This is a genomic window from Alteromonas antoniana (assembly GCF_019249295.1).
GTDB lineage: Bacteria > Pseudomonadota > Gammaproteobacteria > Enterobacterales > Alteromonadaceae > Alteromonas > Alteromonas antoniana.
Genome location: NZ_JAESDH010000004.1, coordinates 57672 through 115342, shown reverse-complemented (window position 1 = coordinate 115342; position 57671 = coordinate 57672). Strand labels below are relative to the sequence as shown.

The 57671-nt window shown below is 51.1% G+C and carries 48 protein-coding genes (2 of these 48 cut by a window edge); 18 read left to right on the top strand and 30 right to left on the bottom strand.

Going from position 1 to position 57671, the window contains the following annotated elements; translation table 11 throughout:
- The 16 genes from lpxC to mraZ form a co-directional block, all read right to left on the bottom strand.
- A protein-coding gene (lpxC, locus tag JKP77_RS04575) for a UDP-3-O-acyl-N-acetylglucosamine deacetylase (RefSeq protein WP_218310020.1) crosses the window boundary here: on the bottom strand, window positions 1-366 show its 5' end (the start). It extends 546 nt beyond the left edge of the window; 366 of the gene's 912 nt are visible here — the first part of the coding sequence; the start codon lies at window positions 364-366; the stop codon falls past the left edge of the window.
- Between the two features lie 148 nt (window positions 367-514).
- Window positions 515-1687, bottom strand: coding sequence for a cell division protein FtsZ (ftsZ, locus tag JKP77_RS04570; RefSeq protein WP_218310019.1), 1173 nt, complete (start codon window positions 1685-1687; stop codon window positions 515-517).
- Window positions 1688-1798: 111 nt separating this feature from the next.
- Window positions 1799-3028, bottom strand: a complete 1230-nt coding sequence (gene ftsA, locus JKP77_RS04565) for a cell division protein FtsA (RefSeq protein WP_218310018.1) — start codon at window positions 3026-3028, stop codon at window positions 1799-1801.
- 7 nt (window positions 3029-3035) lie between these two features.
- Window positions 3036-3773, bottom strand: a complete 738-nt coding sequence (locus JKP77_RS04560; RefSeq protein ID WP_218310017.1) for a cell division protein FtsQ/DivIB — start codon at window positions 3771-3773, stop codon at window positions 3036-3038.
- A gap of 11 nt (window positions 3774-3784) precedes the next feature.
- On the bottom strand, window positions 3785-4732 hold the full coding sequence (locus JKP77_RS04555; RefSeq protein WP_218310016.1) for a D-alanine--D-alanine ligase: 948 nt from the start codon (window positions 4730-4732) through the stop codon (window positions 3785-3787).
- Window positions 4729-6180, bottom strand: coding sequence for a UDP-N-acetylmuramate--L-alanine ligase (gene murC, locus JKP77_RS04550; RefSeq protein WP_218310015.1), 1452 nt, complete (start codon window positions 6178-6180; stop codon window positions 4729-4731). Before murC ends, JKP77_RS04555 begins: the two co-directional genes overlap by 4 nt.
- The gene (murG, locus tag JKP77_RS04545; protein ID WP_218310014.1) at window positions 6180-7250 is read right to left on the bottom strand and encodes an undecaprenyldiphospho-muramoylpentapeptide beta-N-acetylglucosaminyltransferase; all 1071 of its coding nucleotides are present in this window, start codon (window positions 7248-7250) and stop codon (window positions 6180-6182) included. The genes murC and murG overlap by 1 nt, the downstream gene beginning before the upstream one ends.
- Entirely contained in the window at window positions 7243-8520 is a 1278-nt protein-coding gene (gene ftsW / locus JKP77_RS04540; protein ID WP_218310013.1) for a cell division protein FtsW, read from the bottom strand. The genes murG and ftsW overlap by 8 nt, the downstream gene beginning before the upstream one ends.
- Window positions 8513-9826, bottom strand: a complete 1314-nt coding sequence (murD, locus tag JKP77_RS04535) for a UDP-N-acetylmuramoyl-L-alanine--D-glutamate ligase (RefSeq protein ID WP_218310012.1) — start codon at window positions 9824-9826, stop codon at window positions 8513-8515. The genes ftsW and murD overlap by 8 nt, the downstream gene beginning before the upstream one ends.
- Window positions 9826-10908 carry a phospho-N-acetylmuramoyl-pentapeptide-transferase gene (mraY, locus tag JKP77_RS04530; protein ID WP_218310011.1) on the bottom strand — a complete coding sequence of 361 codons (1083 nt, stop codon included), beginning with the start codon at window positions 10906-10908 and terminating at the stop codon, window positions 9826-9828. The genes murD and mraY overlap by 1 nt, the downstream gene beginning before the upstream one ends.
- On the bottom strand, window positions 10902-12305 hold the full coding sequence (locus JKP77_RS04525; RefSeq protein ID WP_218310010.1) for a UDP-N-acetylmuramoyl-tripeptide--D-alanyl-D-alanine ligase: 1404 nt from the start codon (window positions 12303-12305) through the stop codon (window positions 10902-10904). Before JKP77_RS04525 ends, mraY begins: the two co-directional genes overlap by 7 nt.
- Window positions 12302-13831, bottom strand: a complete 1530-nt coding sequence (locus JKP77_RS04520; RefSeq protein ID WP_218310009.1) for a UDP-N-acetylmuramoyl-L-alanyl-D-glutamate--2,6-diaminopimelate ligase — start codon at window positions 13829-13831, stop codon at window positions 12302-12304. Before JKP77_RS04520 ends, JKP77_RS04525 begins: the two co-directional genes overlap by 4 nt.
- Window positions 13821-15581: a penicillin-binding transpeptidase domain-containing protein gene (locus tag JKP77_RS04515; RefSeq protein ID WP_420840041.1), complete on the bottom strand. Its 1761-nt coding sequence runs from the start codon at window positions 15579-15581 to the stop codon at window positions 13821-13823. The genes JKP77_RS04520 and JKP77_RS04515 overlap by 11 nt, the downstream gene beginning before the upstream one ends.
- A gap of 11 nt (window positions 15582-15592) precedes the next feature.
- On the bottom strand, window positions 15593-15931 hold the full coding sequence (gene ftsL, locus JKP77_RS04510; RefSeq protein WP_218310007.1) for a cell division protein FtsL: 339 nt from the start codon (window positions 15929-15931) through the stop codon (window positions 15593-15595).
- On the bottom strand, window positions 15928-16866 hold the full coding sequence (rsmH, locus tag JKP77_RS04505) for a 16S rRNA (cytosine(1402)-N(4))-methyltransferase RsmH (RefSeq protein WP_218310006.1): 939 nt from the start codon (window positions 16864-16866) through the stop codon (window positions 15928-15930). Before rsmH ends, ftsL begins: the two co-directional genes overlap by 4 nt.
- Window positions 16863-17321 (bottom strand): division/cell wall cluster transcriptional repressor MraZ, encoded by a 459-nt coding sequence (gene mraZ / locus JKP77_RS04500; RefSeq protein WP_218310005.1) that lies wholly within the window; start codon window positions 17319-17321, stop codon window positions 16863-16865. The genes rsmH and mraZ overlap by 4 nt, the downstream gene beginning before the upstream one ends.
- A gap of 495 nt (window positions 17322-17816) precedes the next feature.
- Between mraZ and JKP77_RS04495 the strand changes: the two genes are divergently transcribed.
- A complete protein-coding gene (locus tag JKP77_RS04495) occupies window positions 17817-19475 on the top strand; it encodes a Na/Pi cotransporter family protein (protein WP_218310004.1) in 1659 nt (552 codons plus the stop codon).
- A 40-nt stretch (window positions 19476-19515) separates the two neighbouring features.
- Window positions 19516-20937: an MBL fold metallo-hydrolase RNA specificity domain-containing protein gene (locus JKP77_RS04490; RefSeq protein WP_218310003.1), complete on the top strand. Its 1422-nt coding sequence runs from the start codon at window positions 19516-19518 to the stop codon at window positions 20935-20937.
- A gap of 269 nt (window positions 20938-21206) precedes the next feature.
- On the opposite strand, the gene JKP77_RS04485 is transcribed toward JKP77_RS04490, so the two are convergent.
- From JKP77_RS04485 to JKP77_RS04475, 3 genes are all read right to left on the bottom strand, one after another.
- Window positions 21207-21998: a putative porin gene (locus JKP77_RS04485; RefSeq protein WP_218310002.1), complete on the bottom strand. Its 792-nt coding sequence runs from the start codon at window positions 21996-21998 to the stop codon at window positions 21207-21209.
- A gap of 173 nt (window positions 21999-22171) precedes the next feature.
- A complete protein-coding gene (locus tag JKP77_RS04480; RefSeq protein ID WP_218310001.1) occupies window positions 22172-23599 on the bottom strand; it encodes an ATP-binding cassette domain-containing protein in 1428 nt (475 codons plus the stop codon).
- Window positions 23600-23944: 345 nt separating this feature from the next.
- Window positions 23945-24706, bottom strand: a complete 762-nt coding sequence (locus JKP77_RS04475; RefSeq protein ID WP_218310000.1) for a SapC family protein — start codon at window positions 24704-24706, stop codon at window positions 23945-23947.
- 515 nt (window positions 24707-25221) lie between these two features.
- Here JKP77_RS04475 and JKP77_RS04470 point away from each other — a divergent pair.
- The 8 genes from JKP77_RS04470 to JKP77_RS04435 all read left to right on the top strand — a co-directional run bounded on the left by JKP77_RS04470 (window position 25222) and on the right by JKP77_RS04435 (window position 35113).
- The gene (locus JKP77_RS04470; protein ID WP_218309999.1) at window positions 25222-26436 is read left to right on the top strand and encodes a dipeptidase; all 1215 of its coding nucleotides are present in this window, start codon (window positions 25222-25224) and stop codon (window positions 26434-26436) included.
- Between the two features lie 112 nt (window positions 26437-26548).
- Window positions 26549-26911, top strand: coding sequence for a hypothetical protein (locus tag JKP77_RS04465; RefSeq protein ID WP_218309998.1), 363 nt, complete (start codon window positions 26549-26551; stop codon window positions 26909-26911).
- Window positions 26912-26991: 80 nt separating this feature from the next.
- Window positions 26992-27474 (top strand): DUF411 domain-containing protein, encoded by a 483-nt coding sequence (locus JKP77_RS04460; protein ID WP_218309997.1) that lies wholly within the window; start codon window positions 26992-26994, stop codon window positions 27472-27474.
- Complete coding sequence (locus tag JKP77_RS04455; RefSeq protein WP_218309996.1) at window positions 27474-28790, top strand: TolC family protein; 1317 nt, start codon at window positions 27474-27476, stop codon at window positions 28788-28790. The genes JKP77_RS04460 and JKP77_RS04455 overlap by 1 nt, the downstream gene beginning before the upstream one ends.
- Window positions 28787-30541, top strand: coding sequence for an efflux RND transporter periplasmic adaptor subunit (locus tag JKP77_RS04450; protein ID WP_218309995.1), 1755 nt, complete (start codon window positions 28787-28789; stop codon window positions 30539-30541). The genes JKP77_RS04455 and JKP77_RS04450 overlap by 4 nt, the downstream gene beginning before the upstream one ends.
- The gene (locus tag JKP77_RS04445) at window positions 30538-33672 is read left to right on the top strand and encodes an efflux RND transporter permease subunit (RefSeq protein ID WP_218309994.1); all 3135 of its coding nucleotides are present in this window, start codon (window positions 30538-30540) and stop codon (window positions 33670-33672) included. Before JKP77_RS04450 ends, JKP77_RS04445 begins: the two co-directional genes overlap by 4 nt.
- The gene (locus JKP77_RS04440) at window positions 33669-34376 is read left to right on the top strand and encodes a PepSY domain-containing protein (RefSeq protein WP_218309993.1); all 708 of its coding nucleotides are present in this window, start codon (window positions 33669-33671) and stop codon (window positions 34374-34376) included. Before JKP77_RS04445 ends, JKP77_RS04440 begins: the two co-directional genes overlap by 4 nt.
- A complete protein-coding gene (locus JKP77_RS04435) occupies window positions 34373-35113 on the top strand; it encodes a PepSY domain-containing protein (protein WP_218309992.1) in 741 nt (246 codons plus the stop codon). Before JKP77_RS04440 ends, JKP77_RS04435 begins: the two co-directional genes overlap by 4 nt.
- 57 nt (window positions 35114-35170) lie before the next feature.
- Here JKP77_RS04435 and JKP77_RS04430 read toward each other — a convergent pair whose 3' ends face one another.
- Window positions 35171-36196 carry an alpha/beta hydrolase gene (locus tag JKP77_RS04430; RefSeq protein WP_420840040.1) on the bottom strand — a complete coding sequence of 342 codons (1026 nt, stop codon included), beginning with the start codon at window positions 36194-36196 and terminating at the stop codon, window positions 35171-35173.
- Between the two features lie 592 nt (window positions 36197-36788).
- A complete protein-coding gene (locus JKP77_RS04425) occupies window positions 36789-37529 on the bottom strand; it encodes a glutathione peroxidase (RefSeq protein WP_218309991.1) in 741 nt (246 codons plus the stop codon).
- A gap of 527 nt (window positions 37530-38056) precedes the next feature.
- Here JKP77_RS04425 and JKP77_RS04420 point away from each other — a divergent pair.
- A complete protein-coding gene (locus tag JKP77_RS04420; RefSeq protein ID WP_218309990.1) occupies window positions 38057-40186 on the top strand; it encodes a tetratricopeptide repeat-containing diguanylate cyclase in 2130 nt (709 codons plus the stop codon).
- A 196-nt stretch (window positions 40187-40382) separates the two neighbouring features.
- Here JKP77_RS04420 and prsR read toward each other — a convergent pair whose 3' ends face one another.
- From prsR to JKP77_RS04395, 5 genes are all read right to left on the bottom strand, one after another.
- Entirely contained in the window at window positions 40383-41744 is a 1362-nt protein-coding gene (gene prsR, locus JKP77_RS04415) for a PEP-CTERM-box response regulator transcription factor (protein ID WP_218309989.1), read from the bottom strand.
- A gap of 46 nt (window positions 41745-41790) precedes the next feature.
- Window positions 41791-43818 (bottom strand): XrtA/PEP-CTERM system histidine kinase PrsK, encoded by a 2028-nt coding sequence (gene prsK, locus JKP77_RS04410; RefSeq protein ID WP_218309988.1) that lies wholly within the window; start codon window positions 43816-43818, stop codon window positions 41791-41793.
- 54 nt (window positions 43819-43872) lie between these two features.
- On the bottom strand, window positions 43873-44997 hold the full coding sequence (locus JKP77_RS04405; RefSeq protein ID WP_218309987.1) for a beta-ketoacyl-ACP synthase III: 1125 nt from the start codon (window positions 44995-44997) through the stop codon (window positions 43873-43875).
- A 204-nt stretch (window positions 44998-45201) separates the two neighbouring features.
- Window positions 45202-47010: a choice-of-anchor I family protein gene (locus JKP77_RS04400; protein ID WP_218309986.1), complete on the bottom strand. Its 1809-nt coding sequence runs from the start codon at window positions 47008-47010 to the stop codon at window positions 45202-45204.
- 318 nt (window positions 47011-47328) lie between these two features.
- Window positions 47329-47829 carry a hypothetical protein gene (locus JKP77_RS04395; RefSeq protein ID WP_218309985.1) on the bottom strand — a complete coding sequence of 167 codons (501 nt, stop codon included), beginning with the start codon at window positions 47827-47829 and terminating at the stop codon, window positions 47329-47331.
- Between the two features lie 394 nt (window positions 47830-48223).
- Here JKP77_RS04395 and JKP77_RS04390 point away from each other — a divergent pair, with 394 nt between their 5' ends.
- Entirely contained in the window at window positions 48224-49021 is a 798-nt protein-coding gene (locus tag JKP77_RS04390; protein WP_218309984.1) for a M48 family metallopeptidase, read from the top strand.
- Between the two features lie 298 nt (window positions 49022-49319).
- On the opposite strand, the gene JKP77_RS04385 is transcribed toward JKP77_RS04390, so the two are convergent.
- Window positions 49320-50174, bottom strand: coding sequence for a mechanosensitive ion channel family protein (locus tag JKP77_RS04385; RefSeq protein WP_218309983.1), 855 nt, complete (start codon window positions 50172-50174; stop codon window positions 49320-49322).
- A 552-nt stretch (window positions 50175-50726) separates the two neighbouring features.
- Between JKP77_RS04385 and JKP77_RS04380 the strand changes: the two genes are divergently transcribed.
- The 5 genes from JKP77_RS04380 (at window position 50727) to ruvX (ending at window position 54292) form a co-directional block, all read left to right on the top strand.
- Window positions 50727-50906 (top strand): hypothetical protein, encoded by a 180-nt coding sequence (locus JKP77_RS04380; RefSeq protein WP_218309982.1) that lies wholly within the window; start codon window positions 50727-50729, stop codon window positions 50904-50906.
- Window positions 50907-51223: 317 nt separating this feature from the next.
- Window positions 51224-51952: a 16S rRNA (uracil(1498)-N(3))-methyltransferase gene (locus JKP77_RS04375; RefSeq protein ID WP_218309981.1), complete on the top strand. Its 729-nt coding sequence runs from the start codon at window positions 51224-51226 to the stop codon at window positions 51950-51952.
- Between the two features lie 370 nt (window positions 51953-52322).
- A complete protein-coding gene (gene gshB / locus JKP77_RS04370; protein WP_218309980.1) occupies window positions 52323-53273 on the top strand; it encodes a glutathione synthase in 951 nt (316 codons plus the stop codon).
- A gap of 28 nt (window positions 53274-53301) precedes the next feature.
- Entirely contained in the window at window positions 53302-53868 is a 567-nt protein-coding gene (locus JKP77_RS04365; RefSeq protein ID WP_218309979.1) for a YqgE/AlgH family protein, read from the top strand.
- Window positions 53861-54292, top strand: a complete 432-nt coding sequence (ruvX, locus tag JKP77_RS04360; RefSeq protein ID WP_218309978.1) for a Holliday junction resolvase RuvX — start codon at window positions 53861-53863, stop codon at window positions 54290-54292. The genes JKP77_RS04365 and ruvX overlap by 8 nt, the downstream gene beginning before the upstream one ends.
- Window positions 54293-54369: 77 nt before the next feature.
- Here ruvX and JKP77_RS04355 read toward each other — a convergent pair whose 3' ends face one another.
- The 3 genes from JKP77_RS04355 to JKP77_RS04345 all read right to left on the bottom strand — a co-directional run bounded on the left by JKP77_RS04355 (window position 54370) and on the right by JKP77_RS04345 (window position 57054).
- Window positions 54370-54693, bottom strand: coding sequence for a putative signal transducing protein (locus JKP77_RS04355; protein WP_218309977.1), 324 nt, complete (start codon window positions 54691-54693; stop codon window positions 54370-54372).
- Between the two features lie 202 nt (window positions 54694-54895).
- A complete protein-coding gene (locus JKP77_RS04350; protein WP_218309976.1) occupies window positions 54896-56005 on the bottom strand; it encodes a PilT/PilU family type 4a pilus ATPase in 1110 nt (369 codons plus the stop codon).
- Between the two features lie 11 nt (window positions 56006-56016).
- A complete protein-coding gene (locus tag JKP77_RS04345; RefSeq protein ID WP_218309975.1) occupies window positions 56017-57054 on the bottom strand; it encodes a type IV pilus twitching motility protein PilT in 1038 nt (345 codons plus the stop codon).
- A gap of 29 nt (window positions 57055-57083) precedes the next feature.
- Between JKP77_RS04345 and JKP77_RS04340 the strand changes: the two genes are divergently transcribed.
- On the top strand, window positions 57084-57671 hold the 5' portion of the coding sequence (locus JKP77_RS04340; protein WP_218309974.1) for a YggS family pyridoxal phosphate-dependent enzyme. Its footprint extends 99 nt past the window's final position; 588 of the gene's 687 nt are visible here — the first part of the coding sequence; it begins with the start codon at window positions 57084-57086; the stop codon falls past the right edge of the window.

The following is a 57671-nucleotide window of genomic DNA, read 5'->3' as shown; positions in this document are numbered from 1 at the left end:
CTCTTCAATGCCAGCAGATTGCAAAAGAAAAACAAACGGGCTGGCACTGCCATCCATGATCGGCAGCTCGTTGCTATCAACCTCAACAATGATGTTATCAATACCCAGACCCGCCAGCGCGGACGCCAGATGTTCTACCGTCTGAATGCTAACGCCATCATCATTGTTTAAACACGTACATAGCATGGTATTACCCACCGCGTCCGCACGTGCAGGGATGTCCACATGAGGTTCAAGGTCTACACGCCGGAATACAATTCCTGTATTCGCAGGCGCAGGCCGGAGAGTCATCGTGACCTTTTCCCCTTTGTGAAGCCCTATTCCGGTTTCCTGAACCGGGTGCTTGATTGTACGTTGTCTAATCATCTCGTTTGCTTTTACCTGTCTAAAAAGCGGTCGCGCATTATAGTGAGTTGTCACTTACATGTCAAAAATGTGTCACACGAGTACCTAAGTAACAGATACTCATACACATTGTGACAACGTAAACGCGTCAAAATTCAATAAACGTGAACTAGTCCGCTTGCTTGCGCAAAAATGCCGGAATGTCCAGATACTCAAGATCAGAACCAGGCTGCGCTTCATCTTCCGCTTTCAGCGCCTGATTACCATCTGTCGACCCGACACTGCTGCTGCGTGGTTCGTGGCTGGACTGATGCGACCCATATTCGCGGGCACTTGCAGACAAGCGTGAACCTTCAGAGCTTACCAGTGAAATGTCAGGCTTACGCTCTGCGCCAATGCCGGTAGCAACGACGGTTACACGCAGCTCATCTGTCATTTCCATATCAATCACAGTACCCACGACAACCGTCGCGTTTTCTGATGCGAAAGCCTTCACGGCATTACCCACGGTCTCAAATTCGTCAATGGCGAAGTCAGGACCTGCGGTAATGTTTACCAGGATACCGCGTGCGCCAGACAGATCGATATCTTCCAGCAGCGGACTGGCGATAGCAGCTTCGGCAGCTTCTTCAGCACGGTCTGCACCTGATGCAGCACCAGAGCCCATCATGGCTTTACCCATTTCAGACATCACAGTACGCACGTCAGCGAAGTCGACGTTAATCAGACCCGGACGGGTGATAAGCTCGGCAATACCCTGTACGGCACCGCGTAATACATCATTTGCCGCACTGAATGCCTGCAGCAATGGCGTACCCGGTCCCATGACCTTGAGCAGTTTTTCGTTAGGAATGGTGATCAGTGAGTCAACATTGTTTGATAACTCGACAATGCCCTGCTCAGCAAACGCAGTACGCTTTTTCCCTTCGAACGGGAAAGGCTTGGTTACCACGGCGACGGTCAGAATGCCCATTTCACGGGCAATCTTAGCCACTTCCGGGGCAGCACCGGTTCCGGTACCACCACCCATGCCCGCGGTGATAAACACCATGTCCGCGCCGTCAAGCGCCTGACGAATGGTCTCGCGGTCTTCATGAGCAGCCTCACGACCAATGTTAGGATCAGCACCTGCACCCAGGCCTTTTGTTACGCTGGAACCAATTTGCAGCGTGACATTGGCACTTGAGCTTCGCAGCACCTGTGCATCAGTGTTGACAGCAATAAATTCTACGCCTTCAATGCTTTGTGAAACCATGTGTTCCACTGCATTGCCACCGCCGCCACCGACACCGATGACTTTGATTACGGCTTCTTCGCCGTGACTATCCATTAATTCAAACATACTTACTCTCCGGTTGTACGTCTTCAACACTAAGCCAGGTCATATACTGCTGATCAGATGCCTCCATGCCGATCAAAAATGCCGTAGCCTTAGCGCCCCCAAAATAAAAAATTAAAATTCACCTTTAAACCAGCTTTGCACCCGGTGAAATAAACTCTCACCTGGCTTCTGCTTACTGGACTTATTATTCTCTGCTTGCATTTTACCGTAGTGTAAAAGCCCTACGGCTGTTGCAAATCCAGCATCATCAACGTATTCGGACAAGCCTTTTACATTGATGGGGTTGCCCACGCGCACGGGCATCTGGAACAATTCCTCTGCAAACTCAACTGCCCCTTCCATCTTGGCAGTGCCGCCGGTTAGCACAAGGCCGGCTGCGATTTGCTCTTCCAGACCGCTGGCTTTAATCTCATCCAAAACCAGCTCAAACAGTTCCTGATATCGCGGCTCAATGACTTCCGCCAGTGTGTGTCGCGACATCACCCGGGCCGGCCGTCCGCCAACGCTCGGGACTTCAATACTTTCTTCCATGCTCACCATGTCTTTGAGAGCACAGGCATAATTCACTTTAATCTCTTCCGCATTGCTAATTGGCGTGCGGAAAATTTTGGCGATATCACTGGTTATCTGATTCCCGGCAACAGGGATCACCGCGGTGTGTCGAATCGCGCCATCAGTGTAAATTACGATGTCCATCGTACCGCCACCGATGTCGACAACACATACACCCAGTTCACGCTCATCGTCGGTTAGCACCGCATAACTTGACGCCAGCGCCGAAAATATCAACTGGTCGGCGTTAAGCTCGCATCGTTCAATGCACTTCACCAGGTTTTTCGCCATGTCGTCGGCGCACGTAATAATGTGTGCATCCGCCTCCATTCGTACGCCAGACATGCCAATAGGGTTTTTAATTCCCTCCTGCACGTCGATAGTGTATTCCTGCGGTAACACATGCAACAAACGACGTTCAGCTGCAATCGGTACACTACGCGCCGCATGAATGACGTTATCTACGTCTTCCTGCGTCACTTCCTGATTATTAATAGGTACCATGCCATTTTCATTCTGGCATTTTACATGGCGGCCACTGATGGACATAAAGACTGACGATACCCGGCAATCTGCCATGAGTTCCATCTCGTTCACTGCGCGCTGCACCGACTTCACCACCAGGTTCAGATCGTTAACACCGCCTTTATCCATGCCTTTGGCCGCGTGTGTACCCACACCAACAATACTGATTTGGTCATCATCCAGCAGCTCGCCCACTACGGCTTTTACCTGACTGGTACCGATATCCAGACCGACAATCAAATTGCGTTCAGCTGGTTTTGACATGGTTTCCTTAACTCTCTTGTTTACGCTTCTCGCTGTCCGCTGACTTCCAGCCGACAGCTAATCCTGTGTCATAACGAAGGTCGACATATTTGACGTCCTTCGGTTGTTGTTGCAGCAACGGATATATATCAATAAACCGTTGCAGACGGTCGATAAACTCTTGCCTTCCCAGGTTCAGGTCAACGCCGTTTTTTAACTGTAGCTGCCACGCAAAACGTTCACTCAGTGACAGTTCACTGATTGCCATGGCGGTGGTAGCAAGCAGCGACTGCATAGCGTTATAGCCTTCCAGCGCTGTCTTCTCACTGCCGCCCGGACCATATAGCCTTGGCAAATCCAGTTCCTGATCCTCACCATCAAAGGTTTCGCCGTAAGGATTCAGTATTAAATCGTCGTTCCAGTGTGCGACCGGCGTCTGCTCTACCAGATAGATTTTCAGCGTGTTCGGCCACTGCTTTCTCACCGACGCGCGATAAATCCAGGGCTGCGCCTCAACCAACCGGAACACTTCGTTCACATCCAGGGCGAAAAAGCTTCCCGGCTGTGACGTTCTTATCAGTCGTTCGAGCCGTCCGATATTGACGTGCTCAAACTCACCGGAAAAGTCGACCACCTGCACCGGCATTTGTTGTTCGTCCTGCATCCAGCTATAGGCTTTCAGTCCGCCAACAATCAGGCCAATGAAAACCAGCACTAAAAAGGCGACGCCTGCCCATAGTTCCTGTGGTTTTCTTGACGATGTCATTGCATGTCGCCTTACGCGTCATACGCGGGCATACTGGTCGCCAGTATAGCCATTACGAGATCGTCAAAACTGATACCGGCGGTTTTAGCCGCTTTCGGTACCAGACTTTTTTCTGTCATGCCGGGCACGGTATTGGACTCCAGCAGATAAAAATCGCCGTTCACGTCCTGCATCACATCCACACGCCCCCAGCCTGAGCCGGAAAGCGCGCGAAACGCCCGGATTGACAATGCTGCTAATTCCGCCTCTTTTTCATCCGATAAACCACTGGGGCAGAAGTACTGCGTGGTATCGTCCTGGTACTTGGCAGCATAGTCATAAAATGTGTGGGGGGTAGACATGCGGATCGATGGCAAAGCTATACCCTGAACCACGGAAACTGTGAACTCAGGTCCATCGATATACTGCTCCAACAGAACCTGATTATCGTATTTAAAGGCGTCCTGTATGGCAGTACTTAATTGTTTAGCGCTAGTCACTCTGGCCATCCCGATACTCGAACCTTCACGAGCCGGTTTCACCATGACCTCATTCCCCAATTCATGCATTATAGCGCCGCATGATCCAGCTTCAAAGTCACTTTTATCAGCAATTTGGTATTTTGCCGTCGACAATTTCAGACATTCCCAAATCTGCTTACTATGAATTTTATCCATTGCCAGTGCAGAGCCCAAAACGCCGCTTCCGGTATAAGGAATTTTCAGCTGTTGTAAGGCGCCCTGCATCGAGCCATCTTCGCCACCACGGCCGTGCAACATGATAAGTACACGACTCACGTTTTCGTTTAGCAAATCCGTGAGTGGCCGTGCTGCCGGATCAAACCCAAAGGCATCCACACCTTTACGCAACAAGGCATTCAGCACCGCTTCACCAGACTTCAATGACACGTCGCGTTCGGCGGAATCGCCACCAAACAAGACGGCAACCCGCCCATATTCCTGCGCGCTGTATGTCTTCATGACGCTGCACTCTCATCAAGTAGTACGGACGGCTCAAGCTTCGCCTGTGCCAGTTGCTTTGCAATTTGTCCGATGTTGCCGGCACCCTGTGTCATCACAATATCGTTATCCTGCAGGATGTTAGCCAGAATTTCCGGCAACGCCGTTTTATTGCCAACATAGACAGGTTCTACCTGGCCACGTTGACGAATAGAGCGGCATAGCGATTTACTATCAACCCCTTCGATAGGCGTTTCACTCGCGGCATAAATGTCCAATAGCAATAAAACATCTACCTGTGACAGCACCTCAACAAAATCTTCGTACAGGTCTCGCGTGCGGCTATAACGGTGCGGTTGATACACCATCACAATTCGGTTCTCAGGCCAGTTAGCTCTGGCCGCAGCAATGGTCGCTTTCACCTCAGTCGGGTGATGTCCGTAATCGTCTACCAGACTGACCTTACCCTTACTGGTGTCAAAGTCGCCAAGTAACTCAAATCGACGACCTATTCCACCGAAACTGGCGAGCGCTCGCACGATAGCCTCATCGTCTATGCCTTCATCCGTTGCCACGGCAATGGCTGCCAGCGCATTTAATACATTGTGCATCCCTGTCAGATTGAGCGTCACTTTCAGTGACGGCCGGTCCGGACGCAACACCGTAAAACAGGCTTTGCCGAACTCAAGGGTGATATCAACTGCGCGCACATCATTGTTTTCATCAAATCCGTAGGTAAGAATATTACGCCCTATACGTGGACAAATTTCCTTAACATTGGCGTCATCTCCACACACGATTGCCTGACCGTAGAACGGTAGGTTACGCAAAAAGTCAACGAAGGTATCTTTGACTTTCGAGAAGTCCCCGCCATAGGTATCCATGTGATCAGCTTCGATGTTCGTGACCACTGAGACCATTGGCTGCAGGTGCAGGAACGAGGCATCACTCTCATCAGCTTCGGCTATCAGATACCGGCTTTTGCCTAACCGTGCGTTGGTACCGGCGCTGTTTAACAGCCCGCCAATTACAAAGGTCGGGTCATAATCAGCTTCGGCAAAAATGGTTGCTATCAGACTGGTGGTCGTGGTTTTCCCGTGGGTACCTGCTATCGCAATACCGTGACGAAAGCGCATCAGTTCAGCCAGCATTTCCGCCCGGCGAATGATGGGGATACGCTGCTCGCGTGCCGTTTGTATTTCCGGGTTTTCTTCGTTTATGGCGCTGGATACCACGACGACGTCTGCGCCAGCAACGTTCTCTGATTTATGACCAATAAAAATCTCTGCACCGAGTTCGGCGAGGCGATGTGTCATCGGTCCCTGCTGAATGTCAGAGCCCATGACGTCATACCCTTCATTTAACAGGACTTCTGCAATTCCGCCCATACCGGCACCGCCAATACCGATAAAGAAAATTCGTTTCACTTTCCGCATTTGCGGACTTTGGAATGGAGCTTGTAACACCATTATGCCGCCTCTCCTGCCAGTGCTTCACACTGTGCTACTACTTGTTCAGTGGCTTGTGACTGTGCTTGTTGCCGGGCCATGTGGCCCATTTTCTGACACGCTTCAGGATCGGATATCCATTGCCTGACAGCCTGTCCTAAGTTTTCTTTTAACAATGACTGCGGGATCATCAGTGCCGCTTTTACTTTCACCAGTGATTGCGCATTTTTAGTCTGATGATCATCGACGGCATGGGGCAGCGGCACGAAGATCGCGGCTCGTCCGGCTGCAGCGACTTCAGAAACCGTCAGTGCACCGGCGCGACAGACAATAAAGTCCGCCCATTCGTAAGCCTGCGCCATGTCATCAATAAATTCTGTAACCTCAGCCGCCCCATTTGCGTTGGCATATGCGCGCTCAACCTCTTTGACATTTCCTTTACCGCACTGATGGCGTATTTTCAGGCCCTCCAGTCCGGCACAAACCGGTGGTACGGTTTCATTCAGCGGACGTGAACCCAGACTGCCACCAATTACCAGAATGTTAAGCGGTACAGACATCGATGTTTTTTCTGATACGCTCCAAATCTCATCGCGCACCGGGTTGCCCACGGTCACCACGTTTTTGTTGGCAGAAAACTGCGAACGCGCGTCGTCAAAACCCAGCATGATGGTTTTCGCGAACTTAGCCAGTAACTTGTTTGTCATTCCTGCCGCGGCATTTTGCTCATGAACAATCACCGGTATACCGGAGGTCCAGGCCGCTACGCCGCCAGGCCCACTGGCATAACCGCCAAAACCAATTACGATATCCGGCGCGATGCGCTGAATCAGTTTGCGTGCCTGAAACAGGCTTCTGATCAGCGCCATTATTCCTTTTACCTTGGCAGACAAGCCTTTTCCGCGGATCCCTTTCACCGGCAAAAACGAAATCGGATAACCCCGCTTCGGCACCACGTCGGCTTCCATCCGCTCTGCGGTACCCAACCACTGGATATCCCAGCCTTTTGCTTTAAGCGCATCAGCCACGGCCAACCCCGGGAACACGTGTCCGCCAGTACCACCGGCCATAATCAGGCATCGCTTAGTCATGCTCTGCCTCCTCGGCCACGTCATCAATCATGGCTTTGGCTTTGCGCTTGCCCTCTTCGCTGGTTGCTTTTGACGGCAATCGCGCTTTGTCTTTCTTGCTTAATGCCTGCACACCATCTACCCGCAATTCGAAATCGATGCGCAATAGTAACGCAACGGCAATCGCCATGATAATCAAACTCGAACCACCGTAGCTCACCAGCGGCAATGTCAGCCCTTTGGTTGGCAATATGCCTGCACTTGCGCCAATGTTGACTGCAGTCTGAAAGCTGAACCAGATACCAATGCTATATGCCATATACCCGTCGAAAGGACGACCTTTAAGCAATGCCGCATTGCCTATTTGCAAGGCGCGGATCACCATCCACAGAATCAGTGACAGCACAGCCATAACGCCAACAAAACCAAGCTCTTCTGCGAGAATGGCCATAACAAAATCGGTATGCGCTTCCGGCAAAAACTCCAGCTTCTGCAAGCTGTTACCCAGCCCCTGCCCGAACCAGTTGCCACGCCCGTAAGCCATTAGCGACTGCGTCAGCTGATAACCGGCGCCAAATGGATCCGCCCAGGGATCGAGGAAAGATGTCACCCTTTTCAGCCGGTATTCTTCAAATACAATCAGCGCCACAACTGCCATCAGTCCCACAAACGCCAGTGCAAAAAACTGCCACAGTCTGGCACCAGCCAGAAACAACAAACCGATAGTCGTGGCAAACATCACTACCACGGTGCCTAAGTCAGGCTGCAGCAATAGCAACATAGCGAGAATAAAAAATACGACCAGCGGCTTAAGGAAGCCTTTGAGACCCTCAGTAACTTCTTCGTAGCGGCGCACCAGATACCCGGCAAGGTAGGCGAAGAAAAACAGTTTAGCCGGCTCAGCTGCCTGAATGGTAATAGGGCCAATTGCCAGCCAGCGGGTACTGCCGTTGACACTGCGTCCCACCAACAACACCGCCACCAGCAGCCCTATCGCAGCTAACAACAAATACGGATTGCTTACCCGCCAGAACGTCAGTGGTAATTGCATCACCGTCATTGCCGCAATCAGCGCAATCACTATGTAAATAGTATGACGTATCGCGAAATGAAACGGGTTGTCGAACAGACGGTCGGCCACCGGCATAGAGGCGGATGTCACGATAATCAGACCAATTGACATCAGCGCAATCGAGACAATCACCAGGCCAGTGTCGTAAGGTACGCCCGACTTCACCTCGCCATGGCGAGCCGCAAATAAATCAGTCAGTCTGGAGGCGGCTTCAAGCATCAGCTGTTACCTCCTTCACGGCTTCAGCAAACACGGCCGCACGATGAATATAGTTGTCAAACATATCCAGACTGGCGCAGGCCGGTGAAAGCAGCACAATATCGCCTGCTGCAGCTTTCTCATAGGCCAGCGCAACCGCTTCAGACATTGTCTTCACGCAGGCTGACGCCGGAGACAGCGCAGCAAGTCGCTCGCCGTCACGTCCAAGCGCAATAACAAATGAAACATGTTCGCTAAACGCCGTGGACAGAGGGGAGAGATCAGCGCCTTTGGCGTCTCCCCCGGCAATGAGGATCAGGTTTCCGGTACACCCGGGGCCGAGGCCTTCAATCGCGGCAAGGGTGGCACCGACGTTCGTGGCCTTTGAGTCGTCTATCCAGCGAATACCCCGGTGTTTCGCGATTTCTACGCAGCGGTGAGGAGCAGAGGTAAAGCGGTATACCGCATCAGCAGCCTGAGCGGGCTCGACACCGGCCACTTTCGCCATTGCCAGTGCCGCCTGGATATTCAGCACATTGTGCGATCCCACCAACTGAACATGCTGCATGTTCACAACCGGCTTGCCATCAAACGTTATCCAGTTGTTGGTAAAACCAAAACCCACTTCAGCAACGTCCAGACCATAAAGCACAATATCCCTGACCGGTGTTGTCGGACGGGTTTCAGCCTGCCCGCGCCACACTATGGCGGTATCGCAGTGCTGGAAAATACGCTGTTTGGCATCCAGATAGCGCTGCATGTCGCCGTGACGATCCAGGTGGTCATCAGAAATATTCAGAATAGCGCCAGCCTGAAGTTTCAGTGACGATGTGGTTTCCAGCTGGAAGCTGGATAGTTCCAGCACAATGGCATCCAGTGACATCGACAACGTGTCCAGCACCGGCGTTCCCACGTTGCCGGCTTCCACCACGGCCTTGCCGTTCTCTTTAAGAATATGAGTAAGTAACAACGTGACAGTGGTTTTACCGTTAGAGCCGGTAATACCAAAAGCAGGCACGTCATTCAGTCGGGCAAATAATTCAACATCGCCGATGATCTCTACCCCTGCTTGCGCCGCATATTGTACTGCCGGTAACTGAGGGTTAATGCCCGGACTTAAAATCAGTAAATCAACATCCGACCAGAATGCCGCCGGCGGTTCGCCAAGCGTGACAGGCACGTTAACAGAGTCAGGGACATTAAGGTGTTCACGAGTATCCCACGCCGACACCTTCACTTGTTGAGCTGATAAAAAGCGCACGCAAGCCTGACCGGTCATACCGAGTCCTGCTACCACAATATGTTGTGCGCTGTTTATTGCTTTCATTAACGTAGCTTCAATGTTGCCAGCCCCACCAGGACCAGAATGATGGAAATAATCCAGAAGCGGACAATGACCCGCGGCTCTGGCCAGCCTTTCAGTTCGTAGTGGTGATGAATGGGTGCCATGCGGAAAATACGTTCACCGCGTAGCTTGTACGAGCCCACCTGTAGGATGACCGAGACGGTCTCCATCACAAACACGCCGCCCATGATGATAAGCACGATTTCCTGTCTCACCAGTACCGCCAGAATGCCGAGTGTACCGCCCAGCGCCAGCGAGCCAACATCGCCCATAAAGACCTGTGCCGGATAGGTGTTGAACCATAAAAATCCAAGCCCGGCGCCCACCATGGCAGTGCACACGATCACCAGTTCACTGGTAAGTGGAATGTGCGGAATGTTGAGGTAGTCAGCGAAGTTCGCGTTACCCGTGACATAAGCGAATATCGCAAATGCTCCTGCTACCAGGATAGTCGGCACAATTGCCAGACCGTCCAGCCCGTCTGTCAGGTTCACCGCATTGCTGGTGCCCACAATGGCGAAATACGTGATGATAATAAAGAACACGCCTAACTGCGGGAATACCTCTTTAAAGAAGGGCACAAGCAGCGATGTTTCTACTGAGGTAGTAGAAGAACTATACAGATAAAACGCGACTACCAGCGCGATCACTGACTGCCAGAAATACTTCCAGCGGGCAATCAGCCCTTTGGCGTCTTTGCGTATTACCTTACGGTAATCATCCACAAACCCGATGATGCCGTAACCGATAACAATACTCAGAGTGACCCACACATACCGGTTCGTCAGGTCCGCCCATAGCAGAACACTGGTAACGATAGCGGCAAGGATCAACAAGCCCCCCATTGTCGGCGTGCCGGCTTTGGAAAGGTGGGATTGCGGGCCGTCGTCACGCACCGTTTGTCCAATCTGCATCCGTTGCAGACCGCGGATCATTTTAGGGCCTATCAGTATGGCGATAAGCAGCGCCGTCAAGGTGCTTAAAATAGCGCGCATGGTCAGGTACGAGAATACATTGAATCCCGTATCAAACTGCGTTAACCAATCTGCGAGCCAAATTAACATGCAATGCGCTCCCGACGGCGATCAAGCTTTCCCAAAGGGGATGCCTCAATTGCGTTAACCACCCGCTCCATCTTCGAGCTCCGAGAGCCTTTCACCAGGATTGAGATATCACGTTGCTCGGACAACAGTCTGTCTTCCATTTCCGCCATAAGCGACTCTACATCGGAGAAATGCTGACCGCTGCTGCCAAATACCGAGCTGGCGGACTGACTTAATACACCTAACGTAAACAGGTGATTAATGCCGTTTTCCAGCGCATAGCGGCCTACTTCTTCATGATAGAAGCGTGCTTTTTCACCAAGCTCAGCCATGTCCCCTAACACCAGAACCCGAATGCCTGAGAATGTCGCGAGCGTATCAATGGCAGCATTCACTGAGGCCACATTGGCGTTATAAGTATCGTCGAGAAGGCGAATCTGGTCAGTCAGCATTTTTACATTTAAACGTCCACTTACCTGCTTCATGCTAAGTAAACCATCACGGACATCTTCCAATGTAGCGCCGACCTGCATGCACAGTGCCGCAGCCACCAGCGCGTTGCCAACATTATGCAACCCCGGAATCGTCAGCTGGATGCCAATTTCGCCCTTCGGTGTGAGCATCTGAAATGCCGCGCAACCATCCAGCCCGACAATAATGTCGTCAGCGCCAAAATCGGCATCGTTGGCTTGGTCAGGCGCGAATGTCTGCACCTTTTTGTGTTTCAGTTTGCCCTGCCAGAATTCGGCAAACTGGCTGTCTGTATTCACAATGGCAACCCCGTTATCGCCAAGCCCTTTAAAAATTTCGCTTTTCGCCCGGGCTACGCCAAGCAGGCTGCCGAAGCCTTCAAGATGAGACGCCGCGGCATTTACGATAGTGGCCACATCCGGCTTAACGAGACTGGTGGTGTAGGCGATCTCGCCTAAATGGTTTGCCCCCATCTCGACCACCGCAAAGTCATGTTCTGGAGTCAGACGCAGTAACGTCAGCGGCACACCAATATCATTGTTGAAGTTGCCTGCAGTGGCTAACACCGCCCCCCGGCGCGCCAGAATCGCTGCGCACATCTCTTTGACGGTAGTCTTGCCGCTACTGCCGGTGATCCCCACCGTTTTTGGCGCAACCTCAGCTTTCACTGCCGCGCCCAGTGCGCCCAGCGCCTCTTTCGTATCTTTCACGTAGATAACAGGCACGTCGGCAGTGACCGGTTCACTGGCAATAACCGCGCTGGCACCAGACTTCACGGCCTGTTCTACAAATTTATGGCCATCAAAGTTTGCACCACGCAGTGCCAGATAAACGGCACCATCCGGTAACGTGCGGGTGTCGGTGCTGACATCAGACACCGTAATATTTTCCCCTTCCAGCGTTCCGCCAGTTTTTTCGGCGATCCACGACAGCGTTGTTGTTATCATTTGCTGTACTCCTGTTGCAAACGCGCCAGTACTGCGCGCTCGTTATAACCTGTCTTCGTTGTGCCGATAATTTGGTAATCTTCGTGCCCTTTACCGGCAACAACAATCAAATCTTCTGGCTTTGCCTTATTCAGGCAATAGCGGATGGCTTTCTCTCTGTCTGCCTCACACACGGCACGTTCCGGTTTTTTCAGTCCGGAAATAATGTCGTTTGCAATCGCCTCGGGCGCTTCTGTACGACAGTTGTCGGTAGTGATCACAATGTGATCGGCGCCGTTTTCTGCGGCCTCTCCCATTAATGGCCGTTTCCCGGCATCCCTGTCGCCGCCGCATCCAAACACACACCAGACTTCACCACCGGTGTGTGCTCTGGCACTGGCAAGTACCTTCTCCAGTGCATCCGGCGTGTGAGCGTAATCCACCACCACATTGGCATGTGAATCAAAAGCGAAGACCTCCATACGGCCTTTTACCGGATGCAGCGCGTTCACTACCCGCATCACGTCTTCAAAGCGCTCACCTTCGGCCAGTAACGTTGCCACCGCACTTAGTACATTGCTGATGTTGAAGGTACCGAACAGCGGAATGGATACCTTTGCGTTGCCCCATGAGGTTTCCAGCGAAAAGTCGCACCCAGCACTATGGTATTTCACGTTTGTGGCCAAACAATGGCGATCCTGGGATGCAATCTGACCGCTGACATCCACGCCGGTCCAGACAATACTTGCGTCCTGCGGCGCAGCATTTGCCCAGTTCTGGCTTTCTCTGTCTTGCGCATTAAGTACCACCGCATACAATCCGTGCTGATTTAACAGCTCACGTTTTGCCTGCGCATACGCTGTCATCGTACCGTGGTAGTCGAGGTGATCCCGCGTGAGGTTGGTAAATACCGCTACATCTGTTTTTACTTGTTGAAGCCGCCCCTGCACCAGCGCATGAGAGCTGGCTTCAAATGCCGTATGGCGAACTTCCTGTTGCACAAACTCTGCCAACAGGTACTGCATGCGGATGGCATCCGGGGTCGTGTTGGCCGCAGGGGACTGAGACCATATAGTTTCTTCCCCTTCGTATACGCCGCTTCCCAGCGTACCGATGGCGGCAGAGCGCGTGCCAAGCGCATCCTTTAACTGCGATATCAGCTGTACAACCGAGGTTTTGCCGTTGGTTCCGGTTACCGCCACCGTGGTCATTTTCATGGCCGGGTAGTCATAGAATGCGGCTGCCAGCGAAGACAGCATGTCAGGTAATTCAAACAGCGAAATAATCACCGAATTGCCACGCATTTCCAGCGCGCCGTGGGCATTACTGTCGTCGGTTTGCGCCAGTATAACGCGGGCGCCTAAACTGATTGCCTGAGGAATAAAATCTCTGCCGTCACGTTCGTGACCCTTAATCGCAACAAACGCCAGCTTGGTGTTAACTTCACGGCTGTCCAGCGTCAGCCCTTCAACCCGAATATCCGGCGCGTCAATGCCAAACTTTGCCATCAGGGAACGGGTGCTCTGAATGAATGCACTAACTACCATTACCAGCTCCTTTCATCCACAAGGTTGACGTCACCTGTTTATCATCCGGCGCGATATTCAGCAGCTGCAATGAACCGCCCATAATGGCGGAAAAGACCGGCGCAGCAGTGTCACCAGCATGGTACAAGTCGCCACCCGGTTCGTTGATCAACACCACAGTCACCAATTGAGGATTGGAAACAGGCGCGACACCGGCGAAGATGTTGACATACTCCTCGCCATATCCGCCTGCAACGGCTTTTCGGCTGGTTCCGGTCTTACCGGCAACGCGATACCCGGGAACCGCTGCTTTCACCGCAGTGCCCCCTTTTTGGGTCACACTCTCCATCATTTCCAGAATGGCGGCGGCGTTTTTCTCGCTTATCACGCGTTCCTCGGCTGGCTGCCAGCCTTCTGTTTGTGGCTTTTTGATAATCTGCAGCGGACGCTTGATGCCGCCGTTACCCAGCGTGGCGTACATGCGTGCCAGCTGTGCCGTCGTCACCGAGATGCCATAGCCAAATGACAGCGTGGCCAGCTCAAATTCGGACCAGCGGCTGCGCTCATGAAAAATCCCGTTGCTCTCACCCGGCATGTTAGACCCGGTATCAGACATCAGGCCCATGTTGTAATAGGTGTCCAGTAAAAACGGTTTGGGCACAGACAGCGCCAGTTTGGAGGTGCCCATGTTGCTGGAGTGCTGGATAATCCCCTCGAGCGTTAACTCACCATAATTGCGGAAGTCTTTTACCAGGCTGCCACCTAAACGCATCCAGCCAGGGTTGGTGTCAACGATGTCACCTACTTTGACACCACCAAACTCCAGTGCCGCTAGTACCGCCATCGGTTTGAGGGCTGAGCCGGGCTCAAAGGCATCCGTAATTACCCGGTTGCGCATACGATGCGGTGCAACGTCACTGCGGTCATTAGGATTAAACGACGGCGCGTTGACCATTGCCAGCACTTCGCCGGTGTGCACGTCCAGCACAATGGCAGACGCTGAGCTGGCCTGGTAGTACAACATGGCTTCTTTAATTTCGCGGTAAGCCAGCGCCTGAATGCGCTGGTCGATGGTCAGTTGCAGATTGCCCGCTGCTTCACCGGATTTGGTTTCCAGGATCTCTACCTGACGTCCTTTCGCATCACGACGAATTTTCCGCGAGCCCGGCGTACCGGTCAGCCACTCATCATACAGTCTCTCTAACCCTTCGATGCCGTTATCGTCGACGTCGGTAATCCCGATTATCTGTGCCGCCACTTCGCCTGTAGGATAATACCGACGGCTCTCGCGGCGAAGGTATATGCCCGGAATATCCAGTTTATCCACATACTCCGCCATTGCCGGGGACACCTGACGCTGCAGATAGACAAAGCGTCGTTCCGGGTTACTGACGCGCTCACGCAGCTCATTAACGTCTTGTCCAAGCACGTCAGCCAGCGCTTCCCAGCGACGATTCTGTGAAAAACCATCACGGTCATGAATAATTTTTGGATCCGCGTAGATCGCGCGCACAGGCACGCTGACCGCAAGCTCGGCACCATTGCGGTCAGTAATAAGGCCGCGGTAGCTCGGCATATCCCGTGTTCGCAAGGTGCGGCTGTCGCCCTGTTCAATCAGCGCGTCAGGCTCAATCACCTGAATATAGGCCGCACGCACTGCCAGCACCACAAATACCGACACCACGGCGATCAGCACCACAACAAAGCGCCAATGCACCAGTGACGGTGTGACGTTTTGTTTCGCGCCACGGCGCGATTTTGTGCGTTTCATGGCAGCGGTTGTCATTTCAGTTTCACCACCACTTCCTGCTCGGCCGTCGGGCGATGCATGTTCAGCTGTTTCTGTACCAGCGCCTCGATGCGGTTATGCTCAGTCAGTGCACGCTGTTCCAGAACCAGATTCCGCCATTCAACATCCAGTTGATCTTTCTCTTCCATCAGATCTTCCAGTGCGATGACCTGCTGGCGATTATGGTGGGTGCTTAAGATCACGGCCATAGCACTTCCCATCACCATTAAATACAACAAAACCCGCAGTTTATTGCGGGTCAGATCTGAGACCAGAATGAGCAGTAAATTAAAATTTGTATCCCGCTTCTGGCGGCGTTTTGGCGACGTCATAGTTTTTCCGCCACCCTCAGAACCGAACTGCGGGAACGCACATTCTGCGCGATTTCCTCCTCTGTCGGTTTTATCGCTTTACCCAAGGTGCGCAACACTTTATCCGCATCAATTTCGGCCTGCGTAATGGGCAGGTTGTGCGGTACTGCTTTGCCCCGGCTTTGCTCTTTCATAAACCGTTTTACCAGTCTGTCTTCCAGCGAATGGAAGGAGATCACAGCCAGTCGGCCCTCTTTTGCCAGTATGTCGACGGCGGCTTTTAAGCCAACCCGGAGTTGGTCAAGCTCTGCGTTCACGTAAATACGAATACCCTGGAATGCCCGTGTAGCAGGATGCTTAAACTTGTCTTTTACCGGCACGGCTTCATCTATCAGATCAGCCAGTTCTTTAGTGCGCGTAATGGGGGTTATTTTTCGACGATTAACAATGGCGTGCGCAATACGCTTACCGAATTTTTCCTCACCAAATTCTTTTATCACCTGAGTAATGTCCTGCTCTTCCGCAGTCGCCAGCCAGTCTGCTGCACTCATCCCCCGGGTGGTATCCATACGCATATCCAGCGGGCCATCTTTCATAAAGCTGAAGCCACGCTCGGCATCGTCTAATTGCGGCGATGACACACCCAAATCCATCAGCACGCCGTTGATTTTGCCTTTTAGGCCACGCTCAGCCAGTGCGTCAGCCATATTGCCAAAAGGCTCATGAATAATGGAAAAGCGTGCGTCATCAGCAAAACGTTTTGCTGACTCAATCGCCTGCGGGTCGCGATCAAAAGCAATCAGTTTGCCGTTTGGGCCCAGCGCGTCGAGAATAGCAGCTGAGTGACCACCGCGACCGAAGGTAGCATCCACATAGATGCCGTCTGGCTGGATAGCCAGCGCTTCGACACATTCGTGCAGTAATACCGAAACGTGCTTAAATTCAGGCTGCGTCATAGTGAGAAGTCCTGCAGACGTTCAGTAAGTTCAAAGTCGCCGCTGCGCTCGGTTTCCATATCAGATTCGATTTGATCTGCCCAGACTTGCGCGTCCCAGATTTCAAACTTGTTCAACTGGCCGACTAACATGACTTCTTTAGAGAGTTTGGCGTGCTGGCGTAATGGCGTTGGGATCAGTATCCTGCCGCTTTTATCCATTTCGCCTTCGGTAGCATAACCCAGCAGTAAACGTTGCATACGACGCTCTGCTGGTACCATACTGGAGAATTTGCTTAGTTTAAGCTCGATTTCTTCCCATTCGGGAAGTGGGTAAAGCAGCAAACAACTTTGTTGTGTGTCGACAGTGCAGACCAGTTGTCCGGTACAATCATCCAGCAGGGATTGGCGATACTTCGTTGGTATGGCCAGCCTCCCTTTTGTATCCAGATTGATTGCATTAGCGCCGCGGAACATTCCCCTAGCCTTTTATTATTTGCTTTTGATTTTCTTGTTTTTTGAGCACTGATCTGCAAAACGTTGATAGCTCGATCCACAATTTGCCACTTTTACCCACTGATTGACAGTTTAGGTATCAATGATCCCCACTGTCAAGCAAAAATCCCCCGTCAAGCCCGCGTAAATACTGGGTTTAGACTGTTCATCCATACAGTGTTTCATCGAAGTCGCTGAAATACAGCAGAAAAAACATGGATCCTGGCGAAAAATCCAACATTAAATTTAACGACTCAGGCGCTGTGAGTGCTTCAGGATGAGTGAATACTCACCAAAGCCGAACTATTGATAGACAAAACGACGTTGGGCAACCTTTTCCTCTCTTCACTCGCTTTTTTCACAGCCCATATTGCTGCACATCAGCATATTGCCGCTTGCATTGACTTCGCGCAAAGCAAGTACCACTGCCCTGTGCTATCTATTAATGTTGATGACGAAAATACAAGTGACAACACAATGACAGAGGTACTGGCAACGATCGCTGCAGCATTGGGTGGGCTGGGGATCTTCATCCTCGCGATAGGCATGATGACTGATGGCCTTAAAGCAGCCGTGGGCCCCGGTCTTCGTACGCTGCTTGCTACCTGGACTAAAACACCAGGCAGGGGCGTGGCAGCAGGGTTTCTCATGACCGCTATTGTGCAGTCATCCAGTGCGGTGACCGTCGCTTCACTTGGGTTCGTTAACGCCGGACTGATGAACATGCGTCAGGTACTTGGCGTAATCTTCGGGGCTAACGTAGGCACCACTATGACGGGTTGGCTGGTTGCCCTGGTAGGGTTTGAGTTCAGTATTCAGAAACTGGCGCTACCATTGATTGGTATCGGTATGATCGTCCGACTGATTCAGTCTCAGGGCCGGCTCGCATCTGCCGGACAGGTTTTGGTGGGATTTGGCCTGTTTTTTATGGGACTAGACGTTCTCAAAACCGCGTTTGACGGGGTAACCCAGACATTTGCCCTGGAACAGATGACTGCCACCGGCGTGCTGGGAATAATAGGGTATATGGTGATAGGGATTATCATGACTATTTTAACCCAGTCCTCCAGTGCGACTATTGCCATTACTATTACTGCCGCATCCAGCGGTGTAGTGGGTTTATATGCTGCTGGCGCGATGGTAGTCGGCGCGAATATCGGCACCACATCAACCGCTATTTTCGCCGCGTTCAATGCCACCTCCCCGGCAAAACGCGCTGCGCTGGCGCAGGTGTTGTTCAATCTTGGTACCGCCGTTATAGCGCTCATCATCCTGCCGGTTTTGTTCTATGTGGTCGAGCTGTTCAGTCAGGCTATGGGCATAAGCACGTCCCCTGCCATCTCTCTGGCGCTGTTTCACACTTTGTTCAACATCATGGGCCTGTTGCTTATATTTCCACATACTACCCGCCTGGCAAACTGGCTGGAGACGCGCTTTCGCACCTGGGAAGAGAAAGAGTCTCATCCTAAATATATCGATCATACGGTCGCCAGAACGCCGGCACTTGCGCTATTTGCGCTGGTCAAAGAATTACAGGCGCTGCAGGTACGGGTGCTCGCGCTGTTTCAGCTTGCCACTTACGACTCCATCCAGAATACCCGTCAGTTTCGTGCGCAAAGCACGGTAATCAAATCCTTAAGCTCTCAGATATCGCGCTTTATTGTCACTCTGGAAACCGCTGAGCTATCTGATGAAACCACCGAGCAACTCGCCACTTTATTACGGGTTGAACATTATCTGGCAGACTGCACGGCAAGAATCGAGATGCTGTCCAGCGCATGGGCGTTTCATGGTGCACTGCAGGACGAAGCGCTTGAAACCAGACTGGGCAGCTACCTTCAGCAACTCCATCAAATGATGAGTATGAGTATGGGCGACGCGCCATTAGAAGGGCATGAGCCCATGTTGACTATGGAACAGCTGGATCAGACCAGAGAATCGCTGAAGGCCGCGTTAATTATGGCCGCTACCCAGCATCGTATTGAGATTGAAAATATGTCTGCCGCTATCGAATGTATGCAGGATGCCTGGCACATTGCCAACACCTGGCAAAAAGCCACGCAGCGGATCAGCTCACTCACAGCCGTACTGACACCCGAAGGGGCGCTACAAGACGCGACTACCGGCGCTGCGTGATGTTGCAACGAAATCATTTACAAACAACGAGGACACGAGCATGGCTACTTTGACATTTTATGGCGCCGTAGAGGGTGTCACAGGCTCAATGCACTTACTGAAAACCCGCTCGTCAACCGTACTGCTGGATTGTGGTTTGTTTCAGGGCGGTAGAAAGGTGGAAGCGCAGAACACACAGGATTTTCCTTTTGCCATCGGGGACATTGACGCTGTCGTGCTCTCTCATGCTCACCTTGATCATTCAGGTCGCCTCCCCCTTCTGATAAGCAAAGGGTACCGTGGTCCTATTTACATGACCTCTGCCACCTGCGATCTTATTGATATCATGCTAAAAGACGCTGCATCCCTGCAGATGCGCGATGCCGAATGGGAAAACAAGCGGCGCCAACGCGCCGGTAAAGATCCCATTGACCCGCTATACACCCTTGAAGATGTAGAGCAAACGCTGCAGCTGTGTCAGGGAATAGACTACAACTGCACCGCCCAAGTTACCTCAGACATCACACTGATACTCCACGAAGCCGGTCACATTCTTGGCTCATCAATTGTGGAGCTGATATTAAGCGATACGACACCGTCCAGAAAACTGGTCTTCTCCGGCGATCTGGGTAATGCTCAGGCGGCGCTGTTGCGCGACCCGGCATATATCAGGAACGCTAACGTGGTGTTGATGGAATCCACCTATGGGGATCGTGAACATCGCTCTATGCAGGCAACATTAGATGAATTTGAAGAGGTAATTACCAAAGCCTCTGCGGACGGCGGCAATATTCTCATCCCGTCATTTGCGGTCGGCAGGACGCAGGAGATCATTTTTCGACTGGGCGAGCTGTATCAGAAAGGCAAACTACCGCAGCAGCTGATTTGCCTGGACAGCCCAATGGCGATAGCAGTTACAGAGATTTATCATCGTTATCAGGACGTATACAACCGCGAGGATAAAGCCAGAATTGAAAACTATGGTTCATCGGATGCGAAATACACGCAAAAAAGTCTGCACACCTTTTTGCCGCCGCTGCGATACGCGGTAAGTACCGAAGAATCTGTAGCACTGAACAGAATTGATCGCGGCGCCATCATCATTGCCGGCAGCGGAATGTGTAACGGCGGGCGCATTCGACATCACCTCAAGCACAATCTCTGGCGTCGTCAAAGCCACGTGATATTTGTCGGGTATCAGGCGGTCGGGACACCAGGACGAAAACTGGTCGATGGCGCAAAGCGCATTCGCATGGCGGGCGAGTCGATAGCCGTAAACGCACAAATTCACACCATGGGCGGGTTTTCTGCCCATGCCAGTCAGTCTCAGTTAATTGACTGGTTTTTACATTTCACTTCGCCTTCACCGCAACTTTTTCTTGTGCACGGTGAAGATACAGCGAAACAAGTGCTTCAAAAAGCACTATCAGAAAAAGGAGTTCAGGCAAAAATTCCGGAGGAAGGCCAAACCATCGACATCTGATTTCACGCCGGTTTGCCACGGGTTGGGTCTGGCCTGGTGACTGGCTGGCAATGAGTAGGGCATCCGTGTTGGTGACAGGCTAGCAAGAATAAAAAGGGCATCTGAAAGAGTATCAGGGAGGCAATAAAAAAGGGCATCAGGTAAGCGGCGAACAATGCTATCGTCGCCACTTTCCTGTAGCCCCTATGGGTACTCTCTGTTTTCTGTTCTGCTATCAGGTTTGCAAGGCCAGCCTTCCGGGTTGTGCTGCAAGCCGTAATAGCTGGTCATCAGAAGCGATAGGTTGCCAGTAACGTGGCTGATTCAAGCCCGCTGTCGCCTGATACTTCTGTGCCCAGGCCGAAGCGTACAGAGAAGTGCTTATTCACCCAGTAATCAACATCCAGCTCTACCACATTGCTGTCGTCATAAGGCCCTTCGGCATAAGAGTAGGTTAGTCCGGCGCTCAATCCCGGGTTGAAGAAATAGCGCCCTGCCACTTCAGCATAATCGAAATCATTAAAGCTATACTGCGTGCTAAAATCCCAACCTTTGCCATTCTGAATATCGGTATAGCGAGCGAAAACGCTTGGCGTCCAGTCGTCAGAGTAGTCGTCAAATCGCTCTTCGCTATCGCGATACTGGTATTCCGCTTCACTACGCTGATAAAGCATAGCCACACCGACCTGCCAGTTAGCGTCAAGATTGTAACCCACTCTGAGATCGGCGGTTTTACCATCGAAGTCACCAAAGGGACTGTTGTAATCGGTATAGCCAACGTCAGCCATTACCATCCATTGGTCATCGACATACCAGGTGCCGCCCACGCTGTAAGCGTCAATATCGCCTACCGTAAAATAACTGGCGTTTACGCTGGATACACGTTGCAGATAAGGGTTATTCAGATAGACACCGCCGTCGTTGCTGACGTCGGAAAGATAACGCTTATAATTGATACCGACAAAATTATCATCAACGTCTTTGATATCACTAAAACCGGCACTGACCTCGTTTTGTGCAGCAAAAGCCGAAGTCGCGAAAAGAGATGCCAGCGTGAAGGCGGATAGCGCAGTTAATTTCATTTTTCATTTCCTTATTACTGCCGCAGAGTGCGGCCTTATTCCCTGTGTCGTTGAATGGAATAACTCAACAGCTCAGGTTACCAATGGCGATAAGGTAACGTCAGCTAACTTAATGAAAACTGAACAGAAACTAACGGTTTATGAAATGGTAGTTATTGTGCAAAAATCCACCATCATTTCTCCATATCAGCTGAATAATCAGCCATTGAGAGAGTGCGCCGGATGCTTGGTATGGCATCTTCCTTATGATGATTAACATACAATACCGTGGTGCGGCCATCACGGGCCAGTTGCTCGATAAGCGCCAGTACTGCAAGACGGTTTAAAGGATCCAGCCCGTTACAGGGCTCATCAAGAATTAGTAGTGGCGGATGTTTTATCATGGCCCGGGCAACCAGTACCAGACGCTGGTCACCGAAAGATAAAGACTGAAACGGTGCCTCCTTCCGCGCTTGCATATGCAAAGTATCCAGCCAGGCTGAGGCTACGGCTTGCTGCTCCCGCCCCGGACGCTCGTATAACCCGATGCTGTCGAAAAAGCCTGACAGCAGAACATCCATCACCGAACAGTTGACGCGATAAGACAGATGAAACGCGTTCGATAACAGGCCTATATGCTGCTTGATATCCCAGATACTTTCCCCGCTGCCCCGACGAATCCCAAATACGGTTAAATCGTTGGTATAGCAGTTTGGGTTATCCCCGGTGATCAGGGTTAACAAACAGGTTTTCCCTGAACCATTCGGCCCCACGACTTGCCAGTGCTGACCTGGATCAACCTGCCAGTTGAGACCACTGAAAACCACCGTTTCTCCAAACCGGACCAGACCATCATTTACAACGACTAATGGCACATCTGGCGACAACCCGTTTGCCTGACATGCATGGGTAGTATCAGGCAGCGTAATGTCATCACGCTGAAGGTGAAACCAGGTTTTACAGGTCGCCATATTGTCAGCATAAAACTGAGGCGCTGGCGACTGAGACACCACCTCACCATTTTCCATTAGCGTCAGCACGGCGGGTATATCCGGCATATCCTGCAGTCGGTTTACGGCGATGATAATTTGCACGTGCTGATGAATGCTCTCAATAACCCGCAGCATAATAGTCCTGCTGGCATCATCGAGACCTTCCCACGGATTATCCAGGATCAGGACCTGTGGGTCTGAATTCAAAGCCAGTATAAACAAGAGTTTTCTGGTTTCTCCCGTCGATAACGATAGAAACGGCTGCGCTAACAACGGCGTTATCCCCAGTTTATGACACAGCGTCTTCACGTGTTCGTCACGCACGTGACCAAGTATGTCACTGACACGTGTGGGCACAGGGACAACATCAAGAATATCAGCATCATCTTTGCGCTTTTCTGCTGCAATCATTTGCTGCTGTACCGACGTACTGACCACAGCGGTACGTGACGAAATTGAGCGATTACCGGCCTGAACCTTCCCCTCTCCGGCGAGCACGCTAAGCAGCACGGACTTTCCAGCTCCATTGGGGCCGACAACCATAGCATGTTGCCCCGCTTCAAGCGCAAAGGTCAGGGGTGTTGTCGCATGCTGAGGTGACAGGCTCACGCGACAGGATTCAAGTTTCAAAGCGGCATTCCTCTTTTTTCACAAAATTGGCTTGTCCAAAACAGAAAATTCACACACTGAGTGAGCACACATTATTGCGAACTGGCATTACTGTCTGACAAACAATGCTATCGCATTGCAGCAATGGGCGCATTGAATTCACCGGCTGTCGTAAACTCCACGAACGAGGAACGAGTGAAAGTAACCACGCCGGTAGCGCGTAGTGTTGGGCTATATCGCAGTAAATGTTCCCGACTTCAGAAACAAAAATGCCGGCAACCGCCGGCATTTTGCTTTATAAAAAACGACTGACCAGAACTATGACAAACATCAACTGCCGTCATGTGCTTTGTCAGTAGTTTGTATTTACTGAGCAGGCTGCTCAGTACCGTCTGCCTTCACCACGCTTAACTGCATGTTACGGATTGGATTTTCGGTGCTATTTGACAGTTCAACCAGACGGTTAAGCTGACCCAGTGACATCATCACGGCATAAATTGCACCTAAAAAGCCAGACTTGTGAAGTTCCAGCACTTTTTCATCTGGCAACTCAAGCAGCTTCTTCTCGTTAATGCTCAGCATACCTGTGACGTTGCGCTGCTGACCATTTTCATAAGTCAGGCGGATCTGAACTTCTTCTAACAGATCCAGTTCAACGATTTGTTTTACGAACCGCTGCGTCATCATTTCGCTGTTTGCCAGGTCAGACAAAAACTGCTGACGGTTTTTCAAAAAGTCTGATGCTTCACCGGCTTCGGTGAAAAGCGGCTGCCCGTCTTCTGAAATCATTTCCGAATTTTCGTCGATGAATACGCCCAGTTTCTCGCCATCAGGACGTACATCAAACGGATAACGCAAAATGTTCATAGGCACATGAGGGCCTTCCCAACGCTCGCCGTTCAGAAACAGGTTTTGATTTTGTTCCATACCCAGCATGGCTACAACGTGGTAGCGATCAGCGTTAGGATCCTTAATGAAAACAATTGGCATTGTGCTGGACAGTTGTGCGAATTCTTTAATTGACGCGGCTGCCAGGTGGGTGTTTTTGGCATACTTGAACGTATTGTTCACCGCCACTTTCATGTCTTTATGTTTTTCTTTATCAAGCGGTATGTAGTTGATCGCCATAATTCTTACTCATTGTTCGTTGTTGGTGGTGCCTGTCCGGTGATGTCTAACATGACAGCGCATTCCCTTACATTGAATTCAGCAAATCCGTATTCCCATACAGATATTTGAGAATCACCAGGGTGTTGAGGAAAAAGGTACCACGGAGATTAACACGTACTTCATCGCTTTAGGGGCGATGACAGCGGCGGGCAGTATCCCGCATTTCCCGTGACAAGTCACGTCTGTGACACCTTATCAAGGTTTAAGTTTTTATTACAACCCGATAACACGCCTAAAACGTAATAACCTCAATCTCCAGGTCATTCGAATTGCTTCACCGTTTTGCACAAACGCGCCAGGCAGCGTTCTGAACCGATTTACGACATTGTGAGATGCGCAATTTTCTCGTAGGCTACGGGATTGCGTGGATCGTGAAACTATTCAGCCAGATTCGCAGCGATAACGCTCTGGCACCAATTAATTAAAATTAAGCTGGAATGACAGTAAAAGAGAGTGAGGAAGACACAAAACCTATGAAACATGCAGGAAAAACATTAGCAGCGGTACTGGTAAGCAGCTCGTTCTGGGGGCTGACAGCAGCGGCTCAGACCAGCGATATTGCCGTCTCTGACAAGGCCCGTAAGCTGGCGAAAGAGACGATTATTGTAGATGGTCATATTGACGTTCCCTATCGCGTGAACGAAAAGTGGGTGGATGTAACCAAAGCCACTGAGGATGGTGACTTTGACTATCCACGCGCGGTCGAAGGCGGACTCAATGCACCCTTTATGTCTATTTATGTGCCTGCCAGCCTGGATAACTCACCAGAATCCACGCAACTGGCGCATATTCTTATCGATTCGGTTGAAGCCATTGTTTCTCGTGCACCGGACAAGTTCGCCATAGCCAAAAGCGTCAGCGATGTGAAATCGCAATTTGACCAAGGCCTGATCTCGCTCCCGATGGGTATGGAAAACGGCTCACCGATCCAGGGCGATATGGCAAACCTGCAGGCATTTTACGATCGCGGCATCCGCTACATCACGCTGGCCCACTCACAATCAAATCACATCAGTGATTCTTCTTACGATCTTCGTCGGCAATGGAATGGACTGAGTCCTTTCGGCAAAGAACTGGTTGCCGCCATGAACAACATCGGCATGCTAATCGATATCTCTCACGTATCTGATGCGGCGTTTTATCAGGTTATCGAATTAACCAAGACTCCGGTAATTGCATCACATTCGTCGTTGCGTAAGTTCACGCCGGGGTTCGAGCGGAATATGAATGACGACATGATCCAGAAGCTGGGAGAGAATGGCGGCGTGATCATGATTAACTTCGGCTCCGGCTTTGTCACCAAAGAAGCACGACGCTGGCGTGCAGGGATGGCCCAGGCGCGTAATGACATCGTCCAGGCTGAGGGCGAAAACAGCCCGAACCTGGTGAACTTTGAAGCCGAGTACCGTAAGAAAAACCCTTACCCGTACTCCTCGTTAAGTGAGGTACTGGACCATATTGACCATGTCGTTCAGCTTATCGGTATCGACCATGTTGGCATTGGCTCTGACTATGATGGAGTTGGCGATTCGCTCCCGGAAGGACTTAAAGACGTCTCTGACTTCCCGAATCTTGTACAGGGACTCTTAGACCGTGGCTACAGCGAAAAGGACGTTAAAAAAATCCTGAGCGAAAATTTCCTGCGGGTATGGTCACAGGTAGAAGCGTTCGCAGCTAAACAGGCCTGATTACGCGCTGAAAATAGCATTTTACCGTTGGCAGGTATCACGGCGCGCCCCATGGGCATCGCTGTGATACTTGCCTACGTCATCAAAGCCGATATAATCCACAGCGAACAATTTGGAGGAAGTCGCTATTTCCCGCTTACTGATTACTATGCTTATCATGACAATGATGCTTGCCCAACAGGCAACCGCGTCAATCACTGAGCATTGTGAACAGCACGGAATGGCCGCGTCCATGGCCTCCGATACAATGGCTGACGCCCATCACGCTATGTCGTCAAACAAAGGCAATGGCGATATGGATTGTTGTGAAACCGAGTGTCAGTGTCCGCAGGATTTGTGTCACAGCACGCCCAGCCTGCTTACACAGCCTCCGACCTCTTTGCATCTGCTGCGTGACGCGCCACGTTTTGCTATGCAGATCCCCAGTCCGGTCACAATGTCTTCAAGCCTTTTCCGGCCACCCATTTACGCATAACACAGGGTAATTGCGCCCAAAATCTGTGTTGTTCCTCCTGAAAAGGTGGGTTGAGTATTTGATTTAGCCGGGATTTTTCCATGAAATTTATCGCCATGCTTGGCATCTTTGCCAGTTTTTTTGCCCCAATGACATTTGCCTCTTCTTCGCTGCAAACAAAGGCATCAGTACACCTTGATGTTTTTAAAACGGCCTCCTGTGGATGCTGTAAAAAATGGATCTCGCATTTAACGCAATCCGGTGTCTCTGTCGCCAGTCAGGACCTGCCCTACCTTGATGTGTTAAAGCGGGATGCCGGTATCGCTCCTGCCTATCGCTCGTGCCATACCGCATTTTCTTCAGAGGGTTATGTGTTTGAAGGCCATGTACCAGCGCGCTATATCGATGCGTTTCTGGCCTCTGCGCCTGAAAACGCCATTGGCCTCTCCGTACCCGGTATGCCAGCGGGTAGCCCGGGTATGGAGATGGGCGATCGCTTTACCCCCTATAACATCATGCTTCTTCATACCGACGGCACCGCCAGCGTATTCGCCCACATCGCAAGCTATGAGGACCAGTTCTGATGACAAGGTACATACTCATTCTACTCTCAGCTATGTCAGTGATAAATTCTCCGCTTCAGGCTGCCCAATCGCTGCCTCTGCAGGACGCCATTGCTCAGGCAGTGACGTCAGATCCCTGGCACGACGGAAACCAGTTACAACAGCGGGCTGTCGAGGCTCGCAGTGAGGGGGTAACGGCCCTGCCCGACCCCATGCTGTCCTTGGGTGTGGTTAACTTACCCACCGACAGTTTTTCGTTTGCACAAGAGAACATGACGCAGCTTAAAGCCGGTATCAGTCAGTCTTTTCCCCGCGGCGACACGCGTGCTATACGACAGTCACAATTACAATTGCAGGCCAACGCCTACCCGTTAATGCGTGAGGCACGCCGCGCAGAGGTCAGAAGCACAGTTGCGGTGCTGTGGTTTGATGCCTGGCAAGCCACAGAAACGCTGGCGCTGATTGAGAAAGACACGTCGCTGTTTGAGCAAATGGTTGATGTCGCCGAAGCTGGCTACCGCTCAGCGCTTGGCAAAACCCGGCAACAGGATGTGATCCGCGCCCAGTTAGAACTGGTGCAACTGGCAGACCGCCTGACCGTAGCCCGGCAACAACGCGACGCCGCACTGGCAAGGCTTTCTGAATGGATTACTATTTCGACACAGACCACATTTCCGGAGCCATCTTCAACACAAGCGCTGTTCCCCGGCGCGGCCAGACTATTGGCAATGACAGAGGAAGCGCGCATTGCGACTTTACGTCAGCATCCGAGACTGCGTCAGATTGAGGTACGCCAGGCCATCGCTGATAAAGGCGTTACCCTGGCCAGGCAGGCTCATAAACCGATGTGGGGCGTGAATGCCAGCTATGCGCTGCGGGATGACAGTCCTCAGGGGATGGATCGGACTGACTTTTTCAGCGTCGGCGTTAGTGTACAGCTGCCGCTTTTCAGTAGCGTAAAGCAGGACAGTGAAGTGAGCGCATCGGTGGCAGAGGCACAATCTGTCGTTACCGAACAGCGTCTGGCACTGCGAAACATGCTTGCGAGAGTGCGCACTGCCAACAACACGCTTATCCGTCTGGCTGAACGCAAGCAGTTGTACCAGAACAGGTTACTCTCTCAAACCGCTGAACAGGCCGACGCCGCCCTTACCTCTTATACCAATGACGATGGTGATTTTGCCGAGGTGGTGCGGGCTCGTATTGCACAGCTAAACGCACACCTCGCGGCACTGGCCATTGAGGGAGATATTTACCGGGAGTACGCCCGCTTATCCTATTACGCCGCCACTGAACAGAATGCCTCAGGCACCACGGCGCAAGGAGTAACGCAATGAAAACGTCGTTGACTATTATCGCCACAGCCGTGGTCGGCATTGTCATAGGAGGCGTGTCGGTATCCTATTACCAAAGCACGAAAATCGCCACAGACTACTCAGGTGAAAGCAAAGAGGAGAAACCACTTTATTGGGTTGCCCCCATGGACGACAGTTACCGTCGCGATGGGCCCGGTAAGTCACCAATGGGCATGGATCTGGTACCAGTCTACGCCGATGACAGTCGTAGTGAGGACAGCCCGGGCACCGTCTCTGTCTCACCCACGGTGGTCAACAACCTCGGCGTCAAGACGGCAGCCGTCACTTCAGGCGTGCTGGACACACGAATTAACACCGTCGGCTACGTGCAGTATAACGAAGACAACCTGGTGCATATTCATCCGCGGGTGGAAGGCTGGATTGATTCCCTGTTTGTAAAAGCGCAGGGAGATCCCGTTGAGAAAAATACCCCCCTCTATACCCTTTACTCACCGCAACTGGTGAATGCACAGGAAGAATACCTGATAGCCCTGAAGCGTGCTGACAGCACCTTAATTCGGGCAGCCAGGGACAGATTAGCTGCACTCCAGCTCTCGTCACAGTTCATCGACAGGCTCACCAAAACCCGTACCGTTGAACAAACCGTAACCTTTTATGCCCCTCAATCCGGCGTGGTTGATGCGCTGCAGGTGCGGGAAGGCTTTTATGTCAAGCCGGGCACCACGGTAATGAGCATTGGTAAACTGGACTCAGTATGGGTTGAGGCTGAGGTCTTTGAAAGTGACACCGCACTTATTGAGGCAGGCCAGACCGTGACGATGACACTTGACTACCTGCCCGGAAAAGTCTGGGAAGGTCAGGTGGACTACGTTTATCCGTCATTGAACCCGACGACCCGGACGTTACGCGTGAGGCTCGCCTTCGACAATGATAACGATGCGCTGAAACCCAATATGTTCGCCCAACTGACCATTCACGCCCAACAGGGTGAAAGCACCCTGCTGGTCCCGCGTTCGGCCGTGATAAGCACAGGCAGTCAGGAACGGGTCGTACTGGCGAAAGGGGATGGCAAATTTAAATCTGTCGAAGTCACCACCGGCCGCGCCAATGGCGAGCAGATTCAGATCCTCGACGGCCTGATGAAAGACGACATTGTGGTGATCTCTGCGCAGTTCCTCATTGATTCGGAGTCCAGCAAAACGTCAGACTTTCTGCGCATGTCAGACAGCAGCCAGCCGCCATCGGTATGGGTTGAGGGTGAAGTTCAACGCGTCATAGCGGCGCATCGCATGGCTACCATCAGTCACGCGCCCGTCCCTGAGTGGGACTGGCCTGCCATGACAATGGATTTTACCGTGGATGACAATGTGGATATTGAGGCTCTGGCCAATGCGGTGTCACTGCATATGGAAATAACCAAGGCTGAGGACGGTAACTACCGCATAAGCGGTATCCACATCATGAGCACCAAAGACGATAACACTGCCTCGCAAGCCACCGTTAATGGCGAAATTGAAGCCATTGATGCCGGCCAGCGTGTGATGACGATCCATCGTGAGGCGATTGAGAAGTGGAACCGACCACCCGCCACGATGGACTTTACCGTCGCAGACCATATTGATATGTCGGCCTATGCGACAGGTGACAGCGTTCGCTTTACCTTCGAAGTGGGCGAGGACTTCGTGATCACAGAACTAACGCATCAATCAGATAACGCCGGTAGCGCGGAAAATCACGACACGCACCGTGCACATCAGGGAGGACAGCCATGATTGCCGCGATCATCCGCTGGTCGGTGCACAACCGCTTTTTTGTGGTTCTTGCCACTTTGATTCTGGTCGGAGCGGGTATCTACTCACTTAAAGAAACACCGGTGGATGCTATCCCCGACTTGTCTGATGTGCAGGTAATTGTAAAAACCAGTTACCCCGGACAAGCGCCACAGGTAGTGCAGGACCAGGTCACCTACCCGCTGACCACCGCGATGCTTTCGGTGCCAGGCGCAAAAACCGTGCGCGGGTTCAGCTTTTTTGGCGATTCCTTTGTGTATGTCATTTTCGATGAAGATACTGACCTGTACTGGGCACGTAGCCGGGTTCTGGAATACTTAAGTCAGGTCGCGCCAATGCTTCCTGAAACGGCAAAACCGCAACTTGGCCCGGACGCCACCGGGGTGGGCTGGGTTTACTTGTATGCGCTGATTGATCGCACCGGCCAGCACGATATCAGTGAACTTCGCAGCATTCAGGACTGGTTCTTAAAATACGAATTACAGTCAGTGGAAGGCGTCTCTGAAGTGGCCCCCGTAGGCGGCATGGTTAAGCAATATCAGGTGCAGGTATCACCGGATAAACTGCGCGCGTACGCTATCCCTCTGACACAGGTGCAAACCGCGCTTCGCCGTGGCAATCAGGAAACCGGCGCCTCTGTTATAGAAATGGCAGAAGCCGAATATATGGTGACCGCCTCCGGATATATAAAAAGCAAAGACGATATCCGCCAAATCCCGCTGGGCATGAATGCGCAAGGCACCCCACTGACTATAGGCGATATTGCCAGGGTTACGCTTGGACCACAAATGCGACGAGGCATTGCTGAATTAAACGGTGAAGGCGAAACCGTAGGCGGCATTGTGGTCATGCGTTTTGGCGAGAACGCCCAAAAAACCATTGATGGCGTTAAAGCCCGTCTCGAAGAGCTCAAAGCCAGCCTGCCGGAGGGCGTCGAAGTCGTGACAGTGTATGACCGCTCCGGCTTGATCGGCAATGCGGTTGACAACCTCTGGCAGAAACTACTGGAAGAGTTCATTGTGGTCGCGCTGGTGTGTATTGCGTTCTTATTCCACGTGCGCTCTTCGCTGGTAGCCATCATATGTTTACCCATTGGCATCCTGACCGCCTTTATCATCATGCATCTTCAGGGCATTAATGCCAACATCATGTCACTGGGTGGCATTGCGATTGCTATCGGCGCAATGGTCGACGGTGCGATTGTCATGATTGAAAACATGCATAAACACATAGAGAAAACGCCGCTGACGAAAGAAAATCGCTGGGAAATCGTAATCCGTTCAGCCAGTGAAGTCGGTCCGGCGTTGTTTTTCTCTTTATTAATCATCACCGTTTCGTTTTTGCCGGTATTTACCCTTGAAGCGCAGGAAGGCCGTATGTTTCTGCCTTTGGCCTTTACCAAAACCTACGCCATGGCAGCAGCGGCAGCATTGGCAATCACACTGGTGCCGGTACTGATGGGCTATTTTATTCGGGGCAAAATTGTTGCTGAGGAGAAAAACCCGGTAAACCGACTGCTAAAGGCACTCTACTTACCGGTTCTCAAAGTGGTCTTACACTGGCCCAAAATCACATTGTTGCTGGCCGTCGTTGTTACCGTAGTGGGGTTCACCCCCATCACAAAAATAGGCAGTGAGTTTATGCCACCGCTGGACGAGGGCGATTTGATGTACATGCCTACCACCTATCCGGGACTGTCAATCGGTAAGGCCCGGGAGTTGTTGCAACAGACCGATAAACTCATTAGCACGGTACCGGAAGTGAAAACCGTTTTTGGTAAAGTCGGCCGCGCAGAAACCGCAACCGACCCGGCTCCGCTGACCATGATCGAAACCTTTATTCAGCTCAAGCCCCGCGATGAATGGCGTGAAGGGATGACCACTGACAAACTCAAAGCCGAACTGGATGCACTGGTGAAGTTTCCCGGACTGACCAACGCCTGGGTGATGCCGATTAAAACCCGCATCGATATGCTTGCCACCGGTATCAAAACGCCTGTCGGCATAAAGGTGGCCGGTCCGGAGCTAAGCGTCATTCAGCAAATCGGTAAGGAACTGGAAGCGGTCATCGGAGAAGTGGAAGGCACAGCGTCTGTGTATTCCGAACGCGTTGCCGGTGGCCGCTACCTGCGCGTTGATATTCAGCGACGTAAAGCGGCCCGCTATGGGCTGAATGTAGCCGATATACAGCAGGTCGTTGCCACCGCTATCGGTGGAATGAACGTTACGCAAACTGTAGAGGGGTTGGAGCGCTATCCGGTGAATCTGCGTTATCCGCAGGAATATCGTGACTCTCCTGAGTCGTTACGCCGACTGCCCGTGGTGACGCCTCAGGGCGCGCGCATTGCGCTTGGTGACGTTGCCAACGTCTATATCGAAGACGGCCCGCCGGGCATAAAGAGCGAGAACGCGCGGGTGAATGGCTGGGTGTTCGTTGATATTGAGAAGGTAGATGTTGGCACCTATGTGCAGCAGGCCCGCGCGCGCGTGGCGGAAAAAATAGCACTCCCCCCCGGCTATTCTCTGACCTGGTCAGGGCAATACGAATACATGGAGCGCGCAAAAGCGAAGCTGACTTATGTGGTACCGCTGACGTTGGCCATTATTGTAGTGTTGCTGTACCTGAATTTCCGCCGGGTTACCGAGGTGCTGTTGATTATGACTTCGCTTCCACTGGCACTGCTTGGCGGTATCTGGTTGATGGTCGCTCTCTCCTACAACTTCTCGGTCGCGGTAGGTGTGGGCTTTATTGCACTTGCGGGAGTAGCAGTAGAAATTGGTGTAATCATGCTGGTTTACCTGAATCAATCCTTTGAGACGCTGCTAGCGCAAGCGAGGGAAAGTGGAACTGCACCCACAGAGAAACAGCTTCGACAGGCGGTACTGGACGGAGCGGGATTACGCGTTCGTCCCGTTATGATGACATCAGCCACTATCATTATTGGGTTGCTACCTATATTGTTTGCAGATGGCACCGGGGCTGAAGTCATGAGCAGAATAGCTACGCCGATGGTAGGCGGCATGGCCAGTGCTGTGGTGCTGACCTTATTGGTGCTACCAGCCGCCTATTACCTCGTCAGAGTTCGACGTTTGTCAGGAGAGACAAATTCATGATTGCGTTTTCACGACGCTGGCACCGCCGGATAATGCTTTTTACCGGTCTGCAGTTTTTATTATGGACGGCCAGTGGCCTGTACATGGTGATCACCGACATCCATTTTATCCATGGCGAGACTCTGACCACGCAGCAAAAACCTGATATCGACTGGCAACAAGTGAAGGTCTCTGTCACTGCGTTGCTATCTGAATACCCTAAGGCCAGTGATGTCTCGCTGAGTATGCACGCTGGCCTCCCCGTTTACCGTTTCAGACAGACTGACGACAACACCTGGACCATGGTAAATGCCACCAGTGGCGAGGCGATACCTCAACTTTCGCAATCGCAGGCCGAGGCCGTTGCGCTGGCATCGATGAAGGCGAAAGTGTCGGTTGTAGAGGTAACACTTTTTATTGCCAATGGTCCCGAAGAAGTCAGTTCCCGCCACCTGCCATACTGGCAAGTGACGTTTGAAGGCTGGACGTCACCGACGCTGTACGTGAGCGCACTAACGGGTGAGATAGTGACAGCAAGGCATGTGTTCTGGAGGGCCTTTGACTGGATGTGGCGTTTGCACATTATGGACTGGGATGACGGCGCTGACGTCGGCAACCTGTTTCTGCTAATTTTCGCCTTCTCGGGATTATGCGCTGCCCTGATGGGCGCACACCTCACAATATTTCATGTCAAACGCCCGGTAAAAAAATGGATAAAGGGATGATGAATTTTCGCCGCTGGCACAAATGGCTGTCACTTGTTGTCGCCACTCAGCTTGTTATCTGGTTAGGGACCGGGCTGTACTTCGCGCTCGCTGATCATAGTAAAGCCGCAGGAAATACCTATCGCCAACCTATCGAGCCCGGGCATCAAGAGCCCCCGGCGCGGCTTGCAGACATCGCGTCGCTACCGGTAAAAAACGCCAAAGCCGTACGCCTTTTTTATTTACAGGATATGCCCTTTTATCTGGTTGAACGTCATACTTCCGCGCACGCTTCTCAGCCAAGAGATACGGCTGTATTTAACGCGTTTACCGGCACGCCGGTGCAACTGGACGAGTCGATGATAAAAGCGCAGGCACAACGCTCTTATTCTGGTCCGGGCAACGTGCTTTCAGTGAGATTAACAGAGAGCCCGGTAGCGGAAATCCCCGGCTACCGCAATGCAGCCTGGGCCGTGACAATGGACGATGCGCTTGCCACTACCATATATTTGCGTGCAGACACGGCACAGATAATTGCGCATGTGGATGATCCACGCCGCTTGCGAAATCTCATGTTCAAACTACACTTTATGGATTATGCGAATGAAGGCAGCTTCAATAATCTGTTTTCGCAACTGTTTGGGTTGATGGCATTATTGTTAACGCTAACGGGGATTTGGTGGCTGTTCAGGATCCAAAAAGCCAGATTCAGCCGCAGGTATCCTCGCAAACCGAGCCCAGCCCAAGCGAGCCTGTAACCGTTTAAGACAACGCAGCCGCAAATAACCAGTATTCGCGGCATCAGTGGGGCGTTGTTACCGGATACTGGTTTGCAGGAAGCTTTCCAGCATCATCTGCATTTGGCGGAATAATGGATTGGCTTTGGGAACAGCACACTCTTCGGTTTCATTTACCAGCGTGCGGTTAAAACGCATCTCCATCAACAATGGTGAATTCACCACCAGATCTGCATGACAAAGCTGGTAACTTTCATCAATGACAAAGAAAGTATTATCACCTTCTGCGTGCGCCATCAGGTTTTCAACGCCGGAGATTGGCGTGGTATTGTCAGCCTGAGAATGAGCTGCAAACAACGGCACATCGAGTTTTTTTCCCGCCTCCAGCTGATCACGGATATCATCAATAATGTCCATCAGTTCAAGTCCGGCAAACCCGGCTACCGACGGATACTTGTAGGGGTTAGGACCATGTGTCACGTAGCTGCCATCAATCACTCTGGCCAACAGCTTTATCCCCCAGATACGCGACATGCTCTCTGCATTTTCACTTAGCGCCAGAGCGCCTGAAAACAACATCACGGCATCCAGGCTTGCAGGCTCATCCAGTGCCTGCTGCACGACCAGCGCACCGCCGGTGGAAAATCCTCCGGCAATCACAGTGCTACCCATCGATTGTGCGATAGCCATTACATCATCTACATGCGACTGCCAGCGCTCCGCAAGATCCCAGTCTTCCATATCCTCATCCGCTTCGCGCAGACCGTGGCCCGGCAAGAGTGGCACCAGTACGGTATAGCCCTGGTCATGCACAATACGGGCTATTTCGCGCATAAAAAACGGGGAGTCACTTAACCCGTGGACCAATACTGCTACCTTATCGGTGGGCTGATCGCCGTAAAGGATGAAAGGGGCGTTGCCTTCGCTTCGAAGCAGCGGTGAGCACACCTTAAACTGGTTCAGTTTTGGCTCACGGCAAGGCTGTATCTTGCCTAACTCAGCCTCATACAGTGCAGCAAACTGGTCCATTGCGGCATCAGGCGCGGCAGAAACAGGAACGGAAAACAGGCCGGCCAGGGCCAGGAAAATACTTAAGCTCCGCACATCGACTCCTTATTGCGGTAATAGTAGTAAGGCAAGGTTGCACCTACGCGTTTTTTAGACCGCCAGTGTAGCATGGTCCGGGAAAATGTCAGCGAGCCAGGGCGTAGCCTTCTTACGCACAGCTGAACGTTCACCTTTACGGCACTGCCCGACGCAAACTTTCATTGCGCCTAAGCGAACAATATGCGGCATCGTGAGCCCTTCTGAGGGTCTGGTCACCTTTACTTTTGAAAAAGCAAAGACCAGGGTAAGGGGATAACACGGATACGGTAAATTTCTGCAACGTAATCAATAGCAGATGTGGAGTAACAAGATGGATATGCGGGTATCAGACTCGCGGAGTTCTGACGCGCAGCAGATAATGCGTGACAGACCACCGCTTAAGCTGGAACCAGGCAGTCGCTATTCACTGCCAGCTACCATCGAGAGTTTGACTGTGTATGCAGCGACGCAGGACCTGTCATGCGTCGCTCAGAGACAAACCCCGACACGTTGTTAGCCGGATCCGGATAAGCCGCCTACAGGCCGCGATGTACAGGCTACTAGCCCGGGCGACCGCAGACTGACTCAAAGCGTATCTGACTTATCCCATTCAGGCGAAATAGGACTCGAGATCGTCGGCACCGCCAATATGCTTACCTCCCATAAAGATCTGAGGTACGGTTGTGCGACCGCTAATAGCGGTAAGGGAAGTCAGCGTCGCATCGCGACCCAGCACGATTTCTTCAAAATCGATGCCTTTTTCTGCCAGCAACGACTTCGCACGAGCACAATGTGGACATCCCGGTTTTGTTATCACCGATACCGACTCCTGCGCCTCTGCTTCCGGCGCAATATAGTTAAGCATTGTATCTGCGTCAGATACTTCAAACGGGTCGCCAGGAAGATCGGGCTCAATGAACATTTTCTCAACCACGCCATCTTTTACCAGCATGGAATAGCGCCAGCTGCGCTTGCCAAAGCCTAAGTCTGATTTATCAACCAGCATGCCCATCCCTTCAGTAAACAAGCCGTTACCGTCGGGCAGTAAAGTAATATTCGCCGCTTCCTGATTCAGCCCCCAGGCATTCATAACAAAGGTATCGTTCACTGACACACAGACAATGTCATCAACACCATGCTTTTTGAAAACCTTCGCCAGCTCGTTATAGCGTGGCAGGTGTGTAGAAGAACACGTCGGAGTGAAAGCGCCCGGTAAAGAAAACACCACAACGTTTTTGCCCGCAAACAGGTCGCTGGTCTTTTTGCTTACCCAGTTGTCGCCTTCGCGAATGGCAAATGTGACATCCGGTACCCGCTTGCCTTCGTGATTTGGAAATCGTTCTTCGCTCATCGTTGTATCCTTTTTTCCAGTTAATTTACCTTCACAGCATAGCGACTATAGTGAGGAAAAGCAGTGTTTTCTCTTTCTGATATGATTAATTCAGTGAAAGGTTTGCTCCCCGTTGATGACGGTCGGTTACCACATTACCGGAAATTACCGCCACGACGATAACCAGAGTCTGTTCGGTAAACTTGTGCAACGGGCATGCACATTGGCATACCTGCGTTTCACACCTCATACTTATCACGCATTTTTGTGGCTTTTTTTTACGCGAATATTGTGGACAATGGTACGCTAAAGACTGACAGTAGAATGTCGTTGTTAACCTGCTGTCAGGAAAGTAAAGGCAGGCTCCAAGGTTACCCGGCTCACCGGCTACTACTCAATAATGTCTTGTGCCTGACAGGCTTTGCCCGGATGGCGAAAGCAGGCTTTCAGCCTGTCTTCTTATACAAGCGTCTGTTGCTGTCAGGTGAACCGCATGCCGCTTTGACAATGCTTACAATACTAAACGATACGACAACTACGGAACCACTATGCTCGTTCGCCTTCTCGGTAGCCTCCTGCTTCTTCTCAGCACTTGCAGCATTGCACGGCAGGAGATCATCAGGGAGGTAAGCTCAGACTCCACCCGAGACCAGCTTGTCACTATCGCAACGTTGCAGCATGAAGGAAAACTGCCGCAGGCCGAGGCTGCAGCGCTGGTACTGCTGGAAAAAGCCCGTGGTGAAAATCACCAGGCTGACATTGCCGCCGCATTTCACCAGCTCGGCCACATCTCATCGTTACAAAACCGCTATGACCTTGCTGAGCGGGCGTTTAACAGCGCACTGGAAATTTACACCCGCGAAGAAATGCTCCCGCAAATCGCCGTTTTGCTTGCCGACCTCGGGGAGAACTATCGCTATCAGGCACAGTACGCTGATGCGCTTGATTACTTGTACCGTTCGCAATCAATTTACCAGTCTCTTGCTGACCGCTCCGGTGTGGCTGAACAGCACCTCAAAATTGGGGTAGTACTCAAGTCGTTAGGTCAGTTCGAACCGGCCCTGGAATCCCTGCAGTTAGCATTAGGCACTTTGCGATCAGAAAACGCACTGGCCTCTGTCAGCGAGAGTCTGACCCATATCGGCGATATTTATGCCGATATGGAGCAATATGGCGATGCTGAAGCCTACCTCAAAGATGCTCTGGCAATCAGCGAACAGCTTGAGCAAAGTCAGCGTATAGCTAAAGGCCACAGCAACCTCGGCGAGTTATACCTCAATATGCAGCGCTACGAGGATGCCCGTACTCACCTCAACCGTGCCATTGAACTGTTTGAGTCGCTGGGCGCACCGCGCGATCACGATTGGGCGCTGTCGACACTGGGTGAAGTGGAACTGGCGCTGGGTAACTCCGGTGAAGGCCTGCATCATTTGAACGACGCGCTACTGCGCGCGACCCAAAACGGCTTCGAGCAGTTGGCTACCCATATCCGGCTGGCTCTGGCGCGTGCATTTCTCAAACTTAACGATTTGGATATTGCACTTATCCACGCTAACAACGGACTGAAAGAAGCGGAAAAACGCGACGAGCTGAAAACGCAGGTAGAACTGCTAGATGTCAAAGTGTCGCTGTATACTGCCATCGGCGACTATGAAAAAGCGTTTGATTCACTATCCAGAAAAAATCGTCTTGAAACCATGATGATAGATCGCAATAGCGCAATGACGATGGCCCAAATTCAAAGCGAGCTTGAAGTGGAAAGGCAAGCTCAGTCTATTGAGCTGTTGCGTAAGAACAAAGCCATCGAGCTGGCCAGAGCTGAGCAGAAAAACCTGAGGACCACCTTATTTTTAGGTAGTCTCGTTGCCTTTTTATTGCTGATATTTTTGCTGTGGAGTCGCTTTAGCCAGCGTCAGCTTACCATCACGTTGAAACGTGAAGTCAGAAGTCGCACGAAAGAGCTTGAGCAAAAGAATAATCAGTTAGAAGAAGCCTATCGTACGCTGGAGCAGGTCAGTCTGCGTGATCCCCTGACAGGCCTGTACAACCGGCATTACCTGGAAACCCAGCTACCGGGAGAAATACAGCGCTGCCAGCATGCCTATGCAAATAACATTGAATCCCAGCCATCAAACAGCGACTTGCTGTGCTTCTTGCTGGATATCGATTATTTCAAGCAGATCAATGATGAATACGGCCACTTGGCTGGCGATCGCTTCCTCATTCAATTTACCCGCGTGATCCATGAAGTGTTCAGGCAAACAGATTTGCTCATTCGCTGGGGAGGAGAAGAGTTTCTGGTGATTTGTCGTCATGCCAACCGTCAGGATATGGCCGGACTGGCAGAACGCTTTCGCGTCGCGGTGCGTCAGCAGCAGTTTGACTTAGGAGAAGGCCAACATGTTCAGGCTACCTGTAGCATCGGCTTTTGTTCTCTCCCGCTGGATACGTCGCGCCCCTATGAGTACGACTGGCAACGAACATTTGCCATGATGGATTACTGCCTGTATGCCGCGAAGCTATCCGGCAGAGACAGTTGGGTGGGTATTCTTGAAGCGACAGAGTCAGCTGAAGTGAAGCAGGCACCATCACCTCTGGAAAAGAAATTCGGGCTTACTGACACGCAACTGGCCACCTCATTAAATAACGTAGCCAGCATTGTTTGGCCGGACGAATAGCCGGAAAAAGCAAAATAAATACCGTAAAACCTGCCCACGCTTACCGGGATTGTTCATGCTCAACCATAGTGAGACTAAAAGAAAATCGTCTACAAGATGGTCGGGGCAGGATTTACAGGCGCATTGCCGCCAGTTAACGTCCGCGAACCAGAACCGACGTTACTTCTGTAACTGCTCTTACTAGGGAAAACGGGCGTTACACGCCCGTTTTGATGTCTTCCATCTGATATTTATCAATCAGTGAGTAAAGCGTAGGACGGGTCACGCCCAACAGCTCAGCGGTTTTTGACATGTTTTTGTCCGCTGTCTGATACGCTCTTCTGATAGCCCGGCTCTCAGCCATTTCACGCACTTCGCGCAGGTTAAGCGTTTCTGTTTCTGTCTCACCACTAACTGGCATAAGACCCAGATCATCGGCCTGCACAACGGTTCCCTCTGCCATGATAACGGCGGATTTCAGCTTGTTTTGCATCTCCCTGATGTTACCCGGCCATTTATGCGCCAGCATCGCCTGTATTGCGCTCTCGGAAAACGTTTTGGCTTTGGCGTTAAACTCTTCCCGATACATATTCAGAAACGTTCGGGCCAGCAAAATAATATCCTGATCGCGGTCCCGCAGCGGTGGGATATTAATCGGGATTTCGCCAATCCGGTAGTACAAATCCTCACGGAAAGATTCTTCAGCGACCATGTTCTGTAAGTCGCGGTGCGTGGCACAAATTACCCGGATATCGACCGGAATTTCACTGCGCCCGCCGACCCGCTCGATAACCCGCTCCTGCAGGAATCGCAACATTTTGGCCTGAAGACCGATAGGCATATCACCAATTTCATCTAAGAACAGCGTGCCACCCTGTGCGGTTTCGATTTTCCCTAACGTGGTTTTGTTAGCACCGGTAAAAGCACCTTTTTCGTAGCCGAAAAGTTCACTTTCAAGCAGGTTTTCAGGAATAGAGGCACAGTTAATGGCGACAAACGGCTTATCTTTGCGCGGGCTGTGCTCGTGGATACTGCGGGCAAATACCTCTTTACCGGTACCACTCTCTCCTAACAGCAACGTGCTTATATCCGTGCCTGCGATTTTTTCGGCTTTTCGCACCACCGCCTGGATAGCATCGCTGTTGCCAATGATCCGCCCCATACCCGGGCGAGTCTTTGCCAGAACACGATTTTCCTGCTCAAGTTTCGATAAGTTAAGCGCGCGGTTGATAAGTAGCTTGATGGTGTCAGAATCGATAGGCTTCTGATAAAAATCATAAGCACCGAGATCAATTGCCTTAAGCGCATTCTCTTTATCATTATTGCCCGTTACCACAATCACTTTTGTGCGTGGTGCCAAAGCGATAATTTCTTCCAGCGCCTTTAACCCTTCTGACGCATTAGCAGGATCCGGGGGCAACCCCAAATCAAGTGTGACAACCTTGGGTTCATGCCGTCGTAACTGCGCAATGGCCGATGCACGATCATCTGCAAACACAACGTCGTAATCGGTCAGGCTCCACTTTAATTGTTTCTGAATCCCCAAATCGTCGTCAACGACAAGAATGGTGTCTGTCATACGCCTAGTTCCAATGCTATGTACTTATTCTTATTCAACCTGCGAACTAATCCAGAGGGAATGCCAGGGTAAAACAACTTCCCTTGCCTGGCTGACTCTGTACCGATAATTTACCGCCGATTGACTCCATGTAATTTTTTGCGTCATACGCACCAATGCCCATTCCGGCATTCCCTTTCGTGGTATCAAAAGGGGTGAATAACCGGTTTTCTATGAAGGCTTTGTCCATGCCACAACCGGTATCTTCTATCATCACCAGCTGGCGATGACTGGCATGGTCCACATGCAGCAGAATTTCCACCTTACCACTGTCGTCGGTGGCCTGCTGCGCGTTACTGATCAGATGATACATCACGTTAGCCAGTTTATCCGGATCAACCACTACCGCCGACTCTTCAGTGCAGTGCATCACGGGTGTTGGCTGATAACTCTGACAACGCGTATCAATGACATTCTGGATGAGACCAGATAGCATCTGCGCCTCATCCCGGCCTGCTTCTTCCACCTTTTTCTCTGTCAGCTGGCGCAACATTTTATCCATTCGCGCTTTGGTATGATGCAGCGTTTCAAAGGTATCTTCAATAAACTCAGGATTATCTTTGTGCTGCTCCGCATTCGCCAGTATCAGGTCGATTTGGGCAAGCACGTTTTTCAAATCGTGCAACACAAATGCTGACATGCGGTTAAACGCCGCAAACTGCGCGTTCTCAGCTACCGCTCTGGCGGCCTCATGGTGATATACAAATGTCGCAACCTGATCGGTCACCGCTGTCAGGTAGTCGCGCACCTCCCAGTTCAGCGAGACGGCTTCTTTCTCGCCAGCATCGAGTAACGCAAAACCCCAGACAGCATCGTCGCGGAAAAAGGGAAGGACAATTTGAAACTGACAGTCGCGAATAGCGCCGCGATCCAGCACCAGATTTTCATAATTGAACGGGGTTATCTGATATTCGTCAATATCAATCAGCCAGTTGGTTTGCGCACAGTATTTGGTCAGAGACGACAGCACCTGCCTCTCTTTGTCACTAAGCGGCTGCGCATTAACATTGGCGATTTCATCGAACTCGCCGTTGGTCACTTTTACCAGCCGCCCCTCGTCATAATTTATTGCCCCAAGCATGGCCTGAAGTGCATTCTGGTAAACCGTTACCGAGTCATTTGATGTGGATGACAGGGCCCGCGTGAGCTTTACCCACTCAACCCGATAGTCATACTGGTTAGCAAAGAAGTGTTTGGTGATAAACACCTTTACCCGAGTGCGAAAGGCATTGGATAGGAAAAGCGTGATTAACAGGACCAGTGACAGGGCGATAAGAATGATCTGTACCGTCGCCCCCCAGTTCCCGCCCAGATAGTTGATAACGTAACCAATCAGCGCCATCACAAACAGATAGGCGCCGGCCACCAGCAACAATGAGCTGTGCAGCACTACATCGCGGGAAATAAAAATATCAACGCCCCAGTGCTTGATTCGCCGGATTGCCACAATAAGCAGTGGCATTAGTAACAGATAAATATATCCCCGGGCGGCGATGTATCCGACTTCAATCTGGCTAACCATGGTGGCATTGGCATAGGTCACAAACTCAAACAGGTGCGTAGCCCCCAGATACAGCACCAATGGTTTATAGGCCCATTGATTATTCCCCGACTGACGGTACATAACTTCAAGCAGGATGAGCACTTCCAGTGCCAGCACCGTTTGTAGCAAAAAGCGCCATGCTGGTGCCAACGGCACCAGATTGGGAAGTAAAAGGGTCACCACAGGGGGGATAAGGATAAACAGGGTTGCCGGGCGCTTTAGCACCTGCCATATATCATCAAAGTTATCCTGCAGACAACTGGCCAGAAATAGCAGCCACACCAGTTGTTTAATGGCGTCGGCTGTCAGCAACCCGGTTAGAGTCAGCGGTCCGAAAACCGTAGACACCATACTCAGAGACCACCCCATGGTGGTCATTGTGGCGAGAACCAGCAGATATTTTGCCAGGCCGGACTTACGTACGGTAAACAGCAATAACAACAACACCAGATAGGCCAGGCTGTTTAATCCGTATCCTATATCCGCAATCATAGATTCCCTTTACTACCACACACAGCGCACTGTCACTGTGAACTCTGATTATTGTCAGCGCTTCTGAATTACCAGGCTTCCGATAGAATAACCAGCACCGAATGAACACAATACGCCGACATCGCCTTTCACCAGATCTTCATGATTCAGACCAAAGGCAATGACCGAGCCGGCAGATGCCGTATTCGCGTATTCATCCAGCACTATCGGTGCTTCATCCGCAGTTGCGTCCCGCCCCAGAAGTTTTTTGCAGATCAGCGTATTCATATTGATATTAGCCTGATGCAGCCACCAGCGCCTGATATCTGACGCCGTCAGGTTGTGACGCTCAATGTGTTCACTAAGATGATCTGCTGCCATCGGACATACATCTTTGAACACGCGTCTCCCAGCCTGATGAAACAATTTGTCCGGGCCGTAAGGATCCACATCCTGAGCGCGTGTCATATACCCAAAGTTTGAACGGATATTGCTCGAATATTTAGTAACGGCTTTGGTGCTCAATACATCGTAAACGTGTTCGGCATTGGCCGTTTCTGCATGTTCCAGTACGGTGGCGGTAGCCACATCACCAAAGATAAAGTGGCTGTCACGGTCGGTATAATTGATTTGCGGTGACACCAATTCGGGATTGATAACCAGTACACATTTCGCATTGCCTGCACACAACATCTCGTAGGCGCGATGCATCCCGAAGGTGGCAGCAGAACACGCAACCAGCATATCAAACGCAAAGCCTTCTATACCGAGCGCTTCCTGCACCTCTATCGCGATAGCCGGATACGCACGCTGCGTGTAAGCACAGGACACGATGACGGCATCGACATCGCTGGCGTCTTTATTTGCCGCGGATAATGCTTTTTTCGCCGCGGCCAGCGCAATTTCTGCCTGGTGCGACAACGCATCATCCGGTCTGTCGTCAATCAGCGGACGCATTCGATCAATATCCAGCGCCCCCGCTTTCTGATAAATATAGCGCTGTTTTATGCCTGACGCTTTTTCGATGAACTCTGCACTGGAGTAGGGCTTGGCGTCGATCTCACCAGCCTCTATGGCCTGCTTGTTGTCGTCATTGTAAGCGTCAACCCAGGCGTTATAACTGTCTACCAGTTCCTCATTGGTAATGCTGTGTTCCGGAGTCCATATCCCTACTCCGCTTATCACAATCTGCTGCGACATTTGATTACTCTTTTCATTTTAATGGGTAGATTGGCTGCGTTTTACGCAGTCCGGGGAGCCTTTCAGGCAACTCCCTTTTCGCAGTCCTGCTTAGCTTCAAAAGCAGACTGTTATCGTGCCCTTAGCTTAGCCTTTTGCGCAGCAAAAGTCATGAAAACAAAAACGGCGCCGAGGGCGCCGTTTTTATCTGTATTGTGCGGAAGGTTAGTTAACCGTGATTTGCCACACCGATACCGTTCCGCTTACTTCGTTACCGATCAGCAGTAGCGGCATGTCTGACGGGCTGTCTTCGGCACTGACAAACACCAGGCTTTCCGGTGCCAAATCGCCAATAACATCGCCAGCAGTCAAACCTTCTGTCAGGTTGCGGTTAATGGCGTATTCGGCAAACTGGACATCATAAGGGTTGGTAATATCGTAAACAAAAATACCACCCATGCGCTCTGTACCTACAAATGCGTAAGTACGATCGCCAATCTTACCAACCGTAACGGCTTCTGGCTCAGGGCCTTTGTTCTCTGAGCGAGAGTCACCTTCGTTTTCATCATCGCCATTGTTAAACTGCGCACCGTGAACAGACGCGGTAATGCGCTCAAGGTCATCGCCAGAATCAAACACAACCAGACCGTTTTGATCCCAGATAGTGAAAGAGCGAGCGCCATAGGTGTAAGCAGCATCATACTCACCATCACCATCTGCATCCCCCATTCCGGTCGTTACACGCAGATCATTCGCTTCGCCGTTCATCTGCAGGTCTTCCAGCATTGAGCCGGCTTCGGCCGTCAAATCTTCCACTTTCACTTCGTCGGTGTAAGCCAGGCAGTCGCCTTCATCGAACTCCAGACCACCGGCAGCGAGACATGCAGCTTCGTCATCCGCAGCGAAAATATACTCACGCGCATCACCCTCATTAGCCGTGATCAGGAACGTCGCCCCTTTCCATGAATAATGCGAGATCGTGTCTGGCTGGTAGACGCCATACAGGCCTTCATACTGGCCAAAGCCGACCATGCCATCTTCCTGGACGTCAATACTGTAATCTGACCAGTCTTTCACTCCCAGACCAATCACTTCTACCGTCAGTTCTTCCAGGTCCAGAACGGCAACGCCGTTATTTTCCTGAAGCGTGATGTAAGCAGTATCGTTGGTAGTGGTAATGTATTCTGGCTCTAAGTCCTGAGCAACAGTCGCGGTGATGGCTACACCATTGATCGTGCGGCCTGCAGGATTAGGGAACATCATGCCCTGCGCCATTAGCTCAGCTTCCATGCCATTGTAGGCTGTGAAATCAACCATTTGCGCAGATTCAGCAGGTTCATTGCTGGCCAGAATATCGATAACAGAGACCGAGCCTTCAGGATCGACTGTGTAGTCATTGCTGGGCTCGCCTTCGTTCGCTACCAGTACTTTGCCGCCATCCGGCGTGAACGTCACCATATCTGGCAGAGCACCCACCTCGACGGCATCCAGATAAGCTGGTGCGCTTGCATCAAGGCCGTTGTAGAACAGCACGTAGCCATTGTCGGTTTTCGTTGCAGCAGGTACCGCGACAGCCATCAGATCGCCGCTAACAGCGATGCTCGTCAGACTGCCAAGCGTCACGCCGTCCACGTCGGCAGGCAGAGTAATACTGGTTGCGGTCAGGTTGGTCGTGTTGATGGGGTCTACCATCGCTTCTGTTGGTAACGTAGATGCCGCAATCACCGCTATCGTGTTATTGGCGCCATTGGTAGCATAAATAGTTTGTGTGCCGGCATGGAACTGTACGATTTCAGCCGCACCCTGCGCCCCCAGGAAACTGCGCGCGACGATATCCATAGAAACACCCAGTGACGCATCCTGACCATCTGTGCCGTCAGAACCATCCTGACCAGGTTCACCCTGTTCGCCTTGCGGGCCAGCAGGTCCCTGTTCGCCTTGTGCACCATCGTCACCGTCAAGGCCACAACCGGTGAGAGCTGCAGAAATTAGTAGGGCGAGAAATCCATATTTAAACTTGTTGTGGGCGGCCATTTGCTTTCCTTTTTCAATTTTCGTTTTTCTATCATTACCTAACCACAGCAACGAATATTGACAGCGGTATAGTCAGCGAGAACACGTGATTTGAGGATCACGCTGAATTAATGTAGAGCCAGTTTATGACACAAATATTAAATTAGCAAAGGCCAAAACTTGTCCGATTTCTCATACTATGCAACAGCTTATAAACAATCATCGAAACCATAGATTTACGGGACAAGGATATCCCGTGTCGAATTAACACCGGTAACAGGGACAGCCTTATTAAGCTGTGACACTGTCGAGGTTATCTCCACAGAAACCTGGATAGGATTATTGTGTTGTTTCCGGCACATAGTCGTACAGGTAAGGGTCTTCACATTCAGCATGATCGACAGGTGTAATAAAAACATCACCAGCCACCCTCACCAATACGCAGTCACCGGTCACTGCATCGCTGTCCTCAACAATTGCCAGCACTCTGTCGCCGTCAATGGCGTTTAACGCATACTCATAGCCGGTTCTGTTACCTTCAACAGCAGCGGTAAAAATACCGGCAATAGCACCGCCAATGAGGGCGGCAACAAACATCTCGTCACTGTTGCCGTCTACCGCTTCCAGTGCGCCGATCGCCGCGCCGCCCAGCGTGGCCTCCCCGACATAAGATTTGAACTCAACTTCTTTTACATATCCCACATAAGCGTAAAACTCAGTGACAAACTGATTTTTTGCATGTTCCGGAAGCGCATCTTTGCTGGCACATCCACTTAGTCCGGACAGTAACAGAACCGCAATGGCTGCGCTCCATGTGGATTTTTTTAAATACGATTTCACTTTTCTTTCCTTCTTCCCTATTTCCTGCAGTCACTTTGCGCGGACAAAACTGAATGCAGGCTTAATTGCACTGTGGATTCGCTTTCAAAGCGCGATGTTCTGTGCCGTAAAAACATCAGGCTCTAGTCCACTCCAAATTACATAAGCGGTAAGGATACCTTTTTCCTGCATTTCGTAGTGTAATATAAGGTGTTACAGATTGTTGCAATCTCATTTTGCCTTTGTGGCGATGCGTGAAACCGATCAGTCTGCCTTAACGGCAGGTGATCACGACTACAACTAAATTGGTATACATATAACGCATCTGGCTACCTGCCAGCCAGGCTAAAAAAATTAGCTCGAGTGGGTTTACACGCTGCACTCAGAGACGACTTCAAGGAGAAGGACCATTACCATGAAATCCAGGATCACAGCCGCTATTGCCGCTACTATCTCACTCACGATAGCCGCCTGCGCCACGTCACCGACAGGTCGCAATCAGGTGTTACTTTTTTCTGACCAACAACTCAGCGAGATGGGAACTCAGGCATTCAGTGGCATGAAAGAAGAGCTGAAAATCTCTGACAAGCCGGTACAAAACCGTTATGTAGAATGTGTTGCTGATACGCTTACGGCCCTGGTTCCGCAAAATGTATATAGTGGCCAGTGGGAAGTCGTCGTGTTTGATGATGAACAGGTTAATGCCTTTGCGCTGCCTGGCGGTAAAATCGGTGTATACACCGGTTTGCTCAATGTCGCAGAAAACCAGCATCAGCTAGCCGCTGTTATTGGCCATGAGATTGGCCATGTAATTGCTGAACACGGCAATGAGCGCATGTCTCAAAGCACACTTATTAATATGGGAACACAGGCGGTGGGACAGGTTCTGGCCGCGAATGAAGTCTCGCAGACCGGCCCCATCATGGCGGCCATCGGACTGGGCGTTCAGGTTGGTGTACAACTGCCCTTTAGCAGAACCCATGAATCGGAGGCCGACCTCATTGGTCTGGCATTGATGGCCCAGGCAGGCTTTGACCCCCGTCAGTCCGTGAACTTGTGGCAAAACATGGATGCAGCCAGCGCAGGCCAACGTCCGCCAGAATTGCTGTCTACTCACCCGGCCCCGGACTCACGTATCAGTAACCTGCAGGCAAACATGAATTCCGCCATGGCTGACTATCAGGCCACGTCGCGTCGCCCGGATTGCCGATAGCTACGAGTTTTTTCCTTCTTGCCTGCCACCGGTGTCTGAAACTGATTTCCCGACTGGCAGGCAAGTCTCTCATCTGAATCTCCAGGCACGCCGTCTTTTCTGATGACAACGGCTTTTGTTTTCGTACTCAGCCTGATTGCATCTCATTTTATGTCAACAGTGTGGTAAGCCATCATCGCCCAAACCGACAATACTCTGTCGCCTTCCCTGACACTAACAGACAGCACGACGGGCTGGTATCAGACAATAAAAACGCCACTATAGTGTGGCGTTTTTATTTTCAGGATGGATTTCGCGATTACTTGCTTTCGCTTTGTTCCTCATCCTTATGAAAATGCACATCCATTTGTGGGAACGGAATGGTAATGTCTTCCTCATCAAAACGAAGTTTCACTTTTTCCGTGAAATCCCATTTGACTGCAAAGAAGTCAGCTGCATTCACCCAGGGGCGAACAGTGAAGTTGACGCTGCTATCAGCCAGTTCAGACACCGCGACAACCGGCGCCGGTTCATCCAGAATACGCTCATCGGCTTCACACATCTCAAGCAAAATTTGCTTGGCTTTCAACAAGTCAGAGTCGTAACCAATGCCCACAACCATGTCTACACGGCGAGTTTCTTTCGCAGAGTAATTAGTAATGTTATCGCTGTAGATTTTACCATTAGGAATAATGATTTCTTTATTGTCAGGCGTGGTCATCGTGGTAGTAAAAATACCGATTTTCTGAACTGAGCCCGCCGTACCGGCAGCTTCCACGAAATTGCCCGCTCTGAACGGCTTGAAGACAAGCAGCATCACGCCGGCAGCAAAGTTCTTCAGTGAATCCTGCAATGACAAACCAATCGCCAGACCCGCAGCACCCAATATAGCGACTAATGAGGTGGTATCCACGCCCAGTTCGTCCAGCGACGCTACAATTACGAACAGCATCAGCACCGCGCTGATAATTGACTCCAGGAAATCAATCAGCATCTGATCATATTTTGATTTCGCCATAAGACGGCGGAAAACACTCAACAGCAGTCCGATAACAATACGACCAACAATGAATATAATCAGCGCCATGGCAATGTTTATTCCCCATGGGATGGCATATTCATTTACATAGCGTTCTATATCTTCAGCAGAAAATAGCGAGAGGCTCTCTTCCATAACGGTTCCTTGAAGTTGTGATGGGGGGTAGAAGTTTTTTTAAATTATCAGCAATTATGAGTGTAACCAATGACTTTTTGCAACTTAGAGGTCATACCAATGCATGGCAAGGTTCTGGATAATCAAATTGTGAACAGAAATATCAATAAGCAGCAGCCCGCTTGATGTAAAGACGTGATATTGCCAGCGGATTATTTTACCGGTGAACCGGCGTAGAAACGCATCCCCCTGAAAGTCAGTTGCTGGTAAGGACGCTATAAATTGTCGCACTACCGTAACATGTCTGTCATGAAGCGCAGGTAGTCTCATTGCCGTCGGATATACCTGCCCGATATCACCGAGTTCTTTCGTACTTTTGAATGAGATAGGCTGGAAAAATTACCGTTTTACGCTATCATTATGCAGCGTCTTTTCACGACGTAGAGAAAACCATTATTATTTGGTCATACATCTACATCAATTGTCGTTGTTGCTGCAGTGAAGCATGCATGTTGACAGTTGTAATGGTCAAGACTTTTGCGGTTCCAGCTAATATTTTTAAAGGATTTGAAAATGTTATTTTTAACTGTGTTATTCGTGATCGTGCTTTTGCTACTGGCATTCGCGTTAACGAAAGATAGAGGCCAGAATACGGTTTATGCCAGAGGTAAGGGTAAACCTGAAGCTAACCGGCAGACGCTGCCGATAGCCCGTCTCACCGAAGACACTGATACTACCCTACAGGTAAACTAACTTTGTGGTAGCCGGGCGTTCCTGGCTACCATCCTCCCCTCCCTAAGAAAACGGCTATCCCTACAACCGCGCTTTCCGCAATTCAATACAGCGATTGAAAGAAATGCTCCTGGTGGAAAAACGGCTACCACTCACTGCTGCTTTGCAACGGTAAACGCAACGACCCGGTGAGTCGCCACAGACTTATCCGGATTTCCCCTGGCACCGAAATTTACTGATTCGCTACTGCATTATCTCTCTGATCGCTGTAGCCATCTATACATCACGCATCAACTTGGTATCATACGCGCACCTCCGAAGCCACCAATACACCTGTCATGCGCATTCCAAGAATCTACCACTCCGGCCACATTACCCTGGATGAAGAATTTCCGTTAGACGACGATGCTGCTCATCACGTTGCCAATGTTCTCAGGTTAAAAGCCAATCATCCGGTCGTGTTGTTCAATGGAGACGGCAATGAATACAGCGCGCAGTTGATTAGTGTCAGCCGCAAGCAGGTTATTGTAGAAGCCGACGCCGCACTGGCTCTGGATAAAGAGTCACCGCTACCTATTCATTTAGGTCAGGGCGTATCTAAAGGCGACAGAATGGATGTGGTGCTACAGAAAAGTGTTGAGCTTGGCGTCACTGAGATCACGCCATTACTTACCGAACGTTGCGCAGTAAAACTGGATGAAAAACGCTGGCAAAAGAAACATATGCAGTGGCAGAAGATCATCATCGGCGCATGCGAGCAGTGCGGCCGCAACACCATACCTGTACTTCACCCGCCTACACCGCTTGCCAGCTGGATGGCAATCTCCACCGATGCTGCCAGGCTGGTACTCGCACCGGGGGCGGAAAAACCACTGGCAAGACAACCCTATCAGACAAAAGGTTTTCGTCTGTTAATTGGTCCTGAAGGCGGCCTCTCAGAACAGGAAATACATCAGGCCAATGAGACAGGTTTTACGTCTGTCAGCCTGGGCCCCAGAGTGCTACGCACAGAAACCGCAGCACTTGCCAGTTTAAGTATTCTTCAGGCGCAACACGGCGATATCTGACATTGTTGGTACGAGTGCCGCGCACATCAAATCACAGACGCTGCCGGTAATGCCGGCTCCAGGTTCGCCGCACGTTGCGGCGTTATACTTCGTTTGGCAATAACGTACTCACTCTGTGGTGTGCCGCTGCGCAACAGCAACTGATCGTCTGAGCAGTCAACCGCAACAATATTTGACCTTCGGGCAGGTTGATTTTCCTAAGATCAACGCCATAGTTAGAATTATCAAAGAGATGTAACGGTAATCTCCGTGCTACCGGCAGGTAAACACGCCTGATTTGTCCGTGTAGATAAACAACCTTCAATCCAGCGACTCACCGGCGTGCAACTCCTGCCGCGGTAACGAGACTTTCAATACAGAGAGCAGTGACATGACGTATTCCGTAGGGATTGTGATGGATCCCATCGCAAACATTAAGCCACACAAGGACACCAGTTTTGCCATGATGCTTGAGGCGCAGCGACGAGGTTGCGAATTGCTCTATCTTGAAATGGGTGATTTGTTTCTCGATAACGGCCGCCCTATGGCGCGGGCAAGAAGTGTGTCGGTAGTGGATCAGAGCGATAATTTTTACACGCTGGGAGAGCCTCAAATCAGACCGCTTGGCGACATCAATGTACTGATGATGCGCAAGGATCCGCCTTTTGACAGCGAATTCCTGTATGCTACACACATGTTGTCGCTGGCTCAGGACGAAGGCGCATTGGTGGTTAACAACCCTCAGGCGCTGCGTGATTTTAACGAAAAGCTGTTTACTTCATGGTTTCCCGAGCAAATTCCCCACACGGTAGTAACCAGCAGTGCGGCGATAGTCCGCGATTTTCACGCCCAACATCAGGACATCATCTGTAAGCCGCTGGACGGAATGGGTGGTGCATCGATTTTCAGAATTAAGCCCGATGGCAATAATCTGGGCGTAGTAATAGAAACACTCACTCAACATGGCAAACGCTATATGATGGTGCAGGAGTATCTTCCGGAAATTAAAGATGGCGACAAACGGGTGTTAATTGTCGACGGTGAGGTAGTGCCCTACTGTCTTGCCAGATTACCCGGCAAAGGCGAAACCCGCGGTAATCTTGCTGCTGGCGGTACAGGCAGGCCGCAGCCAATCAGCGACAGCGACAGAGCGCTGGCCGAGACCATCGCCCCGATGCTGAAAGAGAACAATATTTTATTTGTTGGTCTGGATGTTATTGGTGAGCGGATCACAGAAATAAACATTACCAGCCCCACATGCGTAAGAGAAATAGAAGGTCACTACGATATAAATATTATGGCCATGCTATTTGATGCCATTGAACGCAAACTTGCCGCCTGACTGGATAGCTGAAGGTATAAGGTGAAATATGACTGAATTAAAGAGTCTGCAAAACCATTTTCTGATTGCAACGCCGTCACTGGATGACGCGTATTTCTCGCGTTCGCTTACGTATATTTGTGAGCATAACGCAGAAGGCGCGATGGGCCTGGTTATTAACCAACCCTCAACGATGACACTAAAACAATTGCTTGAGCAGACAGACAAAGACATCACTGTTGCCGACGAAAACGCGGAAAAGATTATCCTGGCCGGAGGCCCGGTAAGTCAGGAGCGCGGGTTCGTACTTCATACTGACCAGTCCGGCTGGTCTTCAAGCCTGGCGCTTGCCCCGGGGATCATGGTAACAACGTCAAAAGATATTCTGTCAGCCATTGGCACGCAACAAGGACCTGATGAGTCCATAATCGCATTAGGCTATGCTGGTTGGACCGCCGGGCAGCTGGAAAAAGAGATGCAAGAAAATGCCTGGCTGACGATTGAGGCGGACGAAGAAATATTATTCAAGACGCCGATCCACGAAAAATGGCAGGCTGCCGTCAATAAGCTCGGTATCGATGTTTGGCAACTGGCGCCGGGAGTCGGGCATGCCTGAGACAGGTCAGCGTACCGTTTTGACATTTGATTTTGGCACCAAAAGTATCGGGGTCGCGGTGGGTCAGGAAGTGATAGGAACCGCATCGCCGTTAGCCGCCCTCAAAGCGCGCGACGGTATTCCGGACTGGGACAAGATTGAACAGCTTTATCAGGAGTGGCAACCTGACATTGTCATAGTCGGGCTTCCTTTAAATATGGATGGTACCGAGCAGGACATGACGCAGCGTGCCAGAAAATTTGCGAATCGACTACACGGACGTTTTCGGATTAAGGTAGAAACCTGCGATGAGCGCTTATCCACCGCCGACGCGAAAGCTATCTTGTTTGAACTAGGCGGGTATAAAAAGCTCACTAAAGAAAAAATAGACAGTGTTTCTGCCTGCGTCATTTTTAATGCGTGGATAGAGCAGCAATACGTTTAAGCGTAATTACCGCTGTCACTGATTTATTTCTGGCAACGCAAACGGCTTCACGAACCACACAGATTTGCTTTTCGCTGTCAGGCCTCCGTGCGAGGCTGCTCACACTGCCAGCACACCTCAAACGCCTCGCCGTTGATCTCTTTGCACTCAGTACATTGCCATGGCCCACTATCGATGGATGATGAAGCGGGCGTCGGCAGCGATGCCAATACTGCCTGTGCTCTCGGAAACCAGTTTTCATCGACTATCCAGATTTCCTGCTGGCTGTCCTGCCAGGGCAGCTCGCCTATCGCGCCACTGGCAAACTCGTTTTTCACCAGATAAGGGATATCTCTGACATCCAGTTCGCTGCGCACAGACTGAAATAAAAAGCGGTCTTCTGAAGCGTAAAGCTTTCGCATACTACTTAGGGCCTGCTGACGTTGGGTGTTCATTTTTGCAGCGAACCGTTTGCAAGTCGCTGCCCTGTAGGTGATTCCTAAGCGCATTTTGCGCTACATTGCTCGTCATTCGCCATGTCATACTAAACCACAATCCCTGTGTCTTGCCCGCAATGCGCGTAAATTGCTCAAAACTCGTACACCAAACATCAACAGACTGGTATTAATCCATGTCGATAGAAACGTCTGATAGCGTTCCCAGGCTTGATCCTTCATTAGTATCCAGTTTAATCATCAAGCGCAGATCGTTCGGAGAATCGGCATGGTGCAGCGCCTGATCCAGCTCGATTTTGCCGGCTTTGTACAGGTCATACAGCGCCATGTCAAAGCTCTGCATGCCCATCTCCTTGCCCTTTTTCATCGCTTCTTTCAGGCTGCCAATTTCATTGCGCTGAATGAGGTCTGTCACCAACGGCGAATTAAGCAAGATCTCAATCGCTGCTACCCGTCCCTTTCCATCGCGGGTTGGCACCAGTTGCTGCGCCACGATAGCACGGATGTTCAGACTTAAATCGAAGCGCAGTTTGTCGTGCTGATCTTTCGGCGCCAGGTGCATAATACGTTCAATGGCCTGATTCGCGTTGTTGGCGTGCAGTGTTGCCACACATAAATGGCCCGTGTCGGCAAACGACATGGCATATTCCATGGTTTCCATAGAACGGATTTCACCAATCAGGATCACGTCCGGGGCCTGACGTAGTGAGCTTTTCAATGCGTCGTCAAAGGTCTGAGTATCCAGCCCGACTTCCCGTTGGGTAATTACGCAATTGCGATGCTCATGGACGAATTCGATGGGGTCTTCAATGGTAAGGATATGCCCGTGAGAATTCTGGTTTCTGTGACCAATCAGTGCTGCCAGTGAGGTCGATTTACCGGTTCCGGTTCCCCCCACAAACAATACCAGGCCACGTTTGGACATGATGATATCTTTCAACACTGGCGGCAGTCCGAGATCATCGACTCGCGGGATCTGCGTGACGATGCGACGAATGACCATACCCGCCTGATCGCGCTGCCAGAATGCGGAGCAACGAAAGCGCCCTACCCCATCCCGCGCGATAGCAAAGTTACATTCCCGGCTGTTGTGAAACTCATTCTGCTGCTTCTCGCTCATCGATTCATGTACCAGCGATAGAGCCTCCTCTTCCGACAACGGCATATCTGTCAGCGGCGTTAGCTTACCGTTGATTTTCGCGCTCACCGGAAACCCGGCAGTCACAAAAAGGTCAGAAGCAGACTGCGATACCATTTGTTCTAAAAACGTATCCAACATGGTGAGGCCCCTTAGAAGTTCGTCTTCTTATCGATGGCCTTGGCCGCCGCATCCTGCTGGGTAATCACACCCATCGCGACAAGGCGCTGTAAGCACTGGTCCATCGTCTGCATACCATGAGATTGTCCGGTTTGGATAACCGAGTACATTTGCGGCACTTTGTCTTCACGAATAAGATTTCGGATTGCCGGGATCCCAACCATGATTTCATGTGCAGCAACACGCCCACCACCAATTTTCTTAAGCAGCGTTTGTGAGATGACGGCGCGCAGCGACTCGGAAAGCATCGAACGTACCATTGATTTCTCCTCCGCCGGGAAAACATCAATAATACGGTCAATCGTTTTTGGCGCTGAGTTAGTGTGCAGGGTACCGAATACCAGATGACCGGTTTCCGCAGCAGAGATTGCCAGTCGGATAGTTTCCAGGTCACGAAGCTCACCCACCAGGATAACGTCGGGATCTTCACGCAGTGCCGAGCGCAATGCGTTAGAGAAACTGTGAGTGTCGCGGTGAACTTCACGCTGGTTCACCACACTCAGCTTGTTGTCATGAACAAATTCGATAGGATCTTCGATTGTCAGAATGTGCTCACGCTTATGCGTGTTGATGTGGTCAACCATGGCCGCCAGGGTAGTACTCTTACCTGAACCGGTAGCGCCAGTTACCAGCACAATCCCCGTGGGCTGATTGATAATCTCTTTGAAAATCTGAGGGGCACCAAGCTCGTCCAGCGTTAATACGTTGCTGGGGATGGTACGCAGTACCGCCGCTGCACCACGGTTTTGTAAAAATGCATTCACACGGAAGCGGGAGAGGTCTTTCACTTCGAAAGAGAAATCCACCTCAAGGTTTTCCTCGTATTCCTTGCGCTGCTTGTCGTTCATAATCTCGTACACCAATGCGTGTACCTGCTTATGATCAAGCGCAGGAACGTTCAGCTTTCGCATTTCGCCATCAACCCGAATTATCGGCGGTAATCCTGCCGTCAGGTGTAAATCCGAGGCGTTATTTTTGACACTGAAAGCCAAAAGTTCGGTAATATCCACAACCACTTCTCCCACTCATTAGGTGAATAATGCAAACAATAGCAGAAAGACTGAAATCCGCCCACGCGCGAATTGAAAACGCCACTGCCAATGCTCATCGTCCACCAAATTCTGTGAAATTACTAGCCGTATCAAAGACCAAACCGGTATCTGATATCAGGCAAGCGTATGACGCCGGACAACGTTTGTTTGGCGAAAATTATGTACAGGAGGGAGTGGAGAAGATTACCGAACTGCAGGACTTAACTGACATTGAATGGCATTTAATAGGCCCTTTGCAGTCAAACAAAACCCGCGTTGTCGCAGAGCATTTCGACTGGGTGCAATCGGTGGACCGCGAAAAAATCGCGCGGCGCTTACATGATCAGCGTCCTGAAGGTTTGCCGCCACTGAATATCTGCATCCAGTTAAATATCGATGATGAAGCAAGCAAATCGGGTATTTCGGCTGACGCACTGCCGGCACTCGTGGACACAATAAGTCAGATGGACAGACTGGTACTGCGCGGTCTGATGGCAATTCCCAGCGCTGATGCGTCAGAGGCGCAACAACAAAAAACGCTGGCCCAGCTTCACGATTTGTTCGCCCGATACCATACAAAGCTGACCAATTTTGAT

What these genes read in the sequence shown, in the direction of transcription:
- mraZ (WP_218310005.1), bottom strand. Translation starts at nt 17,321, where the DNA reads ATGTTCCGCGGCGCTAATGCAATCAATCTGGATACAAAAGGGAGGCTG.
- JKP77_RS04455 (WP_218309996.1), top strand. Translation starts at nt 27,474, where the DNA reads ATGACAAGGTACATACTCATTCTACTCTCAGCTATGTCAGTGATAAAT.
- JKP77_RS04445 (WP_218309994.1), top strand. Translation starts at nt 30,538, where the DNA reads ATGATTGCCGCGATCATCCGCTGGTCGGTGCACAACCGCTTTTTTGTG.
- JKP77_RS04450 (WP_218309995.1), top strand. Translation starts at nt 28,787, where the DNA reads ATGAAAACGTCGTTGACTATTATCGCCACAGCCGTGGTCGGCATTGTC.
- murG (WP_218310014.1), bottom strand. Translation starts at nt 7,250, where the DNA reads ATGACTAAGCGATGCCTGATTATGGCCGGTGGTACTGGCGGACACGTG.
- JKP77_RS04495 (WP_218310004.1), top strand. Translation starts at nt 17,817, where the DNA reads ATGACAGAGGTACTGGCAACGATCGCTGCAGCATTGGGTGGGCTGGGG.
- JKP77_RS04520 (WP_218310009.1), bottom strand. Translation starts at nt 13,831, where the DNA reads ATGGTAGTTAGTGCATTCATTCAGAGCACCCGTTCCCTGATGGCAAAG.
- ftsZ (WP_218310019.1), bottom strand. Translation starts at nt 1,687, where the DNA reads ATGTTTGAATTAATGGATAGTCACGGCGAAGAAGCCGTAATCAAAGTC.
- ruvX (WP_218309978.1), top strand. Translation starts at nt 53,861, where the DNA reads ATGCCTGAGACAGGTCAGCGTACCGTTTTGACATTTGATTTTGGCACC.
- JKP77_RS04435 (WP_218309992.1), top strand. Translation starts at nt 34,373, where the DNA reads ATGATGAATTTTCGCCGCTGGCACAAATGGCTGTCACTTGTTGTCGCC.
- JKP77_RS04390 (WP_218309984.1), top strand. Translation starts at nt 48,224, where the DNA reads ATGAAATCCAGGATCACAGCCGCTATTGCCGCTACTATCTCACTCACG.
- prsK (WP_218309988.1), bottom strand. Translation starts at nt 43,818, where the DNA reads ATGATTGCGGATATAGGATACGGATTAAACAGCCTGGCCTATCTGGTG.
- JKP77_RS04555 (WP_218310016.1), bottom strand. Translation starts at nt 4,732, where the DNA reads ATGAAGACATACAGCGCGCAGGAATATGGGCGGGTTGCCGTCTTGTTT.
- JKP77_RS04515 (WP_420840041.1), bottom strand. Translation starts at nt 15,581, where the DNA reads ATGAAACGCACAAAATCGCGCCGTGGCGCGAAACAAAACGTCACACCG.
- JKP77_RS04525 (WP_218310010.1), bottom strand. Translation starts at nt 12,305, where the DNA reads ATGATAACAACAACGCTGTCGTGGATCGCCGAAAAAACTGGCGGAACG.
- mraY (WP_218310011.1), bottom strand. Translation starts at nt 10,908, where the DNA reads ATGTTAATTTGGCTCGCAGATTGGTTAACGCAGTTTGATACGGGATTC.
- JKP77_RS04420 (WP_218309990.1), top strand. Translation starts at nt 38,057, where the DNA reads ATGCTCGTTCGCCTTCTCGGTAGCCTCCTGCTTCTTCTCAGCACTTGC.
- JKP77_RS04425 (WP_218309991.1), bottom strand. Translation starts at nt 37,529, where the DNA reads ATGAGCGAAGAACGATTTCCAAATCACGAAGGCAAGCGGGTACCGGAT.
- gshB (WP_218309980.1), top strand. Translation starts at nt 52,323, where the DNA reads ATGACGTATTCCGTAGGGATTGTGATGGATCCCATCGCAAACATTAAG.
- JKP77_RS04400 (WP_218309986.1), bottom strand. Translation starts at nt 47,010, where the DNA reads ATGGCCGCCCACAACAAGTTTAAATATGGATTTCTCGCCCTACTAATT.
- JKP77_RS04365 (WP_218309979.1), top strand. Translation starts at nt 53,302, where the DNA reads ATGACTGAATTAAAGAGTCTGCAAAACCATTTTCTGATTGCAACGCCG.
- murD (WP_218310012.1), bottom strand. Translation starts at nt 9,826, where the DNA reads ATGAAAGCAATAAACAGCGCACAACATATTGTGGTAGCAGGACTCGGT.
- JKP77_RS04375 (WP_218309981.1), top strand. Translation starts at nt 51,224, where the DNA reads ATGCGCATTCCAAGAATCTACCACTCCGGCCACATTACCCTGGATGAA.
- ftsW (WP_218310013.1), bottom strand. Translation starts at nt 8,520, where the DNA reads ATGCTTGAAGCCGCCTCCAGACTGACTGATTTATTTGCGGCTCGCCAT.
- JKP77_RS04485 (WP_218310002.1), bottom strand. Translation starts at nt 21,998, where the DNA reads ATGAAATTAACTGCGCTATCCGCCTTCACGCTGGCATCTCTTTTCGCG.
- JKP77_RS04405 (WP_218309987.1), bottom strand. Translation starts at nt 44,997, where the DNA reads ATGTCGCAGCAGATTGTGATAAGCGGAGTAGGGATATGGACTCCGGAA.
- JKP77_RS04470 (WP_218309999.1), top strand. Translation starts at nt 25,222, where the DNA reads ATGAAACATGCAGGAAAAACATTAGCAGCGGTACTGGTAAGCAGCTCG.
- JKP77_RS04380 (WP_218309982.1), top strand. Translation starts at nt 50,727, where the DNA reads ATGTTATTTTTAACTGTGTTATTCGTGATCGTGCTTTTGCTACTGGCA.
- murC (WP_218310015.1), bottom strand. Translation starts at nt 6,180, where the DNA reads ATGGTGTTACAAGCTCCATTCCAAAGTCCGCAAATGCGGAAAGTGAAA.
- JKP77_RS04490 (WP_218310003.1), top strand. Translation starts at nt 19,516, where the DNA reads ATGGCTACTTTGACATTTTATGGCGCCGTAGAGGGTGTCACAGGCTCA.
- prsR (WP_218309989.1), bottom strand. Translation starts at nt 41,744, where the DNA reads ATGACAGACACCATTCTTGTCGTTGACGACGATTTGGGGATTCAGAAA.
- ftsA (WP_218310018.1), bottom strand. Translation starts at nt 3,028, where the DNA reads ATGTCAAAACCAGCTGAACGCAATTTGATTGTCGGTCTGGATATCGGT.
- JKP77_RS04475 (WP_218310000.1), bottom strand. Translation starts at nt 24,706, where the DNA reads ATGGCGATCAACTACATACCGCTTGATAAAGAAAAACATAAAGACATG.
- JKP77_RS04460 (WP_218309997.1), top strand. Translation starts at nt 26,992, where the DNA reads ATGAAATTTATCGCCATGCTTGGCATCTTTGCCAGTTTTTTTGCCCCA.
- rsmH (WP_218310006.1), bottom strand. Translation starts at nt 16,866, where the DNA reads ATGACGCAGCCTGAATTTAAGCACGTTTCGGTATTACTGCACGAATGT.
- JKP77_RS04355 (WP_218309977.1), bottom strand. Translation starts at nt 54,693, where the DNA reads ATGCGAAAGCTTTACGCTTCAGAAGACCGCTTTTTATTTCAGTCTGTG.
- ftsL (WP_218310007.1), bottom strand. Translation starts at nt 15,931, where the DNA reads ATGACGTCGCCAAAACGCCGCCAGAAGCGGGATACAAATTTTAATTTA.
- JKP77_RS04350 (WP_218309976.1), bottom strand. Translation starts at nt 56,005, where the DNA reads ATGTTGGATACGTTTTTAGAACAAATGGTATCGCAGTCTGCTTCTGAC.
- JKP77_RS04560 (WP_218310017.1), bottom strand. Translation starts at nt 3,773, where the DNA reads ATGACATCGTCAAGAAAACCACAGGAACTATGGGCAGGCGTCGCCTTT.
- JKP77_RS04385 (WP_218309983.1), bottom strand. Translation starts at nt 50,174, where the DNA reads ATGGAAGAGAGCCTCTCGCTATTTTCTGCTGAAGATATAGAACGCTAT.
- JKP77_RS04440 (WP_218309993.1), top strand. Translation starts at nt 33,669, where the DNA reads ATGATTGCGTTTTCACGACGCTGGCACCGCCGGATAATGCTTTTTACC.